This window comes from Candidatus Aquicultor sp. (genome assembly GCA_036504445.1).
Lineage (GTDB): Bacteria > Actinomycetota > Aquicultoria > Aquicultorales > Aquicultoraceae > DASXVE01.
This window is the reverse complement of sequence record DASXVE010000028.1, coordinates 1-57,671: the sequence shown is the minus strand read 5'-3', so window position 1 is coordinate 57,671 and position 57,671 is coordinate 1. Positions and strand designations below refer to the sequence as shown.

The window sequence follows — 57,671 nt, the reverse complement described above, 5'->3', positions numbered from 1 at the left end:
CGTCTTTAGAAAATTGCGAAAATCGCATCTGTGGCCCATTGCCGATAAGTACAAAGAGTATTCCGAGGAAGATATCTTTGACACGATCGAGCTGCTTTACGATCTAATCTCGAAACCTGTTGATGGTTATTATCACGATTATTGTAATTGTGGCTGGCACTATAACCTTTTCGATAAAGTGCCTGCACAGGCAGAATTACGCTATGAAGTAAACGATTTCTTGCGTGACTACAAAGAAGGCTATGAGATTTCAGCTAATGGTGAAATCCAGATCAAGGGTAATTCAGGTCTCAATTACTTGCTAGACGCAGATATCCCAAACTATGACGCTAAAAATGTCGATAAGCGGATTCATCTAGCGATAGCGAAATATCGAAGGCGGCAGTCATCTGCCCAAGAGAGAAGGGACGCAGTCAGAGACCTTGCAGATATCTTTGAGTTCTTAAGACCGCGATTGAAAGAAGTTTTAAGAACAGAAGATGAAAACGCTCTTTTCAATATCGCCAATAATTTCGGCATTAGGCATCATAATAGCAAGCAAAAGAGCGATTATAATCCGGTTTGGCTAAGTTGGATATTTTACATATACCTAGCGACTATTCATATGGCTATACGTTTACTATCAGAATGTCCTGCATGAGGTTGGACTTTATGTATAACACGCCAACTGGCAAGCCTAAAGACGAACCTCTTTTAATCCGCAATAGAACATTTGTTTGGGTATTATTAGCTGCATTAACCAGGCATTACGACAGATTTTCATAACAAACTGGGTAATTGTAGTTGATCGCTTGGCGAGCAATGGTATAATAAATACAAAATAATTCTATATGTTGCAAAAACCATTAAGCAACCCAAAACAATTAAATACCGCCGTATATGTCAACGATGAGATCGCTACAGCCTCTATAGGGATAGCTAACACCCCGGTATTAGCAAACTCTCACAACTTGATCACCCAATACAATGCCGAAACATTAAAAGCGCTACATAAATACCTTATTACCGCTTTCGAGTTATAAAGCGTCGAAATAGATTATTGGTAATAGCTTTATCTGCAGTTCTTGACCTAATAAGGAGCGTGGTTTTTACGGCACTTCGTGTTTTAAGAAAAGAACGAGCACTACTTTTGAAAAGCAAGATTATCGAAGATTACCCCGAAATTTACGAGTTTCTAGAGCTAAATGAGAGAGTTACTGAGGAATTGGTTAAAGAACAACCATTTCCGGTACAGAACTTCTTCGATAACGTTTACCCTGACGTGCGTAACAGGGCGAAAGACGAATGGTATGCAACACGCGTGCGGGTTGCAGCTGAGGGTGAGATTGTTAAATGTAGTTTATGCAATAGGACTATCGAAAATATCTGTTACATCTCCAATGATCTCACAAACGAGCATCTCATTGTTGGTTCAAGATGCGTTCAGCACTTTAGGATTAATACGGATAAGATAGGTGCTGATCTTGAGCGAATCTTATCTGGTCAGATGCACGTAAGGCGTCTTAATCGCCTTAATACGCGAATCCCTGGGATAAGAAAAACTGTTGAGGGTTGGAAAACACACCAAGAGCAGTATCCAATCCTTGTAGAGTTTGAGTTAGCTAAGCAATTCGACCAAGTAACTAACCGTGCTGAGCAGCTGTTACAGGATTATTTCAAGAAAAGAAGCCTAAGAAGCAAGGATGATGAGGCAATTATCGCAGAGTTGCAAACCTTGGAGAAGCAACAAAGTGCCTTGATCGCTCAAATGAACTTATACGTTGAAGAGCGCAAGGGTAAGAAACATGCTCCAACGATGAAAATTGCGAGGCATTTAAAGAGCCGAGGGTTACATGGTATTGTCGAACAGCTTCAAAAGGATGAAGCAATAACATGGCCAACTGCAAGGTACATTGATGAGCCAGATTTCATGCAATATGTAGCGTCTGCGTTAAGTAAACCCCTTGAGGTAAAAGGGCTATCTATTAAGGCGGATATTGCGAATAATCGGCATAAAGGATACATGTTAGAACACGTTGATACCAAGAGTGTACAATTATTCAGCAGCCATAGCGATTTAGTTCTCAGTCTTGGCGGCTTGATTTTCGACGAGCCCCTAATCGACCCGATGTCGCTCAGCAACATTATCTCAATAAGTAACATTAGCAAGCTAAGCGATGCCCATAGGCGGAGATCGGCAGAGACAGTCGTGAGAAACCTTGCAACTAAGACACGGACTTCCGATGTCTGGGTGCAAGATTATGACTACAGCCTTAATGAAGTTGTACTATATGATGGCAAGGCCAAGAAATACGTTAAAGGCAACCTATTGGCATTTATAGATACATTCAAAGGGTTAGTTTTTGGCGTAAAGGGCAAGACAGTATCTGATATGGCTAGATATGCGAGCAGCTTGCCAGGCTCTCGCTACACTAGAAAAGAGCTCAATGAGCTTGAGCAAACGCTTAAAGACTTCAATAAAAGGCCTGGCGAAACGAGATATGATGACGAGGAAACCGCTTCCTAAAATTCTTGAAGCGATAAATTAATCACACTCGTTTAACCACAAAGCATTCAGCGTCTACTGGTTGCAAATACAGCCATTTAGACGCTGAATGCTTGAGGAGGTATCTTGCAATCAGACGCGAGATGTTTAAATCATGACTGCTGGAGCTGCTTCCATTTCTTAAACTTTTCACTATAATAACCAGAGCACTCTTCACAAGAATAAACCTTCCTACCGTTAGCCCCAATGCGAGGACCATCCATGTGCTTGCCACATTGAATACATTGTCCGTTCTCTTTTCTCTCTGCCCGCAACATTTGCCGATGGTGTTTATTCTTATGCTGCTCTGAGCAATAGAGCTGTCCGGGCTTCTTGGGGATAAACTCTTCATTGCAACACAAGCAAACCGTTTTGTTCTCTCCCTTACCAGCTCGAAAGCTCTGATCACTAACAGATATTGCAATCGTGTGCTTATCTTTGAAGAACCCTGCAAACTCTTTTATAACCTTTGTAATGTTCGGGTTAAGATCGTTAAGAAGCGGGATGATCTCTTTTGAAATGTCTTGGCTTATGCGGCATACGCCTTCGCGGGTTTCAAAGAAATCCTTTGGCTCAAAGGTTTGCTGCATGAACCAATCTAAGAGCAGCACATCGACTTTCGGGCGGATGGGCTCCATGAGGTCAAAGACAAGTGAGGTTCTATTAGATCGGTCCGCATGCATAACTCCAAAATCGACATCTAAGCCCTTCGCTATTGCAGCATGTTTGATCATTACCTCAAGCACACTATAAAGATAGTTAAGCGCAGCGTTAAACGGGTCTATTGCTTTGCGAGGTGAATGCGTCTTTGGTGAATGACGTTTGTTAAGACTTAGCCAATTTTGCGGGATTTTCTTTGTTTGTACGCACATTAGTGGAATGCCTGAGAAACACTCCCAATAATAAGCAGCGGTTATCGCTTCTTGGGCTCGCTGATTATTAACATCATCAGCGGTCTTAAGCTCTCTTACTTTCTCCGCAATGAAGGCAACCGCAGCCTGAATTGTCGTTACCCTTGCAGTGTCTAGCCATGTGGTTTTCTGGTATCGCTGTGAAATATGTTTGAGCGTTTCTGCTTGCGCTTTAAACTTTTCCTGCAGCAGCCACGTTGCAATCTTTAGGTTCAGCTCTTGCGTTGCTAATGCCTGTCTTCTCTTTGTTACGCCCGAGGTATGCTCTTTGGGAATAAAGTCTGTTAGAAGCTCGCCGTTATAATCAACAAAGGTAACCGCGATATCTTGATCGGCAATCCATTTGAGAGCATCAAAGGTGATGCTGCCGCTTTGCCCTAAGATCACGATATGCTCAATATCGTTAAGGCCGCGATTGATGAAGGTATCTCGAATCTCTTGTTTGTGGGGGAATCCATCTCTAATTTTAAGCCCACCGTATTGCACCCGTATATCTAAACCGTGGCCGGTTAAGACCAGTGCTCGTTTATCCATAAAGACCGCCTTTTACCAGGAGTTATATACTTATAATTATACCCTAAACGAGCGGTAGTTATAAGCTAATTCTGCTGGTAAGCGGGGTTATTGTGCAATTCTTTTAGCGCGGCTATACCGTGCTCCTTTATATACTCATCTATCTGAATATAGTTATCCAATCCTTGTTCTACGCCTTGCCGAAAAGCAATAAGGTTGTGCTTAAAATGGCTCTTCCGCATAGATGTTACCATGAGGGTAAGGCCAGCCTGTTGAAATAGCGAGTTTTGCGAGCGCCTCAAATACGTGGCGGCAATTCTAAAACCGAACGCGTTTCTGTCACATAGTTTGGCAACAATGCCCAAGATGAAACACAATGTATCGGTAAAGAATAGGAGGTCGTCTCTTGCTTGCTCAATGTCGGCTTCACTGGCGTGTCGCAAGGCACGTTTCATGGCGGGATAGCTCATGATATCGGAAAATCCTTGAAATTGCTCCTCAGGTGGCCCTTTAAGCCAGGGGCCGACATCGCCAACGGTATCAGTCCGCGCTCTATCAAGCCGCATTATTCGCTCGACAATATAGGCCGGGCTGGGTTCTCCTTCGACGATTTCCGTATAAGTTAAGATATCGCTTTTCTGTAAAACCGCTTCAAGCAGAATTGATGTAACCTTGCCTATACCGTACAACCCAATTCGCTTTATGCTAACGCCAGGAAACTTAAGGATAAGTTTGGGATTCTTCGCCGCTTCTTTCGCAAGTGCAATGATAGAGCTTAGAGGATCGCGCTTGTAGATGCGTAGCTCTTGAATTGCACCAATGACTTCGGTCTCGATGGTCTCGATAATGACTTCATAGCTAATTGGATAACCCTCGCGCCAGAGTTGCCAGCGCAAAAACTCTAGATTCTTCTTAAAGCGTTTATCCTCTTGAAGCTCGCAGATTCGACGGATTCGTTCGACCGTTTCAGGGGGGTAGCGGGTCTCGGTTCCTTTGCCTCTACCAAGGGATACCTGCTTAATTTCAGGCAAAACCTTGCGCTCCCGCCATTTCTTAAGCTGAACAGATGTAACTTCTAAATTGTTTTCTTCGAGTTTTTGAAACAGCTCTTCGCTGGTCAACCATTCTGAATACATACACCCTATTTTACAGCGGTACCTGAAAACGTCCATGTTTTTTCAAACCCCCTGGTAGGCTATGGCTTGTAAGGATAAACGGCGCATGTTTGCGCCACTACGAAAGCCCACTCTTAAGGGAGGTGAAAAACATGGCACAAGCAAAAACAGTACGAGCATGGCTCGAAGAGCGCATCGAGCACGGAAAGCCGCTTAACGACCCATATTCAAGGCGAGTTCTAAAGGTATCTGAGACTTATGGGCTTGATATCAGCCTCAAACAAGCCAGAGGACACGGCGAGCTCATAAGCGCAAGGCCACAAGCACGATCTAGGCAAACGCCAATCTTCTCACGCCTTACCAGTAAAGAGCGCACCAACTATGAGATCGGCTTTGAGATGCGAGATGAGGCTAAGCGTCTTGCCGAGCTTTCCGGAAAAAGCGTCAGTTTTGATGAGATGTTTGCCCGTCGCTCTGAGTCACCATTATTTTCAGAGCTTGCTGATAAGCGAACGATTAGAGAGCTTTTCAGAAGCGCTCTTACCCCGGAAGGCTATTTCAAGCAAACCGACAACCTAGAGCGCCCGATGTTTCTCTATGACCGCTACGGCAAGTACTCAATCACGGTAAAAGGGGCACGGCAAGCGAGCAAGATTGGCGACTACCACAATGCGGTAAAGCTCTTCGAGCAAAAGGGCGACGCCTCAGCGCTTGAAAAGTTTAAAGGAAAGTACGTGACCGATTCTCTTGGCAAACGCCATCGCTTTATTACTGACCGCACGATTCTTGGAAGACACATCGAATCGGGAGAAACCGATATTTTACACATTTACGATTTATGGAGGTAACAATGAATGAACTAATCGCGTCACAGCGAGCACGAAACAGGGTTAGCGAGACGCATTGCTTTATCTGCGGTGAAAGCCGCGCTGCTGTACTCAAAGAGGTTCCCTTTGAGGCGCATCACTTAATCGGCAAACGCGAGGGGCCAACGGTGACCATTTGCCTCAATTGTCACACCATCTATGAGCGCAAGAAAGCCGATTGGCTAGAGGAGCTTCTATTGGAAGGCCGCACGCCGTACCAGAAGTTTATTGCGTTCTTAATGGCAATAACGGATGGCTTTGCCATGCTTGCGGAAAACTTCCTTGTATACGGAGCACAGCTTGCCAATTCCGACAAAGACACGGTAATCGATTTTCCTGAGTCTGGGATGACGGTAGGACAACTCGTAACCCAAGTCGGGGTAACGGGGGTTATCTTCATTAAGCTCGTGCAGGACTCGATTACCGGCAGGCTCAACCCCGACTTTGAGCTTGAAGCGCTCTTTAATGAGTTCGTCCACGAGCACGAAGCAACAATTAAGAAGCTATCAACCTATTTTATGGAGACTTAAAACAATGAGAGCAACAGATCAAGTAACAGAGATCGCAACGCGGGTGTTTACCGCTTACGAGAAGCCAGCGCTTCGCGCTCAGGATACCAAGCGCAAAAAGAAGCATGATGACAAAAAGCTCATACCCTTCGGGCAGCGGGTATTAGTATTTGATACCGAAACGACGACCGACTTTTATCAGAACCTAAAGTTCGGCTCTGCCAGGGTGTACCAATTCGAGCAAGCTGGCGGTCTGTATAACCGCTACAAGGGAAACCTGCTGAAGGTGTTAGAAGACGGGCTCAACCTGCACGATCACTGGCACGATGATTTCGTGCTAGCCTACGAGGTCATCTTCTATGGTGAGGGCATAGAGGTCGATGAACTATGCATTCTTGAAACTTATGCCCAAGAGCACGGTATTAGACTTATATCAAGAGCCGAGTTTATTGATATCCTATTAAAAGAGGTCTATGAACTTGGCACAATCTGTGCAGGTTTTAATTTGCCGTTTGATCTCTCGCGCATTGCACTCTCGGCACGGTCGCACACGCGAGGACAATACAAAGAATATATAAGCCTTACCTTACGAGATGATATCTTCACTCCTGAGCTTGCGATTAGAAACCTCGATTCAAAGAAGGCCTTTATCCAGTTTAAGAAGCCAGCAAAGTCGCGGGATGCGGTCCCGTATTTTAGGGGGCATTTTCTCGACTTAAGAACGCTTATCTTTGCGCTTACTAATGGCTCATTTTCGCTCAAGAAAGCCTGCGAGCTTTTTAAGGCAGGCGTAAAGCTTGACACTAAAGAACATGGCATCGTCACATCTGAGTATATTGAGTATAACCGCCAGGATGTTGAGATCACCTGGCAGCTCTATCGCAAATTAATCGAGGAGTATCAACACCACCCGATTGGCTTACTTCCGACAAAGGCCTACTCGCCAGCAAGCATTGGAAAAGCATACTTAAAGGCGATGGGCATCAAGCCATTTTTAGAAAAGCAGCCTGATTTCGATAAGAATATCTTAGGCTTTGCTATGGCGGCATACTATGGCGGAAGAAGCGAGTGCCGCATCAGAAAAACCATGCAGCGCGTGCTCTACACTGATGTGGTCTCGATGTATCCAACCGTCTTTAGCTTGCAAAAACTCTGGGACTGGGTTACTGCTGAGCGCATTGAAGCAGTTGAGGCAACGGACGAAGTGCAGGAGTTCATTGACAGGATAACTCTTGATGCCTTGTTTGATAAAGATATCTGGACAAAGATTCCCGGTTTAGTGCAGATCATCCCACAAGGCGACGTTTTGCCCATTCGCGCCAAGTACAGCGAGACGTATCAGATCGGACTCAATAAACTAACTATGGACAAACCCATGTGGTACACGTTAGCTGATGTAATCGTCTCAAAACTCTTAACGGGTAAAACTCCGAATATCGTACAGGCTTTCCGCTTTATACCCGGCACACCGCAGGCAGGGCTCAAACCTTTGAGCTTACAGGGCAAGGTCAAGGTAGACCCAGCGAGTGAGGATTTCTTTAAAACTGTTATTGAACAGCGATCACTCGTAAAGGCAAACATGAAAGAGCTTGGTAAAGAGAACCCTGATTATGCGGGCTTAAGCAGCCTGCAGCTGTTCTTGAAAATACTTGCCAACTCAACGTCATACGGCATCTATATCGAGCTCAACCGAAACGAGCTCGATGAAACTGAGCAAGTCGATATCTATGGGTTAGAGCACTTTCCCGTTGCAGTAGAGAGGGTTGAGGAAACCGGCTTTTTCACCAACCCCTTAACGGCGGTTATGATTACAGGAGCCTCCCGGCTCATACTTGCCATGATTGAAAAAAGCGTATCCGATGCGGGGCTCCCTTACGTCTTTTGCGACACCGATTCAATGGCAATGGCGATTAATAACGAGGAAGAACTTTGTGTTGCGCGAACAATCGTTGATCGATTTGCCTCGCTTAATCCCTATAACCAAGAGATCATTACGGGTAGCATCTTAAAGATAGAAGATGAAAACTACGCGCTCAAGGACTGGAGTAACCCCAAAGCGGGGTTGTCTAGCGATTTAGAGCCGCTTTACTGCTATATGGTCTCATCGAAGCGCTATGTGCTCTTTAACGTAATTGATGGTGTGCCCGTTATCCGCAAGAAATCAGATCACGGGCTTGGGCATTTGAAAAACCCTATCAAGAAGGGTTTTGCAGAAGATCGAGACAGCGATTGGGTTGAAGATATCTGGCGCTTTATTCTCTCAGAGGAGCTTGGCTTTGCCTTTGATAGACCCTCCTGGTTTGATTACTTTGCAATGGGTCAACACTCCGTTACCAAGCCGCATCTATATAACTCGTTTAGCAATATTAATAAAGGCAAGCCGTATTGTAAGCAGATTAAGCCCTTTAACTTTATGAGTGTGTGGTACAAGGACAAGTACGATATGGCTGAAGAGGTCACGCCGATCTCACCGTTTACCGAGCCGGGCAGCATTGAAGACGTTGCCGAATTCTTAGTAGATCGCAAAACGGGAAACCGCCTTTATTTAAGAACACTTATGCGAGACCCGTTCTCGCAGCATAGATTGCTTAAAACTTATGGCGATGTAGTCGAGCGCTATGCATACCACCGTGAATTAAAATTTATAACCGATACTGGCGAGAGTTGTCCTGAACAGTATAAAGGTACGCTGTACCGAACGCATGTCAAAGCATTGGATGTTGCCTATATCGGAAAAGAAGCAAATGAGCTCGAAGAGGCAAATGTCTTTGGCGTAGATGATACTACCTGCTGTGCTCATATTAATCAGACTAGAGAAAAGATAATTGCAAAAGCAAAAGATATTGGTATTAGTAATATCGCTGCGCATTTAATAAATAACGGTATTTCTGAGCAAGTATTACAAAAACAATTAAAAAGCGAAAGTTGTCCGAAACAATTAATCGGTATTTTGCAAATTATTATTGCTGCAATTGAAAAGAATAAATTGACGAAAAATATTACCGTTTATGAAATAAAAGAATTGCACGGTAAATATAAATTCGATTGCTATTATTACGTGCCGTTTTGGAATAAAAAAGGGTTTAAATTAAAGCTCCTGGTAAAACAGAACGGCGAATGGTTTTTTATTTCTGATAATAATTACGCTGAATTAATAAATAAACGAGTAATTAAAAACCCAGAAATAAAAAATATTATTGGCGAATTAATTTATTCAAACGGCGTTATCACTACCAAACTAACAGTATTTCCTGAGCATTTAACGTTAAATAAGGCTGCCGCCGTTTGGAATATAAATAAATCTATTATTAATAAATCCCTGCACGAAAAACGATTTACACCCTCGGAAATTAAAAAAGTGGATGATGTATTAATTTCACGGCTCGCTTTATATCGCGTATTTGGTAATTACACCCCTGAAAAAGAAGCGATAGATATTAATAAATTAACCGTAATCGTGCGAATTGGCGGTAAACAATTTAAGTTCCCGTTGCTTGATATTTCACGGTTTTTCTATCGCAAGGAAAAATCTTTAGGTAATAACAAGGCCCAATTATTGGCGGAAATACATAATAAATGGTACATCATGCAGGTAAAAGATAACCCGTTAATATTTAAATACAAATTAATGCCTCGTTCTAATGAGGCGAAAATGAATAAACCATATAAGAATTTCTTGCAGAGTAAAATAACAGATTTTCCCGAGTACGTTGATATTAATTATGCGTGCGAACGATGGAATATTTCGAAGAACACATTCGCACAGAATCTAGAGAGAGCAAGAATTGAACTTGCTAATGGCAAAATAAGCAGGTTGGACTTGGCTACGTACCTATAATACAAAACAAACTTAATCGCTAGGGGCAAGTTGCAAGCATTAATCGCCCGAGCTTGCCTCTAGCTGTTGTTTTCTTCTTAATAACTTATTCTTCTGATCGGTTAGACTTCTTAATTGCTTTTGCGCTTCATCCAAAGTGGTTTTATTGTCCTGAATTCGGTTTTTGTAATCTTCAATTTGCACGCTGTGATCACTAGCATGCTCAGGGTCATCTGCTATCTCTTCTTGTACACCCTTAATTTCTCCATTGATTTCGTCTATGTTGTTTTTTCTATTTTCAATTTCTGACGTAACCCGATCAATATCAAAATCAACGCGTCGAATATCGGAATTGATTTGATCTAGCTCTTTAGCATTGTTCTTTGCCGCCTCAATATTTAACCGCGTCTGTTGGGCTCCATTAGTGTCGTTGACAATGACTGTGACTACATAAGCCCCCAATGCTTTCCAGGAGCCCGCTCTAACACTTGGCAACATCTCGAATTGATATGTGCCAGGCTCAAGTATCATGATGCTTGCCTTTGATTGAAGACTAGAACCCCTCTCAATATCAATATTTTGGATGCTTACGCTTGGCAAAGCTAAGTTACCTCCCGGATTATAGCTCCAGCCATTATCAGCCCCAATCCCTTTTATCATCGAGCAATCTTTAAAAGCTATACTTGCAGCAATAATCGGGATGTCGGTGTTGTTCTGGATTGAAAAATTGCAAGTGAAAGGTTCTCCTGCATTAACAAAACGAGGCGATTTCCCTTCGTATGAGATAGGAGCTGAGTTAGCGGGCTCGCTCGTAGGAGGTTTCTCTTTCACTTTATACTCGATTTCTTGTTTACCAAGATCAATCTTTCCCTGACTTACCGTTTTTTCACTATCATTGGCACCTCTACAGCCGCTTAAAGAAATAACCATAACTATACCTAAGAGGATGAGAGCGATCTTGCAGAGTTGACCAACATTTCTACGGGTAAGAATCACGTCTTGCTCCTTAAGCTTCATGGTCTGACCTTCCACGACGATGCATCGATTTATGGATGGCAATCGCAGAGCCCTCTGGCTAACAAGGGGCTACCATAAAGTATAGCGTACGTTGTGCTTGGACTCAACAATATGTAAAGTCGTTGCTCAACACCAAAACCCATTGCTACGTTGTCTTTAATAACACAAGAGCAAACAAAGCAGGGTTGCATATGTCTATAGGAAGCAGAATACGAACGCGGCGAGAGGGCCTCGGTTTTACCCAAAAGGAGCTCGCGGCAAGAGTAGATGTAACAGACCAACTCATATCGCTGTGGGAGCTTGATCGAAGGTCTCCATCAGCTGAAAAGCTAGCAGACCTATCGAATACTTTAGGCGTGACAACCGATTATCTCATCAAAGGTGAAGAGGCTGGTGTAGCCTGTAATCTTGAATTGGCGATACGCTCAAGTGATGATCTTACCACTGATGCGAGAGATACCCTTCTAAGAGTTGTGAGCCTGTTTATGCGAGTTAGGGATTAGGAGTCCAGACTGCTCGTGCCGAGTATTCGAGGTGAGACAAAGAAAACGAAAGACAGCAGTTAAGCAGGGCTTCTTAATATACCCATATCTTTCCCGAGTCAAGATTATCGGGAATCTTATAGCTCCGTGCCTTAGGATGGTTATTTAGAAAATGTCTAATTAAGTTTAAGCTATCATATGCTTCCATTATCAGCTCTCTCTGCTCCTTGAAATATTCTTGATTAAACACGTTATCATCTACGGCGTGAGCGGGGCGTTGCCTTAGCTTTCTAATCTTCTTTAGAGGATTGATGATGTAGTCGATTGGGTCTGGGTCTTCTGCTTTGAGTTTCAGTCTAAGCCATTCCTCTAGAATTTGAACCGTACCCTTAGGATGGATTACGATTTTTCCGTCTCCACGCTCTTCTTCACGTTCAAACGAGACGTCGTTCAGGAAGAATTTACGATTAATGTTATCAGACAAGAGCTTATCCAGTAGATGAATAAAGTCATTAAATTCCTTCAGCGTTGGCCTTATTAAGAAGCTAAACTCTCTAGGCTTGCGCTTATCTTTAAAATCTTCCCTAAAAAGATTCGGGCGACCAATCAGTTGGCATATAGCATTTATGTGTTTAAGCTCTTCAATGAAGGCGTCAAAAATTGATATACCGATACCCCAATCGCCAATTATCTGTCGGTAATAATCGGGGTGTGGCTTATATTCGCCTTGAAGCTCTTTAGATTTCCATATTTGTTGATGCTCTGGACTAAGCCTTGTTAAGTATCTCAGGCAGACGCAAACGGCCCTATTGAAATCGGAATCATAGGCGAAACCGAAACTTTCCAGAAGCACCTTATCAGCCTCCGACATCGCTGCTGATTGATAATATTCATCTGTAATACTTATTGAACCCGAGATATCATCGTTTATGTAATAATACCTGGGGTCATTCCTATACACCTCAAGGACAGTTAGATCGAATGAGGCAAGAGCTAACTGTGCCTCGCCTAAGGCAAGCCTTAAAGTAAATGGCTGATTTTCGTATTTAGATGTATCAACAATCTCGGCGAGACGGGTTCGTGACGGATAAACGCAAACATGCTCTAAATTCGATGCATCAAGTTTCGCAATTTGCGTCTCAGCAGGTTCCTCGGGTAGCGCTTTTATGTAAGGGTTTGGGTGTCTATCGCCAAAGTTTATCGATATCTTATCTTCTTGAATAAGCTCTTTAAGCGAGTTCTTTAATTGATCTAGCGTTAAGTCAAATTCCCGTAGAATAACGCGACAAGCCAATCCGTTAAACTCGCTTGAGTTTATGTGATGCTCGCTCGCTAATCTTGTTATTTCGTTCTTATAATCCATGGCTCGACCGTACTCTTTCAGTTTATGAATAACTTCTCAAGGCAAAAATTAAGATGCTTCTTTTGCATTAGAAGTTAGCCACAAAATATAAGATTATCTTCTGCATTGCACCTCTGCAATCCGTTGGCGTTAGGATTGTTCCCGAATACGGATGAGGATTTTCGTGGCGATGATATCGACCTATTGCATATTTAAAGTCATCTGGGTCGAATGGCGCTATCACAGAGTTAGCTTTTATATAGGTTAGGAGACCGTGCTCCGACTGCTGGTATCCTGTCGGTCTGACGGTTTTCCAATCCTCTTTTAGAATCTCCCAGGCTCGATAAATCCACGACACGGCCTCTATTTCATAACGATTATCAAACAGGAACAACGCGTGTATGAATCGCTCTTTTACGCCTGACCAGTCATAATTGCCACCCGACGGATTTAATTGTCTAACCCCTAATTCACGTGTATCGTAAACCTCACGTAAAGTATCGACATATATTGCAACTTCGGGTGGCCCGCCTTCACGACCTGCCCACCACGACCCTAAGTTATCGCTTGCTTTGAGATTAATATTATTGAGTATGCCAAGGTCTAGCGCTAGTTTCTTAATGGCATCTTTTGCGATGGCCTCAACCTCTTCTTTTAGTGCCAACTTGCTATTTAATACTTGCTCAGCAAAGCGGTATGAAAACCTGTTCAAGCGTAACGCCATTAATTTACCTCTAGGAATAAAAGGGCTTTACTGTCACATATCTTAGCATAGCATTATGTGAATATGTAACACACCTATCTAGTACAGTATCTGCTAGGGCCAGCGTTTCTTCCTTAATATATAAGACCGGTCATCAGGTAGAAAATAGAAGAACTCCCGTAATTCAGGTATATGGCACGTATGTTTGCTGTTCTTAACATCTATCTCCCGTGCTGACCATGCAAGCTCATTCGTAAAATCGATCATCAGTCTAAGTATCTTGGTTACTTCGTAAACAACGTATCTTGACGCGTTATCCAATAACTGAGGAACCGTTAGCCATTCTTCTACAGTCAACGCATTGTTTTGTAGATCAAAAGCATGAATAATTGTAAACGGACTTATTGCATTAGCAACAGCAGCACCCTGAGCAAGTATTTTTGCGATTTTCTCAGCAGCAACGTTTTGCTTAAGTACTTTCATCAATATATTATGCCATTCGGCAACGGGCTCTTTCTCAGTTACGCCTTTCGCCAAGCCGTCAAGATTTGCATATCTAGTTTTTCGCGCAAATTCCGATATAAACGATAGAATCTCGCTAGGAATGGGTTCCAGTCCGAATCCTGATAGCGTAGTGCTACCTTTCTGTTCTGCTGTTTCCTTAAGCTTAAAGAACAGGCCTTCAACATCATGGCCGAAATGTCTAACGTACTTTTCACCTGGGGACGTCAGCTTATTATCAACCATGTAATCAAGAATTAAGGCGAGCTTTGCAAGCCTTTCAATCCCTATTGCTAATTGAAAGAAACCCGTATAGAATCGCCCTTTGTCGTCAAGATTTGCCTTTCTAATCTCGGTTAAGCCCGTACAGATACACGACCGTGTGATATACCCCTCTTGCGACAATAGGAAAAATGGTTCGCTGAACATGAGTGCTCTCCTTCGCGTCTCTGATGTATTATCCGATTCGCCCTTATCTTGTATTTAGTCAAATTATATCTCCTACAGCAAGAGTACATCAAAGTGCGGAAGGTCGGTTCTTAAGCGATGGGGGGCCTGGGTATCTATATACCCCCTCAACCAATAACTAATTGACTTTGCAAACCTATAGATGCACAATATATCCAGCATTAATTCGGTTTTTATACGCAGAAAGGGGTTTGAAGTGATGGCTAAAAAAGGAAGGATGCTCGTCTTCGTTGTGGCCGCGATTGCGCTCGTTATGATGCTAGTCGCCGGTTGCTCGGGCTCAGGCAATAATACGGGCGCGAACACAGACACAACTGCAAAAGACGCAGCGAAAACAGCAATGGTCGATACAATCCAACCGGGCGTATTATCGATTGGCAGCGACATTGCGTTTCCACCGTTCGAAAACATGGAGGCCGACAAGCCCGTCGGTTTCGACGTAGATCTTTTAGGCGCAATTGCTAAGAAGCTCGGGGTAGAGGCTAAGTTCACAAACAACAAATTTGACGGCCTTATCCCGGCGCTTAACTCGAAGAAATTCGACGCGGTTGTCAGCGCTATGACAATTACCGCGGACAGGAAGAAAGAGGTTCTCTTCTCGGATCCGTACATTGATTCTAACCAGTCGATCGCTACAAAAAAAGACGCCGGTATTAAAGATATCGCAGGTTTGAAAGGTAAGACCGTCGGCGTTCAGACCGGAACAACCGGTGAAGCATGGTCGAAAGAGAACGTAAAAAACGCTAAAGAGATTAAGTCGTACGACACCGCGCTTGACGCATTTACAGCGTTACAAGCCGGTCAGATTCAAGCGGTTATCAACGACCTGCCGGTTTCAGCTTACATCGTAAAAGACAAAGCTGAGCTTCAGATCGTCAAAGAGATTAAAACAGATGAGTCATACGGTGTTGCAATGCGCAAAGACGACACCAAACTTGGCGAAGCTATAAACAAAGCGCTCAAAGCGCTCAAAGACGACGGCACATATGACACCATCTACAATAAGTGGTTCGGAACTAAGAAATAGTACTTAGGGCAAGGGAGAAAACGGGGGCCCACACGTCTAAAGTGTGGGCCCCTTAGTATGAAAAGGAGTACAAACGCTTGTCATTCCTACACGACACCGCACAATGGCTCGATAGTATCAGGATAATCCACTTATTCGCATCGCCAACGATTATCGGTGACGTATTGCCAATCCTATTAAAGGGAGCCTGGCTCACCATATCGTATTCATTGCTTGGCCAGCTTTTCGGGATTCCCCTCGGAATAGTTGCGGCTGTTATGAAAATCTCCCGTTTTAGAACATTGCGGGCGTTATCAACGGTGTACACTGACTTCTTTCGCGGCACACCGCTCCTGGTACAGATACTTATCGCAATGTACGCGTTGCCGATCGCGATTCCTAATCTTAGATTGATGATTCCGAATTACGACATGGTCGGCGGAGTCGCAGTCCTTGGTGTAAACAGCGGTGCGTATGTAGCGGAGATCTTCCGCGCGGGCATCGAATCGATTCATAAGGGGCAAATGGAAGCGGCGCGCTCGCTCGGTTTCTCGTATCTCGGCGCGATGCGCTACATTATCCTGCCGCAGACATTCAGAAGAGTTCTGCCGCCGCTCACAAACGAGTTTATCGCGCTGCTCAAAGATTCTTCACTGTTATCGGTCGTTGCGCTGCCCGAGCTGGCACAGCAGGCACGAAACGTGAGTGCGTGGAAGGCTAACCAGTCACCGTTCTTCGGTGCGGCTTTGATATACCTCGCGATGACACTGCCGCTAACGCGTCTTGTCGCATACATGGAGAGGAGGCTCGCGGTCAGTGATTGAGCTTGTTAGCGTACACAAATATTTCGGACATAACGAAGTGCTCAAAGGAATCGACCTGAAGGTCGAGCCGGGGGAGGTCATCGTCGTTCTCGGGCCGTCCGGGTCGGGGAAATCGACAATGCTTCGCTGCATCAACAAACTCGAAGAGGTCACGAGCGGCCATATTTATATCGACGGTGATGATATTACGGATCCTAAGAACGATATCAACAAGCTGCGCCAGAAAGTGGGCATGGTGTTTCAATCGTTCAACCTCTTCCCACACCTTACGGCGCTTGAGAACATAACGATAGCTCCGATCCAGGTTCAGAATAAGGGGAAGAAGGCTTGCGAGGAGAAAGGGCGCGAGCTGCTGGATCGCGTCGGCCTTGCAGAAAAGGCCGATCATTTCCCGTCAAAGCTATCCGGCGGTCAACAGCAACGTGTGGCAATCGCACGGGCGCTGGCAATGGAACCGGAAGTTATGCTTTTTGACGAGGTTACCAGCGCACTTGACCCTGAACTTGTTAAAGAAGTACTCGATGTTATGAAAGACCTTGCGGTCGGCGGCATGACCATGGTGTGTGTGACGCACGAGATGGGGTTTGCTCGCGAAGTGGGAACGCGGGTTATCTTTATGGACGGCGGCGTGATCGTAGAAGAAAATTCACCGGCCGAACTCTTTGGCAACCCACAGCATAAACGCACCCAAGCATTCCTCGGGAAGGTATTGTCGCACTAGGGGGAAAGGGGAAGAACATATGCCCTCTCACCGCTTACAGCACAAGAACAAGAAACGTTTGTCTACGAGTTCTACAATCGGGATAGTTTTAATAGCCGTTATTCTGGTTATCACCGCTGTAGCATATTACTATCTCAAGCCTCAAGCGGCAAAAGAACGTGCGGATAAACCCGTACCGGTGGCGATATCCGCTACCCAGAAAGATAACAGCAGCTTTAATAGGCATATCCAGTTAGGTCTTTGGCATTCGCTCGTATACCGATATGACGAGGCAATACACGAGTTTGAGCAAGCGCTTGCCATTAACCCCCACGATGAGAGCACTCTGGTATACGCAGGAGTCACTGCCGTCAATAAAAACGATACCGATACGGCCATGCGTTACCTGAATCAAGCAATCGGTGAGAATAAGAGTAAGGCAACGGCTTCAAAGGATACGTGGTTGAAGGAAGCATATTACTATCGGGGCTTAATGCAGCGGAAAAGCAAGCAACCTGGCATGGCGCTTTCCGATTTCAATAGCGCTCTCGCGATTCAAAAAAACAACGTCGATGCATATGTTGAAATCGGCTATGTACACCTTGATACGGCGGACTATGATAATGCAATACAAGCATTTGCAACTGCGGTAAGTCTCGATCCTAAATGCGCGGATGCGTTCAACGGCCTCGGCGCCGCCTATGACAAAAAGGGGAACAAGACGCTCGCGCAGCAAAATTACAGGACGGCAATCGAGCTTAAAACGACAATAGGCAAGACCAGCACCGAGAGCGCCAATTAAAAGGGTAAGCCGGGTGGCGCAGGTCTCGCACCAACATAATTGCAACCCGATCACGGTTGCTATACGCACAATAAAAAAGGGCGCCCTTGCCGGACGCTCTTTTTTATGGAATCCGCACGTGCTAACTCAAGCCTTAAGCTACACTAAGCCGCAGGCTTTTTTTCCTGTGGCGCCGGCTCACCGGCCTTGTGCTCTTCCACGCGTACATGCTCTTTCTCAAGCTCGACATCGACCGCGACCTGACGTGTCGTCGGAATATGTCGCACGACGATTTCTTCGACAACGACCGGCTTTTTAGTGACTCTGATGCGCTCCTCGGTTGCCGGCATAGAAATGGTTTCACCAGGCTTAAGCTCGCGCACATCATGTGCTTTCTCGTAATCAGCCAGCGGCTGATTATCGATTTTATGGCGCTCGATTTCGATGCGGTTGCCGTGTACCTCTTCGGTAATCGGTCGCCGCTCCATTTCCTCTTCCATCGTAACCGCTATTTCACCGGTGTTCTCAACCTGCTTCATTACTTCCACATGTTCTTCGATAACCGGTATCGTCATCGGTCTGCCTAAACGCTCCCTGCCCTCAATCGGTCGCTGATACATTTCAGGGCCGAAGAAGCCATCAACTTTTTGCCTGAGATCAGGATCGTCGATTGAACTATATTTTGGGAAGCCCTTGAGTTCGTCGAGCGACTTATCAAGGTGCACGGATCTATCAGCGTCATCGATGTCCATCTTACGCAGCGGCACAATCAAATCCTCGCCGAGCGTGGAGTTAATCGGCTCGCCGCTTACAAGCGCATAGTTGATGGCATTATCGTTATCAGGATCAACGAGCAGGTCTTTTACGTTGCCGATATGGTTACCGTCTTTATCGAAGACATCAAAACCGCGAACATCTTTCGACTGCGGCTCGACTTCGAACTGGTTTTGCATATCGTTAAATAATTTGAATGCCATCACACACCCTCCTTATCGTTAAAGTAACTGATACAATCATTGATGTACCCGTTTATTACGATATATAACGGTGTATTTGAGCAGCGAAAAGCGGAAAAGAGGCGTCCGTGAACATGTTATTGTTCTTTCTTTCCTTTGGAAGAATAGGCCGCAGCGCCCAGATTCTTACCGGGGAGAAGCATGCGCCAGTATACCCTACCGAACGATTTCTTGGCATGCCAATTCAGCCGTGTATCTTCGAGGAGAGAGAGCGGGCCCCACGAGAAGGGATACGAGCCGAATTGCGGTTCGACCTCGTAGCTGTAGTCTATGAGGACGGCGCGCCCGGCGCCGGTAACTATAAATCAGGTGGCATGTCCGTCATAGAGTGGCTCGGGAGAGCGGCCGTGAATCTCACATAATATATTATGAAGAACGGTATCGGTTTGATAGTGGACGCTTGAACCGGCCTTTGAAGCCGGGGTATTCGATGCGTCACCGAGCGTATACACTTGACTATAACCTTTTACCTGTAGGGTGTGCGGATCGGTGGGGACATAGCCCATTCCATCATCTATATCGGAATCCGTCGCTACTTTGGCACCGACATTAGTTGGTATCGCGACGAGCAGATCGTAGTCGATACGTTCGGTACCCGGCATATTTTCGATCCGCCGCTCGCCGGCGTTCACTGTACCCAGGTTCCAATTCGCCGTGATAGCGATGTTTTTCTCGGCTGTGATCTCCCCTAGGACCGCTGATGTTCTTGCTTTGGTAAAAGCTCCCATAGCGGGCGTTACAAACCGGATATCGACTTTATTGCGAATCCCTCGTTTTGTGAAGTACCAATCTGCAAGAAGCGCAAATTCCAATGGCGCGACCGGGCACTTTATCGGAAGTGAAGCTATAGCGACTACGAGTTTGCCGCCGTTAAACTGCTTAAGCGCTGTTTGCAGGGCTAACGACCCGTCATAATCGTAAAACGTGAAGGCGTTTCTTCCGAGCGCATCGGATAGGCCGGCGTCTTCGCTTGCGTCCGGCATACAACCGGTGCTTATCACCAGGAAATCGTATGAGAATTCGCGCATACCGACGGTTTTGACCAGACGTTTCTCCAGGTCTATGCGAGTAACAATATCCAGCACGAAGGTAATGCCCGGTGCAATGTATTTACTTCGCTGCTTGACGATTTTATGGGGGTTCTCGAGGCCGAACGGCACAAGCAAAAGCCCCGGCTGGTAGATGTGACGGTTATCCTTGTCGATAACCGTGATATTCCACACATCACGGGCAAGGTGTTTCCTTAGTTTATTGGCGATCATAGTGCCGCCGTTACCGCCGCCCAGTATAAGAATGTTCTTTGCCATAAATAATCCTCCGCGCAGTGGTGTATCTATATGATATCGGTATTATTCGCGATTAAAATTAGCATTGTTAAAACAGTATATCGGCATCATTGGTTTGACGCAGCCTCTACCGCGCGCAAGTAAAACAAATATAAAAAGCGATAGCTGAGTAAAGGCTTTAGCATCATTAATTATAAGCAAAACTGAATATAACAAATGCTGTTTTCGCAAAATATTATTAATTTCATACAATATTTAGCGCCGCTGCTTGTTGCCTACACTATAACGGGCGGGCGTTCGTAAGAATAGTATAAAATAGTGTAATATGGTGTTAATAGTGGATTAATTAGGGCTGTCATATAAGATGTAATGGTAATGTGCAGCCATATATACGTTCGCGGGAGGCATGATAGATGGGTTTCGAATTTAACGGCAAACACTACGAAACCGATGACGACGGCTTTCTCGTTCACCGGGAAGATTGGAACCGTGAGGTCGCAGAGTTTATTGCACGGCGAGAAGGCATAGAGATGAGCGAGGCGCATTGGGAAATAATCGGTGTCGCCCGGTCGTATTTTGAAGAGTTTCAAGTACCGCCCATGATAAAAGTTCTCGTAAAGCAAGTTGCTAAGCGATTGGGTGAAGACAAAGGCAATAATATATACATATACAGGTTATTTCCCGGCGGGCCGGCCATCCAGACGTGCAAAATTGCAGGTCTACCAAAGCCGACCGGCTGCATTTAAACAACAGTGTATACGTGATTTAGCTTTATTACGGTATTCGTATATGCAACGGATTACATGGAGGTAGAAGTGGACCAGGAATTAGTCACCAGTAGCAGCGAACTTTCGAAATTCGAAGCAGATGCGTTGGTTGCGGAGACCATCGATAAATACGAGAAGTACGTCAACCCGGGTTTTGCGCGCATGATGCGCTTTTTGGGGACGACGGTTGAGGTTAAAACCGAAGGTGCGTACATGTATGACGTCTACGGGAAGAAGTTCCTCGATTTCCTGAGCGGCCATGGCGTCTATAGCCTAGGATTTTCCCACCCGAAAGTTGTCAAGGCCGTTGAAGAACAGCTTAAGCTCATTCCACAAACGAGCGCACGGACGATGCTGAATAAGCCGATGGCTGATTTATGCGAGCGCCTTGCAAAGATCACACCCGGTGATCTCAGGTATTCCTTCATTTGCAACAGCGGTACCGAAGCGGTTGAAGGCGCGCTAAAACTAGCCCGCATCGCAACCGGAAAGTCTCGAATTATCGCCACAGACAATTCATTTCACGGCAAATCGATGGGCAGCTTAAGCGCGACCGGCAGACGTGCGTACAAAGAACAGTTTACGCCGCTTATACCCGATATCATCCACGTAGCGTTTGGCGATATCGATGCGCTCAGAGCGACGATTGATACCGACACAGCCGCTGTGATTATGGAGCCTGTGCAAGGCGAAGGCGGCGTTATTTGCCCTCCGGATGGTTACTTAAAGCAGGTCCGCAAACTCTGCGACGACAATGGCGTTCTCTTAATCCTCGATGAGGTTCAGACCGCTTTTGGTAGAACCGGTACTATGTTTGCATGCGAACACGAAGGTATCGCCCCCGATATTATGACACTGGCAAAGGCGCTTGGCGGCGGTGTTATGCCGATCGGCGCGTTCATCGCTTCACCGAAAGCATTCGCCCCGTTCGAAGAGTATCCGTTATTGCATACATCGACGTTTGGGGGCAACCCGCTTGCATGCGCGGCCGCAAATGCGGCGATCGATGCAATAATCGAGGAAGACTTGCCGAAACAAGCAGCCGAGAAGGGCGCGTATCTATTATCAAAGCTTCAAGAGATAAAAGCCGAGTATCCCGGCGTTATTACCGATGTCCGCGGCAAAGGCTTGCTGGTTGGTGTTGAGTTTATCGATGAAGGACTCGTCGGCAGCACGATCTTCGAATTTGAAGAAGAGGGCATCCTCGTCCTCTATATGCTCAACAATCCGCAGGTTATCAGGCTTGAACCACCGTTGATTATCACCTACGAGCAAATTGATTTCATGCTCGGCGCCCTGCGCCGGGCTATCGAGAAGCATAAAACGTTAGCATCATCTTAAACGATAAAACAATGTAAACATTAACCGACCGGAAGGAGTTGGCATGCCTTTAGTAGAAGAATCGATTGATATAAAAATGAGCGCGGATCAACTATATCCGATTATTTCAGATTTCGAGAGCTATCCGGAGATCATGGAAGGCGTAAAGAAGGTTACCGTGCTTGAGCGAGGGGATGGGTACACGGTCTCCGAGTGGATAAGCGAAGTCGATAAGCGCGTTATCAGGTGGGTTGAAAGAGACACCTATATACCGGAGGAAAACCGGATCGATTTTAAGCTGGTCGAGGGCGATCTGAAAATGTTCGACGGGTTTTGGAAGCTTGATGAGAACGGCGTGAATACAAACGTCACGTTCAACATTGAGTTTGAGTTCGGGATACCGATGCTGGCAGCGCTTCTTCACCCGTTACTGGCGAAAAAACTTCGCGTCAACATGAGAGACATGCTTGCGGATTTGAAGAAACGCGCAGAAGCATAGGTGGCGCATGGAGATAGCCCTCAATGTACCGAATCTTTTAACCTTGTTCAGGCTGCTGCTCGTGCCGGTGTTTGTTGTTGCAGCATTATCGGGGAGTGCGACATATAGCATAGTAGCAGCGCTTGCTTTCGGTGTCGCAGCCGCTACCGATTGGCTCGACGGTTATGCCGCGCGCCGTTTGGGGCAGGTTACGGAGTTCGGGAAAGTCGCCGATCCGGTCGTCGATCGCATTCTGATTGCGGCCGCGCTGATCGTGCTTTATGTAAAGATAAGCGCGCTTGTTCCGTTATGGGCGATTGCGCTTGTGCTTGGCAGAGACGCGCTCATGGTTATCGGATGGCTTTTCATGTATGGTTCCGGAAAACAAGGCGAAGTTATAATGGTGGGAAAGACTGCGACCGCTGTTTTAATGATCTCAGCATTCCTGCTGTTATTCGATGCAGGCGGTGCGTTCAAAGCGATAGAGCCGATGGGTATAGTACTATTTTATTCGGGCGTCCTGCTGTCATTGATATCGGGATTAATATACGTACGCAAGAGCCTATCGCTGTTGTCGGATAAGGGGTAGCTTAGCAGTTCGTTCGTAACAGGCGGGTACTCACTTATTATAGTTACTTTGTGAATATGAGATTAGCGAACCGTTCAGAGGGGAACAAGCTAATGGCTATGAGAATTGGCACGGCCATAACGTGGTTAGGGCATGCATGCTTTATTATACAAAGCAGTGCGGGGCTTAGAATCTTAACCGATCCATACAACCCGAAAACCGGATACACTTTTCCCGACGTCACAGCAGATATCGTTACCATCAGCCACCATCACACGGACCACGATGAAGTAGGGGCGGTCAAAGGGACACCCCGCATTATCGAGACTCCGATAGTAGTGACTATCGAAGATATAACCTTCGACGGCATTCCTTCATATCACGATGAAGCGCTCGGTTCAAAGCGCGGCGCAAATATAATGTTCATCTTTAGCATCGACGGTCGAAGAATCGCCCACATGGGTGACTTCGGCGAGGAGTCGTTGACTAAAGAGCAGTTCGATGCCCTGAACGGCGTCGATGTTCTCATGATTCCGGTTGGCGGCAATTACACGATCGATGGCACGCAGGCGGCCGAAATAGCACAGCAAGTTAAGCCAAAAGTTGTTATCCCAATGCATTACAAAACTCGTAACAGCACTTTGCAGATTGTCGGCCCTGAAGCGTTTCTAGCAAACATGAGCGATGTAGCAAAAAAGGGCAGCAGCGTTGAGATAACCGCTTCGACTCTACCCAAGCGCACAGAAGTTTGGCTTATGGAATATATACAGTAAATTTCTTCGTTCCTCTTTCAATCAGGCTTATTTTTAACCAGGAGGTATGTATGAAGGCAGTAGTAATGGCGGGCGGCGAAGGAACAAGGCTGCGTCCCTTAACAAGTAATCAGCCGAAGCCAATGGTGCCGATTCTGAACAAGCCGTGCATGGGCTATATCCTTGATCTTCTCAGGGAACACGAGATAGTGGATATAGTGGCCACCTTGCAGTTTCTCCCACAGATCATCAAGAACTATTTCGGCATGGGTGACGACTACGGCGTTAACATGCACTACTCTATCGAGGACCAGCCGCTCGGCACGGCGGGGAGCGTTAAAGAGGCCGAAGATTTTCTGGACGAGACGTTCATCGTAATCAGCGGTGACGCTATGACCGATTTCGACCTGACCAGCCTGGTAGAATATCACAGGCGAAAAGGCGCGCTGGTCACAATCGCGCTCAAGCGGGTTGAAAACCCGCTTGAATTTGGCGTTGTCATCACCGAAGAATCGGGCCAAATCGAGCGTTTTCTTGAGAAGCCATCCTGGGGCCAGGTGTTCAGCGACACCGTAAACACGGGCATTTACGTGCTCGAACCGGAGATATTCAAATATATTCCTAAAGGCGAGAAGTTCGATTTCAGCAAAGATCTCTTTCCGATATTGCTTGCCAACGGCGCGCCGATGTACGGGTGCATCCTCGACGGCTACTGGTGCGATATCGGCAATTTTGAGCAATATATGCAGGCGCATCGCGATATCATGGATTTAAAATCGAAGATTCAACCGCCGGGTATCCGCATGCGCGACAACGTATGGATCGGCGACGGAGCCGATGTCGACCTCTCGGTCGATATTTCGGGGCCGGTCGTTATCGGTCAAAACGCCAAGATTGAGCCGGGTGCCGAAATTGAGGAATACTCGGTTATCGGCAATAACGTCGTTATGAAATCAAGCGCGCACGTACACCGCAGCGTTATTTGGGACAACGCTTTTATCGGGCCGCAAACCCACATCCACGGGGCGCTTATCGGCAAAAACTGCGATATCAAGAACGGCGTTCGCATTGAAGAGAACGTTGTCATCGGCGATGATTCCGTTATCGGCGACGGCGCGGTTATCAACCATGACGTTAAGATTTACCCGTTCAAACGCGTTGATGAAGCGGCCGTTATCAATTCCAATCTGATTTGGGAATCGCGAGGCATGCGAAGCCTCTTTGGCGCGAAAGGCGTCAGTGGTCTCATAAATATCGACATCACCGTCGATCTTGCGATGAAACTTGCGATGGCATACGGCACGACCCTTAAGAAAGGCGCTCGCGTTGTCGTAAGCCAGGATGCGAGCCGGCCGGCGCGCATGATAAAACGAGCGATGGTCGCCGGTTTAAACTCCACCGGCGTAGACTGTAATGACCTTCGAATTGCCTCGTCCTCGATGAACAGGTTCCTGATTCAGATCGGCCAGGAGATGGGCGGCGTACATATCCGCACATCCCCGTTCGATCAGCAATCGATGGAGATACATTTCTACGATTCAAACGGTATCAATATTAAAGAAGGCGTCCAGCGCGATATCGAGAAGAACTATTTCCGCCAGGATTTCAGACGCGTGTTCTATAACGATATCGGCGAGACCGAATTCCCGCAGCGCTCGATTGAAGCGTACCGGGACGCGCTTTTGAACGCGGTCGATCTTGGAAAGATCCAGGAGCGCAGGTTTAAGGTCGTTGTCGACTATGCGTTCGGCAGCACGGCTCTGATCATGCCGCATCTTCTGGAAAAGCTTAATTGTGATGTTATCGGGCTTAACGCATACACCAACGAGAGCAGGACGACGATATCGCCCGAGCAGGTAGGCGCCGCAGTGCAGCAGCTTTCAAAAGTCGTCGAGACGTTTAAGGCCGATTTTGGCGTCATGATCGACAGCGGCGGCGAGAAAGTTACGATCGTTGATGATCGTGGCAAGTTGCTGACGCCGGATGAGGCATTACACTTATTCACAGCGTTCGCCGCACAATACGAGGGTATCGGAAAAATTGCCGTGCCGCTTACCGTATCATCGGTTGTCGAACAAATGGCCGGCATGTTTAACCGCGATGTCATACGCACGAAAGTCAGCACAAGATCGCTCATGGAGGCCGCGCTCGAAGGTGGTACGGTCTTCGTCGGCGCTCAAGGCGGGGGTTATATTTTCCCGAAATTCATACCGGCATATGACGGCGTCATGACGCTGTTTAAGCTTATGGAGTATCTGGCAATGTCGAGCAGGCCGCTATCGGAGCACGTGGCCAGCCTGCCGGCGTATTTCCTGTCGCATAAGAACACGTTCTGTCCGTGGGATAAAAAGGGTCTGGTTATGCGACGTGTTATGGAAGAATCAAAAGATAATGATATCGAGCTTATCGACGGCGTAAAGATCAAGAATACCAGCAGCTGGGCGCTTGTATTGCCGGACCCGGACGAACCGGTTGTTCGCATATACGCCGAAGGCAGTTCTGAGAAAGAAGCTGAATATGAGGTCGACCGGTTTGTCGATTTCGTTAAGCAAGTAGTTGAAACTGAAGAGTAGTAGACCAACATAAAACGGTGATACTGATTAGAGGCTTTGGCAAGATGTCTATCAGCTTTAGCCTCTGTTCGTGCCCTGAACAAAGAATAAGAGGTGAACATGGCGGAATCGGTTATTAAGTTTGGAACGGATGGTTGGCGTGCGGTTATGAACGATACGTTTATAATCTCGAATGTTCAAGTGGTTGCACAGGCAATCGCCGATTATGTAAAGGGTGAAGGCCTGGCAGATAAGGGTGTTGTTATTGGTTACGATATGCGGTTTTTTGCGGAGCGTTTTGCAAACGAGTGCGCATCCGTGCTGGCAGGCAACGGCATACCGGTATATATGCCTCGCAGGTCAATGCCGACACCGGTCACTGCTTACGCGATAAAGATTTATGACGCGGCCGGCGCTATTATGCTGACCGCGAGTCATAACCCGCCGGAATACAACGGGATAAAATTCATTCCCGAATACGCGGGCCCGGCAAGCCCGGAAATCACGGGAAAGATCGAGCGGCATATCGTGGAGAACCAGCAGGCTAACCGCCTTATGACCTCGCCGGTCGAGGGAAACGAGCTTATTCGTGAAATTGAGCCGTTCCCGGAATATACCAAGCAGATCGAGCGGCTGATCGATTTTGAAACGCTTCGCAACACAAAGCTGAACGTTGCGCTCGATCCGATGTACGGCGCCGCACAGGGCTTGATGGACACGCTCTTGGCGGAAGCGGGCTGTGCCGTCGCAACCATCCATAACTACCGGGACGTCCTCTTTGGCGGCTCGTATCCCGATCCTAGCGAGGCGCATCTGTCCGAACTAAAGGATATCGTCATTAGAGACAAAGCCGATATCGGCCTCGCGCTCGATGGGGATGCCGACAGGTTCGGCGCGGTCGATTATGACGGCACGTATATCAAGGCCAACCAGGTATTAAGCCTTGTGGCGGTGCATCTGCTGAAAAACAGAGAGTATAAAGGTGTCTTAGTTCGCACGGTAGCGACGACGCACCTCCTCGATGAAATCGCAAAAGCTTACAATACGGAGGCCGTCGAAGTACCTGTCGGCTTTAAATACATCGCTCAGGTTATGATGGAGCGCCCGGTTGTCGTTGGCGGTGAAGAGAGCGGCGGTTTGAGCATCCAGGGTCATATCCCCGAGAAAGACGGCCTGCTTGCCGACCTGCTCCTTGCGGAGATGGTCGCGTATGAGAAGAAGCCGCTCACCGAAATACTCGGCGATATTTATGCGGCATACGGCGATTTCTATACGAAACGCCTCGATATACATTTAACGCAAGCAAGAAAAGATGAGCTGCTCAACGGGCTTAAGAACGATCCGCCGCAAGCTATCGCAGGTGAGGCTGTTATCGAAACCCGGACGGTAGACGGTATAAAGTTCATATTAGCGAGCGGGGATTGGATGCTGTGCCGCCCGTCCGGTACCGAACCGCTTATCCGGGTCTACATTGAATCGCGGGATAAAGGACGATTTAAAGCACTCGAAGAGTATGCGACCCAGCTTCTTTCCTAAGCTGGTTAGGGCGAACTCAAGGAAGCTGCAAAATGTTTTCAAGTTATAAAAAACAGCGTTAACCGTTAGCAGCACGCGTAGGCATAAAGCATTGATAAGCGCTTGTGGGATAGTACAAACCGAATGCGAAGCTATCAAGTTTAAGGTAAAACTTTAAGCTGTATTTCGCAGCCGGAAACTATTGAAGAGGCCTTTTGGCCTCTTCAATTTTACACCGCTTGTGTAATAATCCCAGCAGGTTACAGCATATTCTAACTGTCGTTACTATCGTATATACTGAGATTCTGGAAATCCTTCCTTTGGGGGAGTTACGTGAAGCGGAATTGGCATCTTTCTCTTGTGCTTGTATGTTTTGTGCTTGGCTTTTTGTTGGCTACGTCGTATCAGACCCAACAGCGAAACCAGGCAGCACTTGCAACGCCTCGAAAAACCGACCTTATCAACACGGTGCATAAGTTGGAAAAAGAACGGGATAAGCTGAAATTTCAAATCGAGGAAGAACGAGGCCAGATCGCAATCTATGAAAAGACGGCTGCCGAGAACGAGGGCAGTCTTTCCGACTATACACGAGCACTGGAAAACGTTCGCAGTGCCGCAGGTTTGTTGCAGGTCAAGGGAAACGGGCTTGTTGTGACGCTCGGGGATAACCAGAATTATCCCAAGGAAGATGATCCGAATAATTATGTCATTCACGATTACGATATTCGTCTTGTTGTAAACAGCCTCTTTGCGGGCGGGGCTAAAGCGGTTTCGGTAAACGGGCAGCGGTTGATATCGACGTCATCCGTTCGCTGTGCCGGCGGAACTATCCTGATTAACTCGACCAGGGAAGTAACACCGTATACTATAAAAGCGGTCGGCGATCCAGGAAAACTTAGACAGGCGCTCGACCAGGATGATACCACTAAACGATTACTAAACGAAGTAAAGACTTTTTACGGTCTACAAGCGGATGTCGTTCAAACAAACGATATCTCGATCCCCGGTTATAGCGGTGGTTTGCTTATAGAGCGTGCAAAGGTTATCGAAGGAGGAAACTAATTGCTGCCCTTGGTTGGTCTTGCCGTCGGTATTATAGCCGGCTTAGTGTTTAATATTCCCATTCCGGCTGCGTGGTCGAAATATCTCGGCATAGCGGTCTTGGCTGCGCTTGACACCGCCATCGGCGGCCTGCGAGCGAGCCTGGAGATGAAGTTCAATGAAAAGCTCTTTTTTACCGGCTTTTTCAGCAATACATTAATGGCTGTATTTATCGTCTTTATGGGCGACAGGCTGGGCATCGATCTTTTGTATCTAGCAGCGGTCGTCGCTTTTGGAGTCCGGTTGTTCCAAAACCTCGCGCTGGTGCGCCGTCACTATTTCCAGAAACGGCATTGGGAGTAAGCGTTGAAGCGAGTCGTAGAACTTTTCATATCACTTAATAGTCAAACAAGGCGCACCCAAATAGCAATCGCGTTGGTATGCGTGGTCATCGGCCTACTCATCGTGACTCAGCTCAGGGCGCAACAATCGGCCGGGCAGGTGCTTCAATCCGCAACCGAGGCCGACCTAGGCCAACTGGTCAGCAGCTTAAACAACGAAATCAACACGTTGCGCGCGGAAACAGCGGGCTTAAAGCTGCAACTCTATAAAATAGAGAGGATTAACCACGATAGCAAGGCGGTCATGGAGGAGTCCATAAAGAACCTGAACAACCTCAAGGTGATCGCGGGCCTGACCCAGGTAAGGGGCAGCGGTATCCGGGCGCAGATTTCGGATGACGAGAACGCCCTGACATCAACCGATATCGTTGACATCATCACCGAGCTGAGAAGCGGAGGAGCGGAAGCAATTTCAATTAACGGGGTACGAATCATCGGTAGCACTGGCATCAAGCAAAACAATCATGGTATCTTTATTGATGGAACAATGATTACCCCGCCATATGAAGTGCTTGCTATAGGAGAATCCGAGGTGTTAACCGAAGCGTTGACCATAGCCGGTGGCATCCGCGATAAATTGTCATCTCTATCAGGCGTATCCTTTTTTATTCATAAAGAAAATAGTATTAGAATTAACGCAGCAAGAGGTAAGAGCATTTAATTGTGTGGTATCGTGAAAACAGTAGCAGTAATCGTTTAACACAGGTAGGGCGACATGGCAGAGTACGCAGTAGCAGCTAAGAAAGATAAAAAAGGAATTTTTCATAACACCGTAATCAAAAGCATCGCAATAATTATAGGTGTAATAGTAATTGCCGTAGCCGGGTTTGCGATTATCGATACTATACTATACGCGAACAAGGTCCATGCGGGTGTTACGGTAGGCGGTATGGCAGCGGGTGGCAAGGATGAAGCGACGCTGCGTCACGACCTAGATGTGCTGAACTTAAAAATCGCGAACCAAAAAGCTACGATACGCTACGGCGGCAAAACGTGGACCGCTAACGCAAAAGACCTCGATGTGCGAATCGATATCGACAAAACCGTCGATAAAGCGTTTAGCGTAGGACGAAACAGGACATTAACCAAAAACGCGCAGAAGCGCGCAACCCTCTGGTTTACCCCTACGAATATCGAACCTATCTATGCGTACAATAAAGAGCAATTCGATCGTTTCGAAGATATCATAGCAAAATCGGTGGATGTAGCGGCGCAAGACGCGGCAATTAAGATTTCTGAAAACGGTGCCGTTGTTACCGGCAGCAAAGATGGCAAGCATGTTAACAAGCCTGTGCTGACTGCAGAACTCCTGCATGCGTTTTCAACCAATCAAAAGAATTCCATAGAAGTGCCGGTAAAAACAACCAAGCCGGATATCGCAGGGAACGATTTGTCCGAGGCAAAAAAGATCGTCGATCAGATGATTAAAGTGCCGCTAAGCTTAAAGTACCAGGATAAGCAGTGGCAGATACCAACGGATATGATTACTAACTGGATTGCATTCGACAAAGTACGCCAGGGAGATCACTGGACTGTTGATGTCAGTCTCAATAAGGATGATGTCGTTAGTTATATTAAAGAGCTTACGGAAGGGCTTACGACCGAGCCCAAGGATGCCATGTTTAATATAGCGGGGAAAACCGTGGTCATAGCCCCAAGCAGTCAGGGCACGCAAATCGATGTCGATAAAGCCTTCGATGCTATTACTGAAATAAGTAAAACAACCGATGACCCAAAAGAAGTAATGCTGTCGACGCAAACCGCCGAGCCGAAGTTAACCACGCAAGACGCGCAGAACATGGGCATAAAGGAGCAGGTGTCGAGCTTCACAACGTTCTTTAACGCAGGGCAAGCTTCTCGTGTGCACAATATTCAAACTCTTGGGCGTGCGCTTGACGGCACGATTTTGGCACCGGGCGAGACGTTCTCCTTTAACGGAAAGATAGGGCCCCGTACGGCGGAAAAAGGCTACCAGGAAGCGCCCGCAATCGTAAACGGCGAGCTTGTGCCAACTCTTGGCGGTGGCGTGTGCCAGGTTGCTACAACCTTGTTCAATACGATCTTCTTCGGCGGCTACGAAGTAGTCGAGCGCCATAACCATAGTTTCTTTATTAGCCACTATCCCACAGGTCGCGATGCGACCGTGTCGTTTGGCGGCCCTGATCTTAAATTTAAGAACAATTTTGAGCAATATACCCTTATTAAGACTTCAACCACGACGGGCTCAATAACTATAAGTTTCTACAGCACGAATCAAAACATAAAGGTTGATTACACTACGTCCGGCCCGAGCAATTTTAAACCGGCGCCGGAAAAACGCCAGGACGATCCAAGCTTGGCTAAGGGCACCCGGAAAGTATTCGATAAAGGCATAAGCGGGCGAGACGTGACCGTCAACAGAACCGTTACCAAAGACGGCGCTGAATTCTTAAAGGATAAGTTCTTTAGCAGGTACGATCCAAAGCCTACAGTTGTTAAAGTGGGCACGGAGGTCGTTGCTGCGCCTGTTACACCACCGGCAACTCCACCGACTACAAATCCAACGCCGGTAATTCCACCGGCTGCTCCAGGGAGTACTCCGCAATAAGAATTTTCGTATGCGCATCGGTCGCATCTTATATCGCAACTATGGTAAGAGCAGCTCGTTCTAAAAACCATTTTATACCATCACGGTTAGCGTCAACCATGACACTCAACAGTAGAACTTCCATTCCCAATAGCAAATTCACAATAAAACTAGCCTGTTAGTTCTGTTTTGGCTATTATAAAGAAAAGGTTTCAGCCTTTGGCCGTAAATCATATAGCCAGGGCTAACCATGTATATAGTCGAGTGAGGAGCAGAAGCAATGTGGAATAAAGCATGTGAGGCAATGCCGCGCGAACAGTTGCGTGAGCTACAGCTTGAACGCCTTCGCGATACTGTACGGCGTGTGTACAACAACGTACCGATGTACAAGAAGCGCTTTGATGAAGCCGGCGTTGGCCCGGATTCAATAAAATCGCTCGATGATCTCGAGAAACTGCCGTTTACGGTTAAGACGGACTTACGGGACAACTACCCGTTTGGTTTGTTCGCAACGCCCATGAAAGACATTGTCCGCCTGCATGCATCATCGGGCACGACCGGGAAATCAATCGTTGTTGGCTATACGGCCAAAGACATTGAGACCTGGGCGGAACTTATGGCGCGCACGCTCGCATCGGCAGGTGCAACTGCCGACGATGTAGTTCAGGTCGGTTATGGATACGGTTTATTTACCGGCGGTCTTGGCGCGCACTACGGTGCTGAGCGGCTCGGCGCCGCCGTCGTGCCGATTTCGGGAGGTAATACGAAACGGCAGATCACTATTATGGAGGACTTCGGGACTACCGTGCTCGCATGCACGCCGTCATACGCACTCTATTTAGCCGAAGCTGCAGAGGAGATGGGTGTTAAGGATCGTCTCAAGCTTAAAGCGGGCGTCTTCGGAGCGGAACCCTGGTCGGATAATATGCGCAAAGACATCGAGAAAAAGTTCAATATTCTTGCCATTGATATTTACGGCTTAAGCGAAATCATCGGCCCCGGCGTTGCCTTCGAGTGCCCGGAAAAAGGTGGCTTGCACGTGAACGAAGATCACTTCATCGTCGAGACTATCGACCCGGACACCGGCAAACAGCTGCCGCCCGGTGAAAAAGGCGAACTCGTATTTACAGCGGTTACCAAAGAGGCATTTCCGGTCATCCGCTATAGAACGCGAGATATCTCATCAGTTACGTTTGAACCGTGCTCGTGCGGCAGAACGCTTGCGCGTATGGATAGAGTGACCGGGCGTACGGATGACATGATCATCATCCGAGGCGTTAACGTATTCCCGTCGCAAATTGAGAGCGTACTCATGGAGATTGAGGGTACCGAACCGCATTACATGATTATTGTCGATAGAGTCGGCACTATGGATACCATGCAGATCCAGGTAGAGGTTAACGAGCGGTTCTTCTCGGATGAGGTTAAAGGTCTCGAAGCCTTCGGGCGCAAGGTAAAGCGTGAGATCGAGAGCATTCTGAATATCTCGGTCGATGTTAAGCTGGTCGAGCCGAAAACAATTCAGAGAAGTGAAGGTAAAGCAAAACGAGTTATCGATAACAGGAAGTTGTAAATCGTAGGTGAAAAACCGTTGAATAGTGTCCGATATGGAGGTATACACGATGAAAGTGATCCAACTCTCGATATTTCTTGAAAACAAAAAGGGCCGTCTCGCTGAAGTTACCAAGGTTCTTGGGGATAACGACGTAAATATAAGGGCTCTATTTATAGCCGATACGTCGGATTTCGGCATTCTGCGTATCATCGTCGACAGGCCGGGCGAAGCCTACGATATTCTCAAGAATAACGAGTTTACGGTAAGCAAAAATGAGGTTGTCGCGGTCAAAGTTCCGGACGAACCGGGCGGTTTATCAAAAGTGCTGCATACGCTGGACGCAAACGATCTCAATATCGAATATCTCTACTGCTTCGTCGATAAAGATTTGAGGGCGGCGATCGATATCATGCGCTTTGACGATATTGAGCGCGCGGTAGAGGTCCTGCAGAGGGAAGGAATAAAGCTTCTCAGCTCAGCCGAATTAAGCAACATGTAATCGAGCGATTACGCATCGTATATAAACATATCATCCAAGCCGGTGATCAAGAATATTTTCCTGATTGTCCGGCTTGCGTTGATTATATGGATGCTCTTTACTTGCGTCGACATCCTGGTAAGGAACTGCAGAAATGCACTGTCGACATATTGTACCCAGGCGCAGTCTATGGTGAGAATCTCAACTTGCGGTGTCATGTGTTTCCAGAGATTGTCTTGCAGTAAAGGCACCGTGTATGCGTCTAAATCACCCTGGATGCTTACAAGCAGCTCCGCGCCGAGCCGTATCACTTGGCAGCTAAAATCTTCATACGTTTTCATTACTATCTCCGAATTATTGGAATAAAAAGGGTGCAGAACATTTTGAGCGTTGATTGTGGATGCAGTATTTTTATATCCAATAATGCGGTTAGTAAACATTTCCTCAAGAAAGATGTTTATCTGTGATACGGGCGCACAACCTCTCCGGATGGCTATGGGTCATAGTATAATAGCTAGCGCAACTCACACCGCGATCTAGTGCATAATGTCCGCTTATTTTGGATAAGAATCCTTTTGCAGACAGGAGAAATGCGGCAGGGTTGGTTTTAATGGATAAACGGTTTCAGATCGCCGACGGCGATGAGATAAAAGCGGGCCAAATTACCGATATATACTTTCTACGGGATATAGAAGTGCTCGAAGCAAAGGGTGTTTGCAAGCACGTTTTGGGTGAAATGCGGGCTGCGGTTTTTCCCGATGGATGGTCGTGGGCCGTCTGCGCCGGCATAGAAGAGATAGCGCGGTTGTTTGAAGGGATACCGATCGATGTTGATGCGCTAGATGAAGGGATGCTATTCAAACCTGAAGATATCGTTCTTATTGTCGGCGGCATTTATACGGATTTCGCCATTTATGAGACGTCGATGCTCGGTCTCGTCTGCCAGGCGTCCGGAATCGCCACGCGTTCTGCCAAGTGCAAACTTGCTGCGGGAGAGCGACAGCTGGTGAGTTTCGGGGCCCGGCGTATGCACCCGGCAATCAGCCCGATGATCGAACGTAATGCTTTTATCGGCGGCTGTGACGGAGTTGCTGTTGCCAAGAGCGCGGAGTTAATCGGCGAACAAGCCGTCGGTACAATGCCGCACGCCTTAATCCTGGTATTTGAAGACGCCGCGACAGCATTTCGTGCGTTCGATGAAGTAATCGATCCTTCGGTGCGCAGAGTGGCGTTAATCGATACATTCGAAGATGAGAAATTCGGCGCGCTAACAGCCGCGTACACATTAGGCGATAGGCTCTACGCCGTCCGGCTTGATACACCTGCTTCCCGCAGAGGCAATTTCGTTAAGATTCTGCGGGAGGTCCGGTGGGAACTCGATCTACGCGGTTTTAACCACGTAAAGCTTTTTTGCACGGGCGGGCTCGACGAGCAGAAGATTCTGGAGCTCAATGAGTATGCCGACGCTTACGGCGTGGGCACCTATATCAGCTCAGCCCCGGTGGTCGACCTCTCATACGACCTGGTAGAAATAGCAGGCAAACCGCTCGCCAAGCGCGGCAAGATGTCGGGCGCCAAGCAAGTGTGGAGATGTGCGGCATGCTTTGCCTCGCGGCTCACGCCAAGAGACAAGAAACCGCAAAACCCGTGTGCGTGCGGGGGCGACTGGGTACCGCTGCTGAAACCCCTTATAAGAAACGGCGAGATTGTACGCGATATGCCAAGCCCCCACCAGATACGCTCATTTGTATTATCGCAACTAGAGAAACTGCAAAACGCCTTGTAGATTATCTTTTCTTTTCACTTGATTAATCGTAATATGCTAGAAGATATGGCTTATTATAGTTTTGTTAAGAAGCAAACAATATCTATCTTCATAGTAATTGCCTTATGCTTGCTGCCGACTCTACCGGCATACGCGCAAACGGTGCAATCGGCTAAAACTGACGTAGCCGGGGCTGAAACATCCGAAACCCCGGTGCCTCCTCAACTCGATGAACCGTCGGGGATTCTTATCGATGCCTCGACCGGCGAGGTCTTGTGGGAAAAGAACGCCGACCAACACCGTGCCATCGCAAGCACAACGAAGATTATGACCGCAATACTCGCGATCGAAAGCGACCGCCTTGAAGATACGGTTACGGTAAATAGCGATGTTATTCCCGCGACCAGGTGGGGTATTAAACTCGTACCCAGTGAAGAGATAAAACTAAGAACCCTGCTCTATGCGCTCATGTTGCCCTCGGCGAACGACTCAGCCATCGCCATAGCGGATAAGATAGGCGGCTCCGTAGATAACTTTGTAAAAATGATGAACGTAAAAGCGATCAATCTCGGGGCCGAGAATACATACTATGTAAATCCTCATGGGCTTCCCGGCGAGGGCCATCCTTACTCAACGGCACGCGATTTAGCGCTTGTCACCCGCTATGCTCTCAAGAATAAGGTCTTTGCAGAGATAGTCATGACAAAAACCATGAAACTAGGCAGGACGATTCCAAAGGTTGAGAATGCTGTTGAGAATACAAACAAACTGCTCTGGCAATATCCAGGGATGATCGGCGTTAAAACAGGGCATACCAACGAGGCCGGTTTTTGCCTCGTGTCGGGCGCACAGCGAGACGATGTATCATTAATCGGCGTGCTCCTTGGTGCAAAAGGGCCCGACATTCAGTTTTGCGATTCAGCACGCCTGCTTGATTATGGATTCAGTTTGTATGAAAAGCAACGCGTCGTATCGCAAAAGAAGGTATATAAAGTCTTTAGGCTCGATTACGGGCAGAAAATCGTTCTTGTACCGGCATCAGATCTAGACGTTCTGATACGCCGCTCTTCAACGATCTCGGTCAAAGTATTAAGTCAACCGAGCCCGAGTCTGCCGGTTAAGAAGGGAACGCGCCTTGGCACGATAGTCGTGTCACAAAACGGGCGTATTCTTGCAAATACAGCCCTGGTTGCAAAAGCCGAGGTAAAAGATGCTACGTTTTCACAAATCCTAGGTTACTATTGGAGTCGTGTCGTCAGCTCGATATTTTAAGCGACTTCGAAAATTCCGCGACCGCCTTGTTCGATCCATGCTTCAATCGACCGCAGCATAGCGACCGCCTCGTCCTCAGATTCATAACCGCCCATGGGTATCCGGGAATCGTAACGCGCCATAACAGCCGCAAGCGTAAAACCGGCAACAGGTGTTTCCTGCCCCGGCGGATATATTCTATCGCGCATTACCTCAAAACCCGCAACCTCACCGATGATGATGGAGGTCTTTTTGTCTTTTGACCTAATAATCACACGTATCGCCTCGCTACCATTTTATTTCGAATTCGAGTTTGCCTCCGCCGTCTTTCGCTTCGAACTCGATTTTCGTCTTTGCTTCTGCCGGCACCACAACTCGTTTGCCTTCTATTATAAGCTCAAATTGCGCGCTCCGCTCAATAGAATCGGCAATTGTTCTTAACGATTGGGCGGTAGAACGCCTCGATGATTCATTATGTTTTACAGAGCCCGTATTAATACGGGCTGCAACTATAACAGCGCCCACGCCGATAAGGATTTCAGCGACGCCTGCTAAACGAAAGGTCTTGTCCGGTGCTTTTAGTATGGTATCGATTGTATCTTCAAAGGTAGGCCCCAGCTTATCGGTGCGATACAACTTCAGATAGTCTTTTGAGAAGACCGTGAAAAGAACTCCTTCCGCTGCAAGCAGTAGCCCTAGAGTTTTGATAACTTTGTGCACGCGATCACCCCAAATGTATGGATTTCTTTGAATGTTCCCGGACTAGCTCGTTATCAAACTGAACTAGAGCCAGTTTAAGGGGTTTACAGGGTCGCCGTCCTGCCTGATTTCGAAATGGAGGTGCGGCCCGGTGGCGAGCCCGGTTGAACCCGAATAGGATATGACCTGACCTTGATTAACATACTGGATCGCATGAACAGTGAGGCTTGAGTTATGTCCGTAAAGAGAAGTAATGCCGTTACCGTGGTTGATAATCACCATGTAGCCGTACCCGCCCAACCAACCCGAGAAGGCGATTGTACCGCTTTGTGCAGCCACAACCCGTGTGCCCGAAACCGCGCCTGGATCTAGCCCGGCATGCATCCTAAACGTCTTGAGGATCGGATGATACCGCATACCGAAAGCCGCTGTAACAGGCGCGTTTACCGGCCAAGCAAAGCGACTGTTGCTTGCGATATCCGAACTTGTGGCGTGCTTTTGCGCTAAAGTCCGGCCAGGCGCAGGCTTCTGCGCCGTTTACGCTTGTTGATCGAGGGTTTTGATCTCGTTCGTAACCATGCGCGATGTGCCGCGAGCACATCCTCGGCGCTGGCGAGCTGTATCTTTTCTTGCTGCGCTTGGGTAAGAATCGCTTGCTGCTTAGTGATCTCGGTCTGGAGCTGCGTTTGCAGCTGAGTAATTGCGAGATCGTTATTTTGGATATCTTGAGTAGCGCTACCTGCCGCTGTTCGTTAGCGGCCCGTAGGCTTTTATTTGCTTCGATTTGCCGGTTTAATTCCTGTAGCTGCCGTTGTTTTGCGTCTATCGGCGACGCCAGCGCTAGCGGGATTATTGTAAGAAGTAAGCATGCGATGAGTATAAAACCGTAACGGAACGGAATGCATTTTCGACCACCATGCTGTATATAGACATATCGGTAATTAATGGAAAGGTCAATGGATAAGTAAGCGAATATTACCACTGTAATAACGCAGCCAAGCACTATAACGAATGCTTATTTCAATATAATTACCGCGGGGAAAGCGCTTGCTTAGCACCGTATGCTTGCTACGCTTTACGCAATATGAGATAGACGAAACAGGGTATAGTCGAGCGTAATAATAAATATTACGCGCGAGGTGCTGTTTATGAACATGCCGGGCGGAGCGCTGCCCCAAGAGCCTCATCTAATTAACATAAAACGGGGTAAACCGCACGGCTTATATATACCGATTACACTTAGCACGGTGCGCGGTGACATCGAATGCAGGTATTACAATGCCGCTGAGGTGAGAGCCGGGGCGATCTGGGTTGGCGGCGTAGGGGGCGATTGGGATTCGCCCGCCCGCGGGCTGTATCCTAATCTGTGTGAGGCATTTTTGCAAGGCAATATCTCATCGCTGAGGGTCAGATATCGCTACGCACACATTCTTGATGAAGCGACATTCGACGTGCTTGCGGGAATATCTTTTATGATAAAAGAAGGCCGGTCAAAGCTGTCTCTTACCGGACATTCCTTTGGTGGAGCGGTTGTAATCCAGGCGGCGGTTCGAACACCGGAGACAAAAGCCGTGGTGACGCTGGCCACACAGTGCCATGGTGCCGATGTTGTCGATGAATTGCCCCCGAATTGCGCACTGTTGCTTATTCACGGCACCGAGGACACGGTATTGCCCGATAATTGCTCCCGCGAGACGTACGAACTCGCGCACGAGCCGAAAAAGCTGGTGGTTCTTGAAGGTAACGGACATATCCTTGATGAGTCCGCGCAAGAGGCCGAACATCTCGTTAGAGAGTGGATTACCGAGCATCTTGTATAGATGCTCACATGTCGGTTAATCGCATAGCTTACACTTGTTGAGTAAAGGAGTGAAAGCATATGAAGCGCCTATTTCTGCTATTTATAATGATTCTTGCGGCAGTTACACTTGCAGCGCCCACATGGTCTCCGGCATGGGCCGGGAATTCACAGGAAGGATTTCCGGTATCTATCGGCACCGGGGATCTCGTGCGATTCGGCACGAGTACGGAAGTCGGCAGGGACGAGACAATCCGCTGCAATGTGATCTCGTTCGGCGGCAACACGGATATTAACGGCGGCGACATCCAGCGTGCACACGGTGCGATTGTTGAAGGCGGTACGCGAAGCGGACGACCCGGCTTTGGTCCCGTCGTGCCATTCTACGGGTTATTCAGCATACTTGGATTATTGCTCACACTTGCGTTCGGTGCACTAGTCGTAGCCGCACTGCCGAAAGCAACCGAAGTGCTGGCAAACATGGTTGAACAGTTACCTTGGCAGTCATTGGGACTAGGGGTCCTGGCTACGATTCTTATCCCGTTCATATTCGCGGTGCTGGCAATAAGCATCATCGGAATACCGCTGATACCTATCGTGGCGATCGCTCTGCCGTTTATCTATTTCTATGGCTATGTGGGCGCCGCCCGGTGGGTCGGTCGACGCTTTATCGGAGCTACGCATATTGCGCAAGAGTCTCCGGTTGCCCAAGTCTTAGCCGGTATTCTCATTCTCGGGCTTATCGGGCTTATCCCGCTTTTTGGGTGGCTGGTTGTCTTCATAGCTACTCTATTTGGGCTTGGCGCAGTCCTGATATCAAAATTCGGAAGCGGACGGCCGTGGGCTAGAGGCACGCCGGTAGCTCCCCAGGCGCCTGCAGGTGGCCCGCCGCCCCAATCCGGTGGACCTGCGCAGCCAGGCGGTCCGCCTCAAGGAGCAGCTTAAAAGTAAAAACTATGAACCGGCCTTGTTTGCTTTCTTACGCGAGTTATCGTCTAACAGCTTTTTACGAATGCGCACCGCTTTCGGTGTTACCTCGACAAGCTCGTCATCTTCTATAAACTCCAGCGCCTGCTCGAGCGTTAACTCTTTGTGAGGCGTCAACCGGATCGCATCGTCCGCGCCGGAAGACCGCATGTTGGTAAGCTTCTTTTCCTTTACCGCATTAACCGTAAGATCGACCCCCTTATTGTTTTCACCAATAATCATACCTTCATAGACATCGGTATTCGGGGGAATGAAGAGATGGCCACGATCTTGAAGACCGTTCAGTGCGTATCTAACGGCTTTGCCAGGCGCATGGCAAATCAATACGCCTTGATCCCGAGTCGGTATTTCGCCCTTGAAGTACTCGTATTCAAAAAAGTTGCTATAAAGCGTGCCGGTGCCGCGCGTCATTGTTAAAAAGTCGCTTCTGAAACCGATAAGCGACCGCGAAGGAATGATATACTCCATACGCACGCTTCCGGAATCGGTCTCCTCAAAATTCTTCATATCTGCTTTTCGCTTGCCCATCTCTTCGATAACATAGCCGTGGAATTCCCTATCGACATCAATGACCAGGTACTCGAGCGGCTCGAGAAGTTTCCCGTCGATCTCTTTAAAAATGACCTTAGGTTTTGAAACCTCGAGCTCGTATCCCTCACGACGCATGGTTTCGATAAGGATAGAGAGGTGCAGCTCGCCGCGCCCCGATACCTTGAGCATATCCTCAGTATCGGGCTCCTCGACACGAAGGCCGACATTAACCCTGGCTTCACGGACCAGCCGCTCGCGAATGTGCCGGCTGGTTAAAAACTTACCGCCGTCTTTTCCAACAAACGGGCTGGTGTTAGGCCCGATCATGACCGAAATCGTCGGCTCATCGATATTCACGAAGGGTAGCGCCTCGGGTGATTCAAACGACGCTATCGTTTCGCCGACGTTAAAATCGTCCATGCCCGCGACACAGACAATATCGCCGGCCTTTGCGTGCTGTACCGGCAAACGCTTCATTCCCTTGTAGGTAAAAAGCCCGCTTACCTTACCGGCATGTTTTGTCCCGTCACGGCGCATCAGGTAAATCTGATCGCCCACCGCCATTTCGCCGTGAACTATCCGGCCCAAACCAAGGCTCCCGATATAGTTATCGTAATCGAGCATGGTAATAAGCATTTGAAGCGGTTTATCCGGGTTGGCAACGGGCGGCAGAACCCGGCGGATTATAGTTTCTAAGAGCGGTTTTAAACCGTCGCTCTGCTCGTCGACTTCATACCAGGCGACGCCGTCTTTAGCGGAACAATACACGACCGCAAAATCGAGCTGCTCGTCGGTCGCGTTAAGGTCGCAAAACAAATCAAATGTCTCATTGACAACTTCATGCGCACGGGCGTCGGGCCGGTCGACTTTATTAATAACCAGGATAGGTTTTAGGTGCAAATCAAGCGCTTTTCTAAGGACGAACTTTGTCTGCGGCATCGGTCCCTCAAAGGCATCGACCAGCAGCAACACTCCGTCCACCATTTGCAGAATCCGCTCCACTTCCGAGCCGAAATCGCTGTGACCTGGAGTATCGACGATATTGATCTTAATACCTTTATAATCAATCGATGCGTTCTTCGAAAATATCGTTATCCCGCGCTCGCGCTCGAGATCGTTCGAATCCATAACGCGATCGGCGACTTCTTCGTTCTGCCGGAACACACCGGTTTGCTTGAGCATAGCGTCTACCAGGGTGGTTTTCCCGTGGTCGACGTGCGCGATAATCGCAATATTTCTTATGTCTTTTCTTCTTACTTGATGCGGCATACTTTATTAAACCTCAAATTCTAATTTTCAAAATTGGACAACCTTCATACTATATCACATTTCACCTGGTTATGCTTGCAGGATGCAATCTGTTTGCAAGCCTACCGGTTGCATAGTTTCAACAAACTGGAAAAAGGGAATTTCTTAAGGTGAAAAAGGTAAATTAGCATTTAACTAAACGGGTGATTTATGTTAAAACGAACACCTCTTTATGACGCAGAGCAAGCCATGAACGCTCACTTTACTGAATTCGCCGGTTGGAAGATGCCGTTGTATTATTCAAGCATAATTAAGGAGCATATGGCGGTTCGTACGTCTGTCGGCATCTTCGATATTTCCCATCTAGGCAAACTCTTTATTAAAGGGCAAGGGGCAACGGCCCTCATGCAGTGCTTGATCGCCTCTGATATTGAAAAAGTTGCCGTCGGTTGCGGTACGTACGCGATATATTGCAACGAGAACGGCGGAGTGCTCGACGATGAAATAGTCTACCGGCTTGGCCCGGACGAATACCTCGCCGTACCCAACGCGGCCAGAACCGAATTTATCAAAACCTGGGCTGCCGGGCATGCGCCGGAAACCGTTACCATAACAAACCGCACACCAGAGTTGTGCCTTCTCGCGTTACAAGGGCCCGAGTCGGACACGATCCTAAAAAATGTATTTCACGAGAACCCGGCTTCATATAAGCGCTATGCGGTGAGACACGTTGTGGTTAATGGGTACGAGTATACGGTGATGAAATCAGGCTATACGGGTGAAAACGGCTACGAGATTATTGCGGCACCTAAGGGCGCGCGCTACGCCTGGGACGCGTTACTTGGAAGCGGGGTTACGCCCTGCGGCTTGGGTGCGCGCGATACCTTACGGCTTGAAATGGGATACATGCTGTACGGGCATGAGCTGACACCGGCCATCACACCTTTGGAGGCAAGGCTTGAGCGTTTGGTGGCATTCGACAAGGGTGATTTTATCGGCAGAGAAGCGTTGCTCGAGCAAAAACGAGAAGGAATAGATAAAAGGCTCATCGGCTTTGTTATGGATGAGGGGATTGCCCGGGACGGCAGCACTATTCTCGATAAAGTGAATTTCGATGAGATAGGTTGGGTCACGAGCGGGGGATATTCGCCGGTGCTGCAAGCCGGTATCGGTTTGGGTTACATAAAGAGCGAGTTCTATCAAATAGGTCTCGCAATCTACCTGCGAGTCCGCGATAAACTGCTGCAAGGGCACCTGGCTGAGCGACCCTTCATCTACACACCTAAGACACGTATTACACAAGAGAAGGCTTCGTAGCGGTATACAAATCTACTACATGCGCTAGAGGGGGAGAATTATGATACCTGAAGACTTGAAATACTATAAGGAGCACGAGTGGGTTAGGGCTGAAGATAACACAGCCACGATAGGCATAACAGATTATGCACAGGATTCGCTGGGTGATATCGTCTACGTTGATTTACCGGAACCGGGCAAACAGGTATCGGCCGGCGACGTAGCCGGTGAAATCGAATCGGTGAAATCAACCGCCGAATTGCATACGCCCGTAAGCGGAACGATTATTGAAGTAAATAAAAGCGTTGCCGATGCTCCTGAGGTTATAAACGATGACTCTTATGGTAAGGGGTGGCTGTTTAAGATCCGGTTCAGTAACCCGTCGGAAGCCGACGGCCTTATGAGCGCGCAGGAATACGAAGAATACATAAAGGGGTTGTAGTGGATTTCATTCCGATAACCGCGCAAGATAAGAAGCGTATGCTTGAGACTACCGGTTTTGATACGGTCGACGAGCTGTTCGGCACGTCGATTCCCGGTAATGTGCGGCTTAACCGGCCGCTGAATCTGCCCGCAGGAACTAGTGAATACGAGCTTATCCGCCATATGCGCAACGTAGCGGCAGATAACGCCGACCTTACAGAATACGTCTCGTTTCTCGGCGCCGGCGCTTACGACCACTTTATACCGAGCATCGTCGATGCCATAATATCACTGCCGGAGTTCAACACGCCTTACACGCCGTACCAGGCTGAGGTAAGCCAGGGTATTCTGCAATCGCTCTTTGAGTACCAGACGATGATAAGCGAGCTTACCGGGCTCGATATAGCCAACGCTTCACTATACGACGGCTCGACTGCAATGGCGGAAGCGGCGCTCCTTGCGCACGATGTAACCGGCAACCGCAGGATTATCGTAAGCGGGGCAGTTCACCCGGAATACCGGGCCGTTCTCAAAACGTATACCATGGGAATCGGCGCGACAATAGAAACGGTGTCGGTAAGCAACGGTGCAACCGATACGGACGCGCTTGAGGAGCTGGCGGATGATGGGTGCGCCTGCATTATCGTCCAGCAACCGAATTTCTTCGGGTATCTTGAAAACGTCGATGCTATCAGCGCGATCGCTGCCCGGTATCCGGCGCTGTTGCTCGTTTCGTTTGATCCGGTCTCTCTCGGCATATTAAAACCGCCTGCGGAGTATGGGGCCGATGTCGTAACCGCGGAAGGCCAGCTGTTTGGCAACAGTCTTAGCTTCGGTGGACCGTATCTTGGGGTGTTTGCCTGCCGCGGCGAGTACCTTCGCAGGGTACCCGGGCACCTTATCAGCGCTACCAACGATACGGCCGGCAGGACTGGATATGTTCTAACGCTGCAGACCCGCGAGCAGCACATTAAGCGCGAACGGGCGACGTCGAATATCTGCACGTGCGAGGTATTAAACGCGATTGCGGCCGCCGTTCACTTAAGCTATCTGGGCCCAAACGGTTTGCGCGAGGTTGCGACACAGTGCACACAGAAAGCCCACTACGCATTCGAGCAATTAAAAAGCATTGATTATCTCGAACCGCTCTCTGATGCCCCATTTTTCAAGGAATTTGCGTTCAAGTCATCACGGTCGGTTCCCAGCATAAACGAGCGCCTTTATGATAAAGGCATAATCGGAGGTTTTGATATCGGCCGTGTCCTACCCGAGCATGAAGATACGATCCTTTTCTGCGTGACTGAAAAGCGCACAAAAGACGAGATAGATACAATGGTACGCGTGATGAGGTCGCTCTAATGAATACCGTATTCGATATCAGTGAACAGGGGAAAAGCGCTTATTCTTTACCGGAACTGGACGTTCCACAACGTGGTGTCGGCGAATTGATCCCTCCGCATATGCTCAGAAGTACCGCGCCTCGATTACCCGAAGTCAGCGAAGGTGAGATAGCGCGCCACTACACGAACTTATCGAATATGAACTATGCGGTCGACACGGTATTTTATCCGCTGGGCTCGTGCACTATGAAGTACAACCCCAAGGTGAACGAAGCCGCGGCACGGCTGCCGGGCTTTGCGCACATTCACCCGTACCAGGATGAAGCGCAAGTACAAGGCGCGCTCAAGCTCATGTACGAACTCGGGGTGTGGCTTGCCGAAATCGGCGGTATGAATACGGTAAGTTTGCAGCCCGCCGCCGGAGCGCACGGCGAACTTACAGGTATGGCGATGATTCGTGCCTATCACGAGCATAACGGCAACCCGCGAAGCGTTGTCATCATACCGGATTCCGCGCACGGCACGAATCCCGCTACCGCCCATATGCTCGGTTACAGGGTCGTTCAGGTTCCATCGGATAAACAGGGAGGAGTTGATGTAAATGCATTAAAAGGGCTTATCAACGAAGAAGTCGCCGCCATATTATTGACCAATCCAAACACGCTCGGCCTTTTCGACAGAAACGTAAAAGCGATTAACGAGATGATTCACCAGGTTGGCGCACTCAGCTACTGTGACGGCGCAAACCTGAATGCCATCTTGGGCAAATCCCGGCCTGGCGATATGGGCTTTGATGTAATGCACTTCAACCTTCACAAAACCTTCTCAACGCCGCACGGTGGGGGTGGACCCGGCTCCGGTCCGGTCGGCGTGAAGAAGACCCTCGAACCGTTTTTGCCAACCCCCGTCGTCATGCACGACACCGCCGTCGGCGCCTACTATTTTGACTTTAACCGGCCGTTATCTATAGGGAAGATTCGCGCATTTTACGGCAACTTCGCGATTATGGTACGGGCTTACTGCTATATCAAGGCGCTCGGGGCAGAAGGTTTGAGCAGAGTAAGCGATTTTGCGGTGCTTAATGCGAACTATCTCAAAGAAAAACTCAAAGGTACCTTCGAATTGCCCTACGATGTTACGTGCATGCATGAATTCGTTCTCTCGGCGGCTCAATACAGGAAAAAGGGCATACGCGCCCGGGACATAGCAAAGCGTATGCTCGATTACAAAATCTACCCACCAACGATCAATTTTCCCCTCATTGTAGATGAGGCGTTAATGATCGAACCGACGGAAACGGAAAGTATATTTAGCCTGGAAAGTCTTATCGATGCGCTTAAAAGTATCGCTAGTGAAGCTGAGACGGACCCATCCGTAGTTATTGGAGCACCGCATACAACGACGGTTTCACGGTTAAACGAAACTGAAGCCGCACGACATCCTAAATTAAAGCGGGAGCCTATTCAATAAATTCAAATAATTTCAAAAAAACACTGGATTTTTTAAAGGCTCAAGTTTATCTTTAGATTAGAGGTAGTATGCAGTACGTGCCGAATAATCCGCGTACCGGGAGCCCTGGCATCTAGGAGGGGGCGGTATAGTGTGATAAACTGCAGTTAATACGACTAATGAGGGATGGGTTATATGAGCAATAAACACGAATTAGACCTCAACAAGCTAGTTGACTTTAAAGAGAAGACAGACGAAGAGCTACGTGAGATCCTAGACCAACTCTGCGAGGAAGAAGAGCGTGTTTCCTACAAACGTCGCGTGCTGCATGGAAAAATCGATATCCTGCGTGCCGAGCTGGTCGCACGGATGAAGAAACGGCGCGAGGGCGGGTCCGATGTTATATCGGGTAGAGACGTAGACCGTCTCAGCGAAATTCTTGCTCGCGGCCTCACGAGCGTATCGAAAGTTGATGTTTCAGGCGAGGATGTGTTCTAGAGAGGAGACACCATGCCCGAATCGAGACTTAGAGAAGCGATTCAAGACCTTGTAAGTCAGATGAGCGAGAACATCCTCATCGAGCGGATGGACGAATATATTATTCGCCAGTTAAAAGGCGGTAGGCAGCTCAGCGAGATTCTCGAGGATCCGTACGTAAAAGATAACGTAGACGAGAATCGGCTTGAGAAGGTACTCGAGAACAAAGACCTCATGCAAGCATTTGAGGAGAGAATAAAGGAAAGCTTCCCCGTATAGAGCGGGGTACGAGACAATCCGGGGGCAGTTATGGATTGCACAAAATGCGGCTGTGCAAATGAATCACTTGCGACAGTGTGCACAAAATGCGGCGAACCATTAAAAACAAAATTAAATGATATCGAGAGCACGATGGCGTTATCTCCGATCGAAGTCGAGGAAGAATGCCGCAAGATTACTATCCCCGCGACAAAGGCAAAAGGTCCTATATTGATGGTCAAGAAAGGGCCGTTTATCGGGCAAAATTTCGACTTAAAAAAGAACGAAATAACGCTTGGTCGTGACCCGAGCAGTGACATCTTTCTCGATGATGTTACGGTATCAAGGCACCACGCCAGGATTATCGTTTCCGACGATTCGGTGAGCATCGTTGACGTCGGCAGCTTGAACGGCACCTATGTTAACCATGAGCTTATTGAAGAACGCCAGGTGCTGTTCTCGGACGACGAGCTTCAAATCGGTAAATTCAAGCTTGTCTTTAGAGACAAGAAATAAAACTAATTTCGGTACATGGTAAAGACAAGAAATAGACGCAAGCGCGGTAGTTTATAGGTTCGAAATACCTAATATTTTTTCTTGTATGGAGCTCACTACTGAGTGGAGGAAAGGTATGTCGTCAAAGAGGGATTACTTAACGATCGGTGAAGTTGTCGAACAACTCAAACCGCGCTACCCCGATTTATCGATTAGTAAGATCCGGTACTACGAGGATGAGAAGATCATCAAACCCGAGCGCACCGAAGGCGGCTACCGAAAATTTCGTAAAGACGATGTAAAGCGTCTCGAGCTTGCACTGCGGCTTCAGAAAGAGAAATACCTGCCGCTGAATGTTATCAGGCAAAACCTTGATTTGATGGATATGGGTCAGGTAACGCCCGAGGTTCGCCAGCTGGCACGCGATACGAGCGAAGACCATATCTCCTCCGACGATCAGCCGGTTCCGACCGAAAAAGCGATAGCGAGTATCGGCATTGCCCCCGATACGGTAAAAATGCTTGAGAACTTCGGCATCGTAAAACCGGTACGCACAAGCGAAGGCAAGTGCTACACGTCGGCCGATGTAAAGATTATGGTAATCGCTCGCGAGATGTCTAAATACGGCATCGAGCCCCGTCACCTTCGCATGTACGCAAGCCTCGCGGAAAAGGAATCCGATTTGTTCCAGCAAATCCTGTATCCGATCGTCAGGCAAAAAGCCGATGATAAAGCGCAGCGGGTTCGCGAAGTGCTCGAAAACCTAAGCGATCTCTCAAATCAACTCAAAGCATTGCTGCTCAACAAGCGAGTTAAAGAGTATATGCAGGGGAAATAAATTATAATAAGCGATGCTTTAAGGCGAAGCTTAAGACATAGGAGATTAGCATAGATTACGCCCGGTTTTACCGGGCTTTTCTTTTTTACTCTTACGTATAGGGGGGTATATGGCACTCGGTAAACAAGGCGAAGACTTTGCGGCGCTTCACTTACAGCGAAAAGACTACCGCATTATAGAGCGTAACTTTCGAACGAAGCTCGGTGAAATAGATATCATAGCGGCAACCGGCCGCATTTTGGTGTTCTGCGAGGTAAAGACCCGCCTGACGACACGATACGGGCAACCTTTCGAAGCGGTAACACCACACAAGCAGCGCACCATCCGAGCCGTCGCAGAGATGTATCTTGCAATGCAGAAGAGAATAAGCGGTTACAGTGAGATACGGTTCGATGTAATTTCGATACTGCAAGAGGGGCGTGAGGTTACAGTGAACCACATCGAAAACGCATTCTAGACGTACCGAGGAACGTCCCTGCGCGTGTTTGAGCTATCTTCCAGACCCAAACACGTTCTAAAAATATGTGGGCAGGCGCTCAAGGGAGGCCCTAAAGCAGCTATCGGGAGCAATAGCCCTAAAGGAACAGGAAACAGGAACACTCGGTCTTGAAGCCTTTGGGGTACCGAGCACCTGCCCAGTGATACCGCATTCACGTTTGCACCGATACCGTATGGTTTGTAAGCACTGCATGTTATGGGCCCGGCCCGGCTAATCCTAGAGTACCCCCCAAAATTAGATGCCGGTAGGAAAAAGCGGTGAACGGCACAATGAAGGATTAAGTGGGCCAAAACAGAAGTTATTCAGGCGTGCCGCACGGACTCTTTGGTTATATACGTCATAACAAGAGTTATACACAAGCGCAGCTGTATATGAAACGATACGAACTCGATCAAATGGGGTGGAGGATATGACGAATAGCGAGCTAAGAGAAATCATAGAGAGCCAAGGCCTCGCCGGCATGAACGCGACTATATTCACCCGCAACAGGGCATACATCGGGCGTGTAGCCAGGATAAATGTAACAACGCTCATGCTTATCGATCCAAAATATTTTGAGGTTGGCGAGCACGAAAGCCGTGAGATTATTGCAATGCCATCGATAGCCGATGCTGTCGAGGAGGATAAATCCGGCGGTCTCCACCGGTACGTTGCCATTGCGACTGAGGATATCGAGGCGATAGGTTTTTAACCTGAAAATATTTGGCTCGTAAATAAGCTGAGGGCCACCTTTCGGTGGCCTCATAGAAACTTTCTATGCTCGCTCAGCTCTCTTAGGGATGCAACAATATTTATATCGGCGCGATTACCAACCGACTTTATAGTAAATTCGAAGAATTTTGCGAATCTTTAATCGGCGAGTGCAACCTTTCTATTGCCTACCCACCAACCTGTAGTATGATGGCTTTATAACCCTTATAACACCGTCAAAAGAGACTGGAGAATACCCTGTATGCGTAAACTATCTACTTGTGCTTTTATAGCTGCTTTCTTGTTTACAATGGTTACAACTCCCGCTTTTTCAGCTTTACGAACACCCTTAACACTAAGCATACAACGTACGCAAGCTAATGCCGCAGGAAGCCTTCGCACACGTAGTATTTCTGTAAGTAAAACAGATGTCAGCGCAGATGAGACCGTGACGGTTTCAGTTACCGCCGATACGAGTGGGTCAAGGATAATCGGCGGTGTAGCCATTTGGAAGTCACCATCGGGTAAGATGCTTAACATTGATTTGTCCGAAGGTTCAAATGGAAGTGTTTTAACCGGGCTGCTCCATATCAACGCATACGCCGAGCCCGGTCTCTGGAAGTGTTTGGGCACTGAAGTTTACGACGACAGCGGTCACGTAGGGACATCTAACGAGAACGATGATTTTAGCGCGGCGAATCTTACGGTACACAGCGAGCACCCGGATATTGTCGCACCGACAGTCGGTGCTTTGAAGCTCTCATCCCATACTGTTCGACCGGGCGATGTGCTCTATATCAAGGTAAAAGCCGCCGACAATTATTCAGGTGTTGATTCAGGCTTTATAAGCTGGGCTCAATCCGAGTCTCATGACGGTGGTGAAATAACCGCTAATCTCACGTACAATGCAGCAAGCAAAATGCTTGAAGCGGCTATTATAGTTCCCGATGAGGTGTTTCCAGGCGAGATGGCTTTGAGCTACCTTAGGGTAGTCGATAAAGCAGGCAATCAGCTCGAATACGGCCTCGACAACCCAGAGGACCCCACCCAGAAAGCTCAGGTGATCGACCCTCATAGCGCGACGATAACCGTCGATACTCGGAACATCGAAGCGATACTGTGCCCGCCGGTAATTATAAGCCCGACCGGCGGTGATAAGGATACGCTTAAGTTAAGCGATGAAAATGCTGAAAAGCCGGGCATTCAGATCACCATCAAAGGGCTTGCGGTTCCCGGCTACAAAGTGCGCCTCGAATCGGGAGGGAAACTGCTTGCAGAGAAGCGGTCGGGTCTTAACGGTGTTTGGAGCGCACAGATTACCGTCTCCGGTCAACTTAGAGAGATATACGCATATTCGTTGCTCCCAAATGGCCTCCGGTCTAAAGCATGCTCAAAAATAACGCGGGTGCAAGCGGCAAAGCTGGTGATGAAACTAAATCTATTTAGCCCTACCATCGACCCTGCGTTTAAAGGATATTTCAAAGACGTTCCTCGTACCAACCCGTACGTGCACTACATCGAGACGGCGGTTAATTCCGGTACGTTTACGGATGAGGATACGAGCACGGGGATGTTCAGGCCTAACGATACTTTAACACGGTTGCAGTTGCTCGACTGGATATCTTTCAACGGTTCCGCTGCCGGCGCTGAAGACCTAACTGGGGATACGCCACTTGATACGCCAATCGAACCATCTGCTCCTGCGCAGTATAAGGGGTATTTTGGGGATGTTCCCGAGTCAGATCCGCACGCACTGCAGATCGAGAATATGTACGCGCACGAATATATTTCCGGTAATCCAAATGGAACATTTCATCCCAATGATCCTATTTCGGCTTCACTGGTGATTGCCGGGTTCCCAAACATCGGTCTTCGAGATGTTTCGGAGGGCTGGTATACCGGATACGTGTTTGACTTATCGATCGCAGGTGTCATTGGCGGTACCGGTACCGGGTTCTTTGATCCGAACCGGAAAGTAACAAAGGCGGAGTTTGCGAAGATGGTATGCAAATCTCTAGGCTGGGAACCCACGTCCGGCGAAGCAAGTAAAACCGTGGAAGTACAGCCGAGCCACTGGGCGTATCCGTATATAAAAACATTAAGCGAAAAGGGCGTTCTTGCATACGCGGGGGGCTCGTATAAACCCGGCGAATACGTTACCAGGGCAGAAGCCGTACGATTAGTCGTTATAGCAGGCATCCTTAAATTTGATACAACTGGTGAGCGATTCCCCGATATCGTCGGCCATACCGATACAGAGTACATCCTAACCGGTAGAAAATACGGCATAGTATCGGGCTATCCCGATGGAACGTTTGCACCCGATACTCCGGTGTCTCGATGCGAAGCCGCTAAATTTATCTGGATATTGCAAAGGAACCTCTTGCCATAGAAGAGCATAATAGCTACGATACATAATAGTGCTCTTACACATATGCGCAAATAGGGGGATATATGCTCGCAAAGGTGCTCTCGGCTGCAGTCATTGGTATGGACGCAGTACCGGTTGAGGTGGAGGTCGATGTTTTTCTCGGGCTTCCGTCAGTCAATATTGTCGGTTTAGCCGATACGGCCGTACAGGAATCGAAAGAACGGGTGCGAAGCGGCATATCCAACTCAGAATTCGAATTTCCTCTAAAGCGCATCGTTGTCAACATGGCGCCGGCAGATATTCGTAAAGAAGGGCCTGCCTTCGATCTTCCTATCGCGCTCGGTATTCTTGCCGCGACCGAGCAGATCCCGCACGATAATCTTCAAAACTATCTGTTTGCCGGCGAGCTCTCGCTCACCGGCGAGATCCGCAGGGTTACGGGTGCGCTCTGCATAGCGATCGCCGCTAAACGGCTCGGCAAAAAGGGTGTGGTACTACCTCGTCCAAATGCAGGTGAGGCTTCGGTCGTTGATGGCATCGACATCGTGCCGGTTAAGGATTTGAGCGAGACCGTGTTGTTTCTGAAAGGCATGCTGGAGATTCAGCCGCAATCAAAAGATATATCACTGAACGAAAACGAGCAATTCGAACTTGATTTTGCAGATGTAAAGGGTCAAGAGCATGTTAAGCGGGCGCTCGAGGTAGCGGCCGCAGGTGCCCATAACGTGCTTTTAATCGGCCCGCCGGGTTCGGGCAAAACGATGCTCGCTTCGCGTTTGCCTTCGATATTGCCGCGCTTGACAATCGACGAGGCTATTGAGGTGACAAAAATATACTCGGTCGCAGATATGCTTAAGAGCGGCGAATCTCTGATAACCACACGACCGTTCCGCGAACCACACCATACGATTAGTCACGCAGGTCTTATCGGTGGAGGCAGTTACCCCAGGCCCGGCGAGGTATCCCTTGCACACAACGGCGTTCTCTTTCTGGACGAGTTCCCGGAATTTGCTAAAGGCGTGCTCCAGGTATTGCGTCAACCGCTGGAGGAAGGTCATGTGACGATTTCCAGGGCGTCAGCTTCTTTAACATATCCCGCATGCTTTACGTTGGTGGGAAGTATGAACCCATGCCCTTGCGCTCATCTTGGTGATAAGGTGAAGCAGTGCGTGTGCACCCCGCGACAGATTCAGCTCTATCGCGGTAGGCTATCGGGCCCATTGCTCGACCGCATCGATATCCATGTCGATGTCCCGCGATTATCCAAAGAAGAGCTTTTGCACTCCAAGAAAGGGGAGTCGTCTACGCTCATTAAAGAGCGTGTGAATGCCGCCCGGGCGATTCAGAGAGATCGGTTCTCGAAGCTTCCAGGAAGGGCAAAAAGCGCTTCGCCGCGGCCCATAATACGAGCGAACGCACAAATGAAGGCAAAGGAAGTAGGGTTATTTTGCGACCTCACAAACGAGGCAAGGGCGTTCATAGAAATATCGATCGATAAACTTGGGTTGAGCGGACGCGCGTTTGAGCGGGTTCTCAAGGTAGCTAGAACAATTGCTGATCTGGCAGAAGAACGCGATATTGGAATCACACATATCGCCGAATCGGTTCAGTATCGAGCGCTTGATAGGCAGTATATGTAAAATAATATCCATAGTAGCATCGCGTTGCTTGATGCTGCCAACCATATAGTTCTCAGATAAATAACGTTAGCGGGGAATGGCCTTAATGGAAACACAACTCGAAGTGCATGAAAGGAATAATAAGCACTGGCTCGGTGTGAAGCTGTGCCCACCGTTTCGCAATCGTATTTACCGCCTAGTGGATGCGGCCGGCGGGGCAGAAGCCCTTTGGGAGATGGATACGGACGGGCTCGTTGCGCTGGGCTTAACACCGGAGCTCGCAGCTGAATCAGTAGCATTTAGAGCGGCCGTGAGCCTTGAGGAAGAATACAATAAGCTACGTAGCAAAGGCGTCTCTATTGTTACCAGTGAGGAAGACATATTTCCCGAGCTGCTGCGTTATGCGGAAGGGCATCCCCGAGCGCTGTTCGTAAAGGGTAATCTAGAACCATATAGTACGGCTGTGGCCATTGTAGGCGCACGGCGTTCAACTTCTCACGGCAAGATTCTTGCAGAAGAGCTCGCAGCAGAGCTTGCTGAAGAGGGCATAGTAATCGTTTCAGGCGGCGCACGCGGTATCGACAGCGCTGCCCATAAAGGTGCACTGGAAGCGGGCGGCGTTACGCTCGCGGTTCTTGGGAGCGGGCCTGATATCATCTACCCGCCGGAAAACCGTCAGCTATTTGAACGGGTCATTGAAAATGGGGCGATTATTTCAGAATATCCGCCGGGTACTATCCCGATGGCGCACAATTTTCCGGCCAGAAACCGGATTGTCGCGGGAATGTGCAAGGCGGTCATTGTTGTTGAGGCAAGTGAAAAGAGCGGCGCTCTTATTACCGCCGATTTCGCGCTTGAGTACGGGCGGGAAGTGTTCGCAGCGCCAGGATTTTCTAAGAATGAAACAAGCAAGGGGACAAATAAGCTAATTAAACAGGGCGCGTTCTTAATAGAGGACGCCTCTGACGTGTTTGAAGTCCTCGGCATTAAGTCCTCACGTGCGGGCGATAACGGTAAGCTCGATGCCTTATCAGACAAGGAACGCGATGTTCTCAATATTATCGGCTGGGAACCAAGAAGGTTGGACGAAATTGCTAGAGAGATTAGTTTATGCGAAACCGGTGCAACCGGATCTATCGGGTCCGCTGGGTATGCTACATCTGCCGTATCTGAGTTATCGATATTACTGGTAATACTTGAGATCAACGGCTATCTCAAAAAGGATATTGCGGGCAGCTACGTTAGAGTGAAGTAATATAGCAAATATATCAACAGTAAAAAAAAGAGGCCCGTGTAAAAACGGGCCTCTTTTGTGTTGTATACGAATTGTTGTTAATTCCTTGTAAGCTTTTGCAAGTATTACGCGTAAGTTATGCTGTGACAATTCTTACGGCAGGCCTCTCAAGAGGAGGTCGTCGTTCATATTGTCAGCAGTAATTGTGTCTGCACCTGTCATTGGATTGATACCCTGGATATCCGTGTGGTTAAGTGTGCTTGTAGCACCCCAAACCGTCGGATTGTGGCAGTCTAAGCAGACGCTGTCAAGGTCATGTGCCTTATTGCCTGGGTAGAAGCCTGTCCTTGTTTGACCAGCATGGATAAAGCCTGGTGCGCCGTTTGTATCAGCTGCCGCCGGGTCGATACCGAAGAGGTCGTCTTTCAGCATCTTCCAACCGAGTGTACGGTGCGGGAAGCTAAGACCATCGTCAGAGCAGGTTTGATTTATACCGCTTCCAACTGTACCTGTGTTTGCTCTCCAATCGCTTGACCAGCTAACGGTACGTGACTTCTTGACTTGGCCGATGATAGGCTGATGGTTCGCATCAAGTGCAGGAACCGACTCGACCGGGTTTGCATCGCCCATGCTTGTCTTCGCCGGATCATACGCAGTAATCGGTGCAACCATATCTGGTGTTGGGCTTGGCATACCAACCATAGTGAACATCGATGCGAACAGATAGGTAATAGCAGCGTGGCTATTATCCTCTGCAATGCCAGCCGTTGATGTATTTATACCATCAACTGGATCATACGGATCGCTATTGTGGCAAGCACCACAACCACTTGAACCTTTGTGGCAGTTACGGCACCTTGGGCCTGTCAATTGTCCATCCTCCGGATTGAACTTCATAGCCCGGCTTCAGTGACGTGAGTTAGTATCGTGGCCATAGCCGATGTCGTATGAACCCTTCCAGTTCGGGCTGGAACCGCTGATAGTGCCAGAGATCGAGAAGCCCGAGTTGTCACCGGTGACAGTCTGACCGCGAAGCGCGCGATCCTCACTGAACAGCGGAGCTGCGATGGTCGAGAGACCTGCGTTGCCGTCGTGGCAGTCGGTGCAGAACTCATCAACGATAAGCGATTTGCAGAACGGGTTGCGGACATTGTAGCCGTACTGATCGCCTGAGAATGTCGAGCCATTAAGACTGAACATGCTTGTCGGATAGTATGGATCGCTACCGAGGTTTGGTACGCCCTGTGGAGCGAAACCAAACATCTGCGTGGTATCGAGGATAGCCGCGCTACCGATTGGCGTATTCCAGTTGATCGGCATCTTGTTGACCGGGAATCCCTTGACTGAGTCGAACTCATTGAGAGCCATTCCGAATTTGCCATCATAGTAGACATCATCGGGAATCTCGGAACCCGCTGCGATCGCGGTGTAGGTAGAATCCTTAACCGGACCGCCGCCGAATGGAGCTACGCCGTTTGTGCTTGTGAACGACCATACATCAACAGGAACATTGGTGTATGCGCGTGATGCGATCTCTTTGTCCGGGTTCTTCAGAAGGAGCCAGCTACCTGCGAGGTAGTATGGTTTTGCCTTCATCGGAAGCGGACCGCCGAGTGCCGGTACCCACGCGAACTTGTAGACATGGTTAACATTGTCTACGATTGTCTGAGCAAAGCCCTCGCCGCCTGATGTGTACATATCGTGGCCCGGGTTACCCATGTTGTAGACTTGGCCGGTCATGACATCAACGATCGATTGAATCGGTTCGCCGTTTGCATCATAGCCCATCATACGTGCCGGGTTAGCGTGCGGGCTGTGGCAATCGAAGCAAGAGAAGCCACCCATGTAATAATTCGGCGTAAATGCCGGATAGGTATCATCTGGGGCTTTCCACTTGCCGTTGTCAATACCGTAACCCATGGTGTGACCAACGTTGTACTCAGTGGTGTAGTTGTCATTGTTGTCCATTTGGATGTTGTAGCCTGAGCCTGCGCCGGTGCCGTGGCACCAATCGCATGCCTCAAACCTT

The 57,671-nt window shown here is 48.3% G+C and carries 55 protein-coding genes (1 of these 55 running past the window's edge); 40 read left to right on the top strand and 15 right to left on the bottom strand.

Going from position 1 to position 57,671, the window contains the following annotated elements:
- Nucleotides 1-640: the 3' portion of a hypothetical protein gene (locus VGK02_09825; GenBank protein HEY3375348.1), read on the top strand. The gene continues 212 nt to the left of window position 1, outside the view; the window shows 640 of its 852 coding nt (coding positions 213-852); its start codon lies off the left edge, out of view; it ends in the stop codon at nucleotides 638-640.
- Nucleotides 641-1,039: 399 nt separating this feature from the next.
- Entirely contained in the window at nucleotides 1,040-2,506 is a 1,467-nt protein-coding gene (locus VGK02_09820; GenBank protein ID HEY3375347.1) for a hypothetical protein, read from the top strand.
- A gap of 131 nt (nucleotides 2,507-2,637) precedes the next feature.
- Here VGK02_09820 and cas1 read toward each other — a convergent pair whose 3' ends face one another.
- Nucleotides 2,638-3,969, bottom strand: coding sequence for a CRISPR-associated endonuclease Cas1 (gene cas1, locus VGK02_09815; GenBank protein HEY3375346.1), 1,332 nt, complete (start codon nucleotides 3,967-3,969; stop codon nucleotides 2,638-2,640).
- Nucleotides 3,970-4,034: 65 nt separating this feature from the next.
- The gene (locus tag VGK02_09810) at nucleotides 4,035-5,120 is read right to left on the bottom strand and encodes a hypothetical protein (protein ID HEY3375345.1); all 1,086 of its coding nucleotides are present in this window, start codon (nucleotides 5,118-5,120) and stop codon (nucleotides 4,035-4,037) included.
- Nucleotides 5,121-5,215: 95 nt separating this feature from the next.
- Between VGK02_09810 and VGK02_09805 the strand changes: the two genes are divergently transcribed.
- The 3 genes from VGK02_09805 to VGK02_09795 are packed head-to-tail and all read left to right on the top strand — an operon-like array spanning nucleotide 5,216 to nucleotide 10,276.
- Nucleotides 5,216-5,911 carry a hypothetical protein gene (locus tag VGK02_09805; GenBank protein ID HEY3375344.1) on the top strand — a complete coding sequence of 232 codons (696 nt, stop codon included), beginning with the start codon at nucleotides 5,216-5,218 and terminating at the stop codon, nucleotides 5,909-5,911.
- Nucleotides 5,912-5,913: 2 nt separating this feature from the next.
- Nucleotides 5,914-6,459 (top strand): hypothetical protein, encoded by a 546-nt coding sequence (locus tag VGK02_09800; GenBank protein HEY3375343.1) that lies wholly within the window; start codon nucleotides 5,914-5,916, stop codon nucleotides 6,457-6,459.
- A 4-nt stretch (nucleotides 6,460-6,463) separates the two neighbouring features.
- Nucleotides 6,464-10,276 (top strand): hypothetical protein, encoded by a 3,813-nt coding sequence (locus VGK02_09795; GenBank protein HEY3375342.1) that lies wholly within the window; start codon nucleotides 6,464-6,466, stop codon nucleotides 10,274-10,276.
- A 39-nt stretch (nucleotides 10,277-10,315) separates the two neighbouring features.
- Here VGK02_09795 and VGK02_09790 read toward each other — a convergent pair whose 3' ends face one another.
- On the bottom strand, nucleotides 10,316-11,272 hold the full coding sequence (locus VGK02_09790; GenBank protein HEY3375341.1) for a hypothetical protein: 957 nt from the start codon (nucleotides 11,270-11,272) through the stop codon (nucleotides 10,316-10,318).
- 191 nt (nucleotides 11,273-11,463) lie between these two features.
- On the opposite strand from VGK02_09790, the gene VGK02_09785 reads away from it, so the two are divergent.
- A complete protein-coding gene (locus tag VGK02_09785; protein HEY3375340.1) occupies nucleotides 11,464-11,775 on the top strand; it encodes a helix-turn-helix transcriptional regulator in 312 nt (103 codons plus the stop codon).
- A 73-nt stretch (nucleotides 11,776-11,848) separates the two neighbouring features.
- On the opposite strand, the gene VGK02_09780 is transcribed toward VGK02_09785, so the two are convergent.
- The 3 genes from VGK02_09780 to VGK02_09770 form a co-directional block, all read right to left on the bottom strand.
- Complete coding sequence (locus VGK02_09780; GenBank protein HEY3375339.1) at nucleotides 11,849-13,117, bottom strand: hypothetical protein; 1,269 nt, start codon at nucleotides 13,115-13,117, stop codon at nucleotides 11,849-11,851.
- A 67-nt stretch (nucleotides 13,118-13,184) separates the two neighbouring features.
- A complete protein-coding gene (locus VGK02_09775) occupies nucleotides 13,185-13,820 on the bottom strand; it encodes a hypothetical protein (protein HEY3375338.1) in 636 nt (211 codons plus the stop codon).
- 93 nt (nucleotides 13,821-13,913) lie between these two features.
- Nucleotides 13,914-14,729 (bottom strand): hypothetical protein, encoded by an 816-nt coding sequence (locus VGK02_09770; protein ID HEY3375337.1) that lies wholly within the window; start codon nucleotides 14,727-14,729, stop codon nucleotides 13,914-13,916.
- Nucleotides 14,730-14,967: 238 nt separating this feature from the next.
- On the opposite strand from VGK02_09770, the gene VGK02_09765 reads away from it, so the two are divergent.
- The 4 genes from VGK02_09765 (at nucleotide 14,968) to VGK02_09750 (ending at nucleotide 18,100) form a co-directional block, all read left to right on the top strand.
- Entirely contained in the window at nucleotides 14,968-15,795 is an 828-nt protein-coding gene (locus VGK02_09765) for a basic amino acid ABC transporter substrate-binding protein (GenBank protein ID HEY3375336.1), read from the top strand.
- A gap of 77 nt (nucleotides 15,796-15,872) precedes the next feature.
- On the top strand, nucleotides 15,873-16,598 hold the full coding sequence (locus VGK02_09760; GenBank protein ID HEY3375335.1) for an amino acid ABC transporter permease: 726 nt from the start codon (nucleotides 15,873-15,875) through the stop codon (nucleotides 16,596-16,598).
- Complete coding sequence (locus VGK02_09755) at nucleotides 16,591-17,319, top strand: amino acid ABC transporter ATP-binding protein (protein HEY3375334.1); 729 nt, start codon at nucleotides 16,591-16,593, stop codon at nucleotides 17,317-17,319. The genes VGK02_09760 and VGK02_09755 overlap by 8 nt, the downstream gene beginning before the upstream one ends.
- A 19-nt stretch (nucleotides 17,320-17,338) precedes the next feature.
- A complete protein-coding gene (locus tag VGK02_09750) occupies nucleotides 17,339-18,100 on the top strand; it encodes a tetratricopeptide repeat protein (GenBank protein HEY3375333.1) in 762 nt (253 codons plus the stop codon).
- Nucleotides 18,101-18,243: 143 nt separating this feature from the next.
- Here the strand turns inward: VGK02_09750 and VGK02_09745 are convergent, their stop codons facing one another.
- Together VGK02_09745 and VGK02_09740 are read right to left on the bottom strand one after the other, a co-directional pair.
- Nucleotides 18,244-19,056: a PRC and DUF2382 domain-containing protein gene (locus VGK02_09745; GenBank protein HEY3375332.1), complete on the bottom strand. Its 813-nt coding sequence runs from the start codon at nucleotides 19,054-19,056 to the stop codon at nucleotides 18,244-18,246.
- A gap of 344 nt (nucleotides 19,057-19,400) precedes the next feature.
- Nucleotides 19,401-20,402: an FAD/NAD(P)-binding oxidoreductase gene (locus VGK02_09740; protein ID HEY3375331.1), complete on the bottom strand. Its 1,002-nt coding sequence runs from the start codon at nucleotides 20,400-20,402 to the stop codon at nucleotides 19,401-19,403.
- Between the two features lie 392 nt (nucleotides 20,403-20,794).
- Here VGK02_09740 and VGK02_09735 point away from each other — a divergent pair, with 392 nt between their 5' ends.
- The 13 genes from VGK02_09735 to VGK02_09675 all read left to right on the top strand — a co-directional run bounded on the left by VGK02_09735 (nucleotide 20,795) and on the right by VGK02_09675 (nucleotide 34,395).
- Complete coding sequence (locus VGK02_09735; GenBank protein ID HEY3375330.1) at nucleotides 20,795-21,127, top strand: TusE/DsrC/DsvC family sulfur relay protein; 333 nt, start codon at nucleotides 20,795-20,797, stop codon at nucleotides 21,125-21,127.
- A 69-nt stretch (nucleotides 21,128-21,196) separates the two neighbouring features.
- On the top strand, nucleotides 21,197-22,489 hold the full coding sequence (locus VGK02_09730; protein HEY3375329.1) for an aminotransferase class III-fold pyridoxal phosphate-dependent enzyme: 1,293 nt from the start codon (nucleotides 21,197-21,199) through the stop codon (nucleotides 22,487-22,489).
- A gap of 43 nt (nucleotides 22,490-22,532) precedes the next feature.
- Entirely contained in the window at nucleotides 22,533-22,967 is a 435-nt protein-coding gene (locus tag VGK02_09725) for an SRPBCC family protein (GenBank protein HEY3375328.1), read from the top strand.
- A 7-nt stretch (nucleotides 22,968-22,974) separates the two neighbouring features.
- Complete coding sequence (gene pgsA, locus VGK02_09720; protein HEY3375327.1) at nucleotides 22,975-23,535, top strand: CDP-diacylglycerol--glycerol-3-phosphate 3-phosphatidyltransferase; 561 nt, start codon at nucleotides 22,975-22,977, stop codon at nucleotides 23,533-23,535.
- A gap of 92 nt (nucleotides 23,536-23,627) precedes the next feature.
- Nucleotides 23,628-24,287 (top strand): MBL fold metallo-hydrolase, encoded by a 660-nt coding sequence (locus tag VGK02_09715; protein ID HEY3375326.1) that lies wholly within the window; start codon nucleotides 23,628-23,630, stop codon nucleotides 24,285-24,287.
- A gap of 50 nt (nucleotides 24,288-24,337) precedes the next feature.
- The gene (locus VGK02_09710) at nucleotides 24,338-26,839 is read left to right on the top strand and encodes a mannose-1-phosphate guanyltransferase (protein HEY3375325.1); all 2,502 of its coding nucleotides are present in this window, start codon (nucleotides 24,338-24,340) and stop codon (nucleotides 26,837-26,839) included.
- A gap of 99 nt (nucleotides 26,840-26,938) precedes the next feature.
- Complete coding sequence (locus tag VGK02_09705; GenBank protein ID HEY3375324.1) at nucleotides 26,939-28,354, top strand: phosphoglucomutase/phosphomannomutase family protein; 1,416 nt, start codon at nucleotides 26,939-26,941, stop codon at nucleotides 28,352-28,354.
- A 312-nt stretch (nucleotides 28,355-28,666) separates the two neighbouring features.
- Nucleotides 28,667-29,395: a DUF881 domain-containing protein gene (locus VGK02_09700; protein ID HEY3375323.1), complete on the top strand. Its 729-nt coding sequence runs from the start codon at nucleotides 28,667-28,669 to the stop codon at nucleotides 29,393-29,395.
- Complete coding sequence (locus tag VGK02_09695) at nucleotides 29,396-29,737, top strand: small basic family protein (protein ID HEY3375322.1); 342 nt, start codon at nucleotides 29,396-29,398, stop codon at nucleotides 29,735-29,737.
- 3 nt (nucleotides 29,738-29,740) lie between these two features.
- Nucleotides 29,741-30,436 carry a DUF881 domain-containing protein gene (locus VGK02_09690; protein HEY3375321.1) on the top strand — a complete coding sequence of 232 codons (696 nt, stop codon included), beginning with the start codon at nucleotides 29,741-29,743 and terminating at the stop codon, nucleotides 30,434-30,436.
- A 54-nt stretch (nucleotides 30,437-30,490) separates the two neighbouring features.
- On the top strand, nucleotides 30,491-32,362 hold the full coding sequence (locus tag VGK02_09685) for a VanW family protein (protein ID HEY3375320.1): 1,872 nt from the start codon (nucleotides 30,491-30,493) through the stop codon (nucleotides 32,360-32,362).
- A 259-nt stretch (nucleotides 32,363-32,621) separates the two neighbouring features.
- Nucleotides 32,622-33,914 (top strand): phenylacetate--CoA ligase, encoded by a 1,293-nt coding sequence (locus tag VGK02_09680; GenBank protein ID HEY3375319.1) that lies wholly within the window; start codon nucleotides 32,622-32,624, stop codon nucleotides 33,912-33,914.
- Between the two features lie 49 nt (nucleotides 33,915-33,963).
- Nucleotides 33,964-34,395, top strand: coding sequence for an ACT domain-containing protein (locus VGK02_09675; GenBank protein ID HEY3375318.1), 432 nt, complete (start codon nucleotides 33,964-33,966; stop codon nucleotides 34,393-34,395).
- An 8-nt stretch (nucleotides 34,396-34,403) separates the two neighbouring features.
- Here the strand turns inward: VGK02_09675 and VGK02_09670 are convergent, their stop codons facing one another.
- Nucleotides 34,404-34,715 (bottom strand): STAS domain-containing protein, encoded by a 312-nt coding sequence (locus VGK02_09670; protein HEY3375317.1) that lies wholly within the window; start codon nucleotides 34,713-34,715, stop codon nucleotides 34,404-34,406.
- A 269-nt stretch (nucleotides 34,716-34,984) separates the two neighbouring features.
- On the opposite strand from VGK02_09670, the gene VGK02_09665 reads away from it, so the two are divergent.
- Together VGK02_09665 and VGK02_09660 are read left to right on the top strand one after the other, a co-directional pair.
- Nucleotides 34,985-36,160 carry a nicotinate phosphoribosyltransferase gene (locus VGK02_09665; GenBank protein HEY3375316.1) on the top strand — a complete coding sequence of 392 codons (1,176 nt, stop codon included), beginning with the start codon at nucleotides 34,985-34,987 and terminating at the stop codon, nucleotides 36,158-36,160.
- Nucleotides 36,161-36,205: 45 nt separating this feature from the next.
- Complete coding sequence (locus VGK02_09660; GenBank protein HEY3375315.1) at nucleotides 36,206-37,411, top strand: D-alanyl-D-alanine carboxypeptidase family protein; 1,206 nt, start codon at nucleotides 36,206-36,208, stop codon at nucleotides 37,409-37,411.
- Here the strand turns inward: VGK02_09660 and VGK02_09655 are convergent.
- From VGK02_09655 to VGK02_09645, 3 genes are all read right to left on the bottom strand, one after another.
- A complete protein-coding gene (locus VGK02_09655) occupies nucleotides 37,408-37,665 on the bottom strand; it encodes a hypothetical protein (protein ID HEY3375314.1) in 258 nt (85 codons plus the stop codon). The two genes, VGK02_09660 and VGK02_09655, sit on opposite strands and share 4 nt — an antisense overlap.
- 13 nt (nucleotides 37,666-37,678) lie before the next feature.
- A complete protein-coding gene (locus tag VGK02_09650) occupies nucleotides 37,679-38,110 on the bottom strand; it encodes an amphi-Trp domain-containing protein (GenBank protein HEY3375313.1) in 432 nt (143 codons plus the stop codon).
- A 63-nt stretch (nucleotides 38,111-38,173) separates the two neighbouring features.
- Nucleotides 38,174-38,506 (bottom strand): M23 family metallopeptidase, encoded by a 333-nt coding sequence (locus VGK02_09645; GenBank protein ID HEY3375312.1) that lies wholly within the window; start codon nucleotides 38,504-38,506, stop codon nucleotides 38,174-38,176.
- Nucleotides 38,507-39,237: 731 nt separating this feature from the next.
- On the opposite strand from VGK02_09645, the gene VGK02_09640 reads away from it, so the two are divergent.
- Together VGK02_09640 and VGK02_09635 are read left to right on the top strand one after the other, a co-directional pair.
- The gene (locus VGK02_09640) at nucleotides 39,238-39,909 is read left to right on the top strand and encodes a hypothetical protein (GenBank protein ID HEY3375311.1); all 672 of its coding nucleotides are present in this window, start codon (nucleotides 39,238-39,240) and stop codon (nucleotides 39,907-39,909) included.
- A 59-nt stretch (nucleotides 39,910-39,968) separates the two neighbouring features.
- The gene (locus tag VGK02_09635) at nucleotides 39,969-40,832 is read left to right on the top strand and encodes a hypothetical protein (GenBank protein ID HEY3375310.1); all 864 of its coding nucleotides are present in this window, start codon (nucleotides 39,969-39,971) and stop codon (nucleotides 40,830-40,832) included.
- Between the two features lie 9 nt (nucleotides 40,833-40,841).
- Here the strand turns inward: VGK02_09635 and typA are convergent, their stop codons facing one another.
- Nucleotides 40,842-42,674: a translational GTPase TypA gene (gene typA, locus VGK02_09630; GenBank protein HEY3375309.1), complete on the bottom strand. Its 1,833-nt coding sequence runs from the start codon at nucleotides 42,672-42,674 to the stop codon at nucleotides 40,842-40,844.
- A 189-nt stretch (nucleotides 42,675-42,863) separates the two neighbouring features.
- Here typA and gcvT point away from each other — a divergent pair, with 189 nt between their 5' ends.
- From gcvT to dprA, 13 genes are all read left to right on the top strand, one after another.
- Nucleotides 42,864-43,970, top strand: a complete 1,107-nt coding sequence (gene gcvT, locus VGK02_09625; protein HEY3375308.1) for a glycine cleavage system aminomethyltransferase GcvT — start codon at nucleotides 42,864-42,866, stop codon at nucleotides 43,968-43,970.
- 40 nt (nucleotides 43,971-44,010) lie between these two features.
- A complete protein-coding gene (gene gcvH, locus VGK02_09620) occupies nucleotides 44,011-44,391 on the top strand; it encodes a glycine cleavage system protein GcvH (GenBank protein HEY3375307.1) in 381 nt (126 codons plus the stop codon).
- On the top strand, nucleotides 44,391-45,731 hold the full coding sequence (gene gcvPA, locus VGK02_09615; GenBank protein ID HEY3375306.1) for an aminomethyl-transferring glycine dehydrogenase subunit GcvPA: 1,341 nt from the start codon (nucleotides 44,391-44,393) through the stop codon (nucleotides 45,729-45,731). The genes gcvH and gcvPA overlap by 1 nt, the downstream gene beginning before the upstream one ends.
- Entirely contained in the window at nucleotides 45,731-47,182 is a 1,452-nt protein-coding gene (gene gcvPB / locus VGK02_09610) for an aminomethyl-transferring glycine dehydrogenase subunit GcvPB (protein HEY3375305.1), read from the top strand. Before gcvPA ends, gcvPB begins: the two co-directional genes overlap by 1 nt.
- Nucleotides 47,183-47,356: 174 nt before the next feature.
- On the top strand, nucleotides 47,357-47,659 hold the full coding sequence (locus VGK02_09605) for a hypothetical protein (protein HEY3375304.1): 303 nt from the start codon (nucleotides 47,357-47,359) through the stop codon (nucleotides 47,657-47,659).
- A gap of 12 nt (nucleotides 47,660-47,671) precedes the next feature.
- Nucleotides 47,672-47,917, top strand: a complete 246-nt coding sequence (locus tag VGK02_09600; GenBank protein ID HEY3375303.1) for a hypothetical protein — start codon at nucleotides 47,672-47,674, stop codon at nucleotides 47,915-47,917.
- A gap of 30 nt (nucleotides 47,918-47,947) precedes the next feature.
- Entirely contained in the window at nucleotides 47,948-48,412 is a 465-nt protein-coding gene (locus VGK02_09595; GenBank protein HEY3375302.1) for an FHA domain-containing protein, read from the top strand.
- Nucleotides 48,413-48,527: 115 nt separating this feature from the next.
- A complete protein-coding gene (locus VGK02_09590) occupies nucleotides 48,528-49,229 on the top strand; it encodes a MerR family transcriptional regulator (protein HEY3375301.1) in 702 nt (233 codons plus the stop codon).
- A gap of 109 nt (nucleotides 49,230-49,338) precedes the next feature.
- Nucleotides 49,339-49,686: a YraN family protein gene (locus VGK02_09585; protein ID HEY3375300.1), complete on the top strand. Its 348-nt coding sequence runs from the start codon at nucleotides 49,339-49,341 to the stop codon at nucleotides 49,684-49,686.
- A gap of 451 nt (nucleotides 49,687-50,137) precedes the next feature.
- Nucleotides 50,138-50,419, top strand: coding sequence for a hypothetical protein (locus tag VGK02_09580; protein HEY3375299.1), 282 nt, complete (start codon nucleotides 50,138-50,140; stop codon nucleotides 50,417-50,419).
- A 447-nt stretch (nucleotides 50,420-50,866) separates the two neighbouring features.
- Nucleotides 50,867-52,810 (top strand): S-layer homology domain-containing protein, encoded by a 1,944-nt coding sequence (locus tag VGK02_09575; GenBank protein HEY3375298.1) that lies wholly within the window; start codon nucleotides 50,867-50,869, stop codon nucleotides 52,808-52,810.
- A gap of 62 nt (nucleotides 52,811-52,872) precedes the next feature.
- A complete protein-coding gene (locus tag VGK02_09570; protein ID HEY3375297.1) occupies nucleotides 52,873-54,429 on the top strand; it encodes a YifB family Mg chelatase-like AAA ATPase in 1,557 nt (518 codons plus the stop codon).
- An 85-nt stretch (nucleotides 54,430-54,514) separates the two neighbouring features.
- Nucleotides 54,515-55,663 (top strand): DNA-processing protein DprA, encoded by a 1,149-nt coding sequence (gene dprA, locus VGK02_09565; protein HEY3375296.1) that lies wholly within the window; start codon nucleotides 54,515-54,517, stop codon nucleotides 55,661-55,663.
- A gap of 132 nt (nucleotides 55,664-55,795) precedes the next feature.
- On the opposite strand, the gene VGK02_09560 is transcribed toward dprA, so the two are convergent.
- Nucleotides 55,796-56,512: a hypothetical protein gene (locus VGK02_09560; protein HEY3375295.1), complete on the bottom strand. Its 717-nt coding sequence runs from the start codon at nucleotides 56,510-56,512 to the stop codon at nucleotides 55,796-55,798.
- Between the two features lie 36 nt (nucleotides 56,513-56,548).
- Nucleotides 56,549-57,671 (bottom strand): hypothetical protein (locus VGK02_09555; protein ID HEY3375294.1); only part of this gene is annotated, 1,123 nt, incomplete at its 5' end.

What these genes read in the sequence shown, in the direction of transcription:
- cas1 (HEY3375346.1), bottom strand. Translation starts at nt 3,969, where the DNA reads ATGGATAAACGAGCACTGGTCTTAACCGGCCACGGTTTAGATATACGG.
- VGK02_09810 (HEY3375345.1), bottom strand. Translation starts at nt 5,120, where the DNA reads ATGGACGTTTTCAGGTACCGCTGTAAAATAGGGTGTATGTATTCAGAA.
- VGK02_09805 (HEY3375344.1), top strand. Translation starts at nt 5,216, where the DNA reads ATGGCACAAGCAAAAACAGTACGAGCATGGCTCGAAGAGCGCATCGAG.
- VGK02_09800 (HEY3375343.1), top strand. Translation starts at nt 5,914, where the DNA reads ATGAATGAACTAATCGCGTCACAGCGAGCACGAAACAGGGTTAGCGAG.
- VGK02_09795 (HEY3375342.1), top strand. Translation starts at nt 6,464, where the DNA reads ATGAGAGCAACAGATCAAGTAACAGAGATCGCAACGCGGGTGTTTACC.
- VGK02_09790 (HEY3375341.1), bottom strand. Translation starts at nt 11,272, where the DNA reads ATGAAGCTTAAGGAGCAAGACGTGATTCTTACCCGTAGAAATGTTGGT.
- VGK02_09785 (HEY3375340.1), top strand. Translation starts at nt 11,464, where the DNA reads ATGTCTATAGGAAGCAGAATACGAACGCGGCGAGAGGGCCTCGGTTTT.
- VGK02_09780 (HEY3375339.1), bottom strand. Translation starts at nt 13,117, where the DNA reads ATGGATTATAAGAACGAAATAACAAGATTAGCGAGCGAGCATCACATA.
- VGK02_09775 (HEY3375338.1), bottom strand. Translation starts at nt 13,820, where the DNA reads ATGGCGTTACGCTTGAACAGGTTTTCATACCGCTTTGCTGAGCAAGTA.
- VGK02_09770 (HEY3375337.1), bottom strand. Translation starts at nt 14,729, where the DNA reads ATGTTCAGCGAACCATTTTTCCTATTGTCGCAAGAGGGGTATATCACA.
- VGK02_09765 (HEY3375336.1), top strand. Translation starts at nt 14,968, where the DNA reads ATGGCTAAAAAAGGAAGGATGCTCGTCTTCGTTGTGGCCGCGATTGCG.
- VGK02_09750 (HEY3375333.1), top strand. Translation starts at nt 17,339, where the DNA reads ATGCCCTCTCACCGCTTACAGCACAAGAACAAGAAACGTTTGTCTACG.
- VGK02_09745 (HEY3375332.1), bottom strand. Translation starts at nt 19,056, where the DNA reads ATGGCATTCAAATTATTTAACGATATGCAAAACCAGTTCGAAGTCGAG.
- VGK02_09740 (HEY3375331.1), bottom strand. Translation starts at nt 20,402, where the DNA reads ATGGCAAAGAACATTCTTATACTGGGCGGCGGTAACGGCGGCACTATG.
- VGK02_09735 (HEY3375330.1), top strand. Translation starts at nt 20,795, where the DNA reads ATGGGTTTCGAATTTAACGGCAAACACTACGAAACCGATGACGACGGC.
- VGK02_09725 (HEY3375328.1), top strand. Translation starts at nt 22,533, where the DNA reads ATGCCTTTAGTAGAAGAATCGATTGATATAAAAATGAGCGCGGATCAA.
- pgsA (HEY3375327.1), top strand. Translation starts at nt 22,975, where the DNA reads ATGGAGATAGCCCTCAATGTACCGAATCTTTTAACCTTGTTCAGGCTG.
- VGK02_09715 (HEY3375326.1), top strand. Translation starts at nt 23,628, where the DNA reads ATGGCTATGAGAATTGGCACGGCCATAACGTGGTTAGGGCATGCATGC.
- VGK02_09710 (HEY3375325.1), top strand. Translation starts at nt 24,338, where the DNA reads ATGAAGGCAGTAGTAATGGCGGGCGGCGAAGGAACAAGGCTGCGTCCC.
- VGK02_09705 (HEY3375324.1), top strand. Translation starts at nt 26,939, where the DNA reads ATGGCGGAATCGGTTATTAAGTTTGGAACGGATGGTTGGCGTGCGGTT.
- VGK02_09685 (HEY3375320.1), top strand. Translation starts at nt 30,491, where the DNA reads ATGGCAGAGTACGCAGTAGCAGCTAAGAAAGATAAAAAAGGAATTTTT.
- VGK02_09680 (HEY3375319.1), top strand. Translation starts at nt 32,622, where the DNA reads ATGTGGAATAAAGCATGTGAGGCAATGCCGCGCGAACAGTTGCGTGAG.
- VGK02_09675 (HEY3375318.1), top strand. Translation starts at nt 33,964, where the DNA reads ATGAAAGTGATCCAACTCTCGATATTTCTTGAAAACAAAAAGGGCCGT.
- VGK02_09670 (HEY3375317.1), bottom strand. Translation starts at nt 34,715, where the DNA reads ATGAAAACGTATGAAGATTTTAGCTGCCAAGTGATACGGCTCGGCGCG.
- VGK02_09665 (HEY3375316.1), top strand. Translation starts at nt 34,985, where the DNA reads ATGGATAAACGGTTTCAGATCGCCGACGGCGATGAGATAAAAGCGGGC.
- VGK02_09660 (HEY3375315.1), top strand. Translation starts at nt 36,206, where the DNA reads ATGGCTTATTATAGTTTTGTTAAGAAGCAAACAATATCTATCTTCATA.
- VGK02_09645 (HEY3375312.1), bottom strand. Translation starts at nt 38,506, where the DNA reads ATGCGGTATCATCCGATCCTCAAGACGTTTAGGATGCATGCCGGGCTA.
- VGK02_09640 (HEY3375311.1), top strand. Translation starts at nt 39,238, where the DNA reads ATGAACATGCCGGGCGGAGCGCTGCCCCAAGAGCCTCATCTAATTAAC.
- VGK02_09635 (HEY3375310.1), top strand. Translation starts at nt 39,969, where the DNA reads ATGAAGCGCCTATTTCTGCTATTTATAATGATTCTTGCGGCAGTTACA.
- typA (HEY3375309.1), bottom strand. Translation starts at nt 42,674, where the DNA reads ATGCCGCATCAAGTAAGAAGAAAAGACATAAGAAATATTGCGATTATC.
- gcvT (HEY3375308.1), top strand. Translation starts at nt 42,864, where the DNA reads ATGTTAAAACGAACACCTCTTTATGACGCAGAGCAAGCCATGAACGCT.
- gcvH (HEY3375307.1), top strand. Translation starts at nt 44,011, where the DNA reads ATGATACCTGAAGACTTGAAATACTATAAGGAGCACGAGTGGGTTAGG.
- gcvPB (HEY3375305.1), top strand. Translation starts at nt 45,731, where the DNA reads ATGAATACCGTATTCGATATCAGTGAACAGGGGAAAAGCGCTTATTCT.
- VGK02_09605 (HEY3375304.1), top strand. Translation starts at nt 47,357, where the DNA reads ATGAGCAATAAACACGAATTAGACCTCAACAAGCTAGTTGACTTTAAA.
- VGK02_09600 (HEY3375303.1), top strand. Translation starts at nt 47,672, where the DNA reads ATGCCCGAATCGAGACTTAGAGAAGCGATTCAAGACCTTGTAAGTCAG.
- VGK02_09595 (HEY3375302.1), top strand. Translation starts at nt 47,948, where the DNA reads ATGGATTGCACAAAATGCGGCTGTGCAAATGAATCACTTGCGACAGTG.
- VGK02_09590 (HEY3375301.1), top strand. Translation starts at nt 48,528, where the DNA reads ATGTCGTCAAAGAGGGATTACTTAACGATCGGTGAAGTTGTCGAACAA.
- VGK02_09585 (HEY3375300.1), top strand. Translation starts at nt 49,339, where the DNA reads ATGGCACTCGGTAAACAAGGCGAAGACTTTGCGGCGCTTCACTTACAG.
- VGK02_09580 (HEY3375299.1), top strand. Translation starts at nt 50,138, where the DNA reads ATGACGAATAGCGAGCTAAGAGAAATCATAGAGAGCCAAGGCCTCGCC.
- VGK02_09570 (HEY3375297.1), top strand. Translation starts at nt 52,873, where the DNA reads ATGCTCGCAAAGGTGCTCTCGGCTGCAGTCATTGGTATGGACGCAGTA.
- dprA (HEY3375296.1), top strand. Translation starts at nt 54,515, where the DNA reads ATGGAAACACAACTCGAAGTGCATGAAAGGAATAATAAGCACTGGCTC.